This is a genomic window from Rhodococcus sp. ZPP (assembly GCF_017656075.1).
GTDB lineage: Bacteria > Actinomycetota > Actinomycetes > Mycobacteriales > Mycobacteriaceae > Rhodococcus_F > Rhodococcus_F oxybenzonivorans.
The window spans coordinates 3838017-3894704 of record NZ_CP058638.1 but is presented as its reverse complement, the minus strand read 5'-3'; the positions used below and the strand labels follow the sequence as shown (position 1 = coordinate 3894704).

The 56688-nt window shown below is 64.4% G+C and carries 57 protein-coding genes (2 of these 57 running past the window's edge); 24 read left to right on the top strand and 33 right to left on the bottom strand.

The annotated features are described in order from the left end of the window. Window positions 1-450: the 5' portion of an MFS transporter gene (locus HYG77_RS18445; protein ID WP_280123269.1), read on the bottom strand. It extends 237 nt beyond the left edge of the window; 450 of the gene's 687 nt are visible here — the first part of the coding sequence; it begins with the start codon at window positions 448-450; the stop codon falls past the left edge of the window. Window positions 451-573: 123 nt separating this feature from the next. On the opposite strand from HYG77_RS18445, the gene HYG77_RS18440 reads away from it, so the two are divergent. From HYG77_RS18440 to HYG77_RS18415, 6 genes are all read left to right on the top strand, one after another. Further along, the gene (locus HYG77_RS18440; protein WP_109335422.1) at window positions 574-1767 is read left to right on the top strand and encodes an FAD-dependent oxidoreductase; all 1194 of its coding nucleotides are present in this window, start codon (window positions 574-576) and stop codon (window positions 1765-1767) included. Window positions 1768-1779: 12 nt separating this feature from the next. Then, on the top strand, window positions 1780-2061 hold the full coding sequence (locus tag HYG77_RS18435) for a hypothetical protein (RefSeq protein WP_109334097.1): 282 nt from the start codon (window positions 1780-1782) through the stop codon (window positions 2059-2061). 46 nt (window positions 2062-2107) lie between these two features. Beyond that, window positions 2108-3421, top strand: coding sequence for an aromatic ring-hydroxylating dioxygenase subunit alpha (locus HYG77_RS18430; protein WP_109334099.1), 1314 nt, complete (start codon window positions 2108-2110; stop codon window positions 3419-3421). A gap of 49 nt (window positions 3422-3470) precedes the next feature. Next, the gene (locus HYG77_RS18425) at window positions 3471-3974 is read left to right on the top strand and encodes an aromatic-ring-hydroxylating dioxygenase subunit beta (protein ID WP_109334101.1); all 504 of its coding nucleotides are present in this window, start codon (window positions 3471-3473) and stop codon (window positions 3972-3974) included. 66 nt (window positions 3975-4040) lie between these two features. Then, the gene (locus HYG77_RS18420; protein WP_109334103.1) at window positions 4041-4376 is read left to right on the top strand and encodes a non-heme iron oxygenase ferredoxin subunit; all 336 of its coding nucleotides are present in this window, start codon (window positions 4041-4043) and stop codon (window positions 4374-4376) included. A gap of 42 nt (window positions 4377-4418) precedes the next feature. Continuing rightward, window positions 4419-5198: an SDR family oxidoreductase gene (locus HYG77_RS18415; protein WP_109334105.1), complete on the top strand. Its 780-nt coding sequence runs from the start codon at window positions 4419-4421 to the stop codon at window positions 5196-5198. Window positions 5199-5258: 60 nt separating this feature from the next. On the opposite strand, the gene HYG77_RS18410 is transcribed toward HYG77_RS18415, so the two are convergent. Then, complete coding sequence (locus HYG77_RS18410) at window positions 5259-6044, bottom strand: IclR family transcriptional regulator (protein WP_109334107.1); 786 nt, start codon at window positions 6042-6044, stop codon at window positions 5259-5261. 89 nt (window positions 6045-6133) lie between these two features. On the opposite strand from HYG77_RS18410, the gene HYG77_RS18405 reads away from it, so the two are divergent. The 3 genes from HYG77_RS18405 to dmpG are packed head-to-tail and all read left to right on the top strand — an operon-like array spanning window position 6134 to window position 8942. Next, window positions 6134-6967, top strand: coding sequence for a fumarylacetoacetate hydrolase family protein (locus HYG77_RS18405; protein WP_208960166.1), 834 nt, complete (start codon window positions 6134-6136; stop codon window positions 6965-6967). Continuing rightward, a complete protein-coding gene (locus tag HYG77_RS18400; protein ID WP_109334110.1) occupies window positions 6964-7935 on the top strand; it encodes an acetaldehyde dehydrogenase (acetylating) in 972 nt (323 codons plus the stop codon). Before HYG77_RS18405 ends, HYG77_RS18400 begins: the two co-directional genes overlap by 4 nt. Beyond that, window positions 7932-8942, top strand: a complete 1011-nt coding sequence (gene dmpG, locus HYG77_RS18395; RefSeq protein ID WP_208960165.1) for a 4-hydroxy-2-oxovalerate aldolase — start codon at window positions 7932-7934, stop codon at window positions 8940-8942. The genes HYG77_RS18400 and dmpG overlap by 4 nt, the downstream gene beginning before the upstream one ends. A gap of 118 nt (window positions 8943-9060) precedes the next feature. Here dmpG and HYG77_RS40690 read toward each other — a convergent pair whose 3' ends face one another. The 13 genes from HYG77_RS40690 to HYG77_RS18330 form a co-directional block, all read right to left on the bottom strand. Continuing rightward, window positions 9061-9795 (bottom strand): GntR family transcriptional regulator, encoded by a 735-nt coding sequence (locus tag HYG77_RS40690; protein WP_208960164.1) that lies wholly within the window; start codon window positions 9793-9795, stop codon window positions 9061-9063. Between the two features lie 37 nt (window positions 9796-9832). Further along, window positions 9833-11077 carry a CoA transferase gene (locus HYG77_RS18385; RefSeq protein WP_208960163.1) on the bottom strand — a complete coding sequence of 415 codons (1245 nt, stop codon included), beginning with the start codon at window positions 11075-11077 and terminating at the stop codon, window positions 9833-9835. After that, window positions 11077-12294: an FAD-dependent oxidoreductase gene (locus HYG77_RS18380; RefSeq protein ID WP_208960162.1), complete on the bottom strand. Its 1218-nt coding sequence runs from the start codon at window positions 12292-12294 to the stop codon at window positions 11077-11079. The genes HYG77_RS18385 and HYG77_RS18380 overlap by 1 nt, the downstream gene beginning before the upstream one ends. A 4-nt stretch (window positions 12295-12298) precedes the next feature. Further along, entirely contained in the window at window positions 12299-12493 is a 195-nt protein-coding gene (locus HYG77_RS18375) for a ferredoxin (RefSeq protein WP_208960161.1), read from the bottom strand. Window positions 12494-12601: 108 nt separating this feature from the next. Then, window positions 12602-13732, bottom strand: a complete 1131-nt coding sequence (locus tag HYG77_RS18370; protein ID WP_208960160.1) for a CoA transferase — start codon at window positions 13730-13732, stop codon at window positions 12602-12604. Next, window positions 13729-14871: an acyl-CoA dehydrogenase family protein gene (locus HYG77_RS18365; RefSeq protein WP_208960159.1), complete on the bottom strand. Its 1143-nt coding sequence runs from the start codon at window positions 14869-14871 to the stop codon at window positions 13729-13731. The genes HYG77_RS18370 and HYG77_RS18365 overlap by 4 nt, the downstream gene beginning before the upstream one ends. Then, a complete protein-coding gene (locus HYG77_RS18360) occupies window positions 14868-15956 on the bottom strand; it encodes an amidohydrolase family protein (protein ID WP_208960158.1) in 1089 nt (362 codons plus the stop codon). The genes HYG77_RS18365 and HYG77_RS18360 overlap by 4 nt, the downstream gene beginning before the upstream one ends. Continuing rightward, complete coding sequence (locus HYG77_RS18355; protein WP_208960157.1) at window positions 15922-16794, bottom strand: VOC family protein; 873 nt, start codon at window positions 16792-16794, stop codon at window positions 15922-15924. Before HYG77_RS18355 ends, HYG77_RS18360 begins: the two co-directional genes overlap by 35 nt. 60 nt (window positions 16795-16854) lie before the next feature. Continuing rightward, window positions 16855-17670, bottom strand: a complete 816-nt coding sequence (locus HYG77_RS18350) for an SDR family oxidoreductase (protein ID WP_208960156.1) — start codon at window positions 17668-17670, stop codon at window positions 16855-16857. Between the two features lie 6 nt (window positions 17671-17676). Then, entirely contained in the window at window positions 17677-18540 is an 864-nt protein-coding gene (locus tag HYG77_RS18345) for an alpha/beta hydrolase (protein WP_208960155.1), read from the bottom strand. Between the two features lie 61 nt (window positions 18541-18601). Further along, window positions 18602-19597 carry a zinc-binding dehydrogenase gene (locus tag HYG77_RS18340; RefSeq protein ID WP_208960154.1) on the bottom strand — a complete coding sequence of 332 codons (996 nt, stop codon included), beginning with the start codon at window positions 19595-19597 and terminating at the stop codon, window positions 18602-18604. Then, window positions 19594-20109, bottom strand: coding sequence for an aromatic-ring-hydroxylating dioxygenase subunit beta (locus tag HYG77_RS18335; protein ID WP_208960153.1), 516 nt, complete (start codon window positions 20107-20109; stop codon window positions 19594-19596). The genes HYG77_RS18340 and HYG77_RS18335 overlap by 4 nt, the downstream gene beginning before the upstream one ends. Beyond that, window positions 20106-21431, bottom strand: a complete 1326-nt coding sequence (locus HYG77_RS18330; protein WP_208960152.1) for an aromatic ring-hydroxylating dioxygenase subunit alpha — start codon at window positions 21429-21431, stop codon at window positions 20106-20108. Before HYG77_RS18330 ends, HYG77_RS18335 begins: the two co-directional genes overlap by 4 nt. 275 nt (window positions 21432-21706) lie before the next feature. Between HYG77_RS18330 and HYG77_RS18325 the strand changes: the two genes are divergently transcribed. The 7 genes from HYG77_RS18325 to HYG77_RS18295 all read left to right on the top strand — a co-directional run bounded on the left by HYG77_RS18325 (window position 21707) and on the right by HYG77_RS18295 (window position 30022). Continuing rightward, entirely contained in the window at window positions 21707-22507 is an 801-nt protein-coding gene (locus tag HYG77_RS18325; protein WP_208960151.1) for an enoyl-CoA hydratase-related protein, read from the top strand. A 394-nt stretch (window positions 22508-22901) separates the two neighbouring features. Further along, a complete protein-coding gene (locus tag HYG77_RS18320; protein ID WP_208960150.1) occupies window positions 22902-24188 on the top strand; it encodes an MFS transporter in 1287 nt (428 codons plus the stop codon). 294 nt (window positions 24189-24482) lie between these two features. Continuing rightward, a complete protein-coding gene (locus tag HYG77_RS18315) occupies window positions 24483-25403 on the top strand; it encodes an LLM class flavin-dependent oxidoreductase (protein WP_208960149.1) in 921 nt (306 codons plus the stop codon). Window positions 25404-25425: 22 nt separating this feature from the next. Beyond that, on the top strand, window positions 25426-26748 hold the full coding sequence (locus HYG77_RS18310) for a helix-turn-helix domain-containing protein (protein ID WP_208960148.1): 1323 nt from the start codon (window positions 25426-25428) through the stop codon (window positions 26746-26748). Further along, the gene (locus HYG77_RS18305) at window positions 26745-27455 is read left to right on the top strand and encodes an SDR family NAD(P)-dependent oxidoreductase (protein ID WP_208960147.1); all 711 of its coding nucleotides are present in this window, start codon (window positions 26745-26747) and stop codon (window positions 27453-27455) included. The genes HYG77_RS18310 and HYG77_RS18305 overlap by 4 nt, the downstream gene beginning before the upstream one ends. A 261-nt stretch (window positions 27456-27716) precedes the next feature. Further along, window positions 27717-29009 carry an MFS transporter gene (locus tag HYG77_RS18300; RefSeq protein WP_208960146.1) on the top strand — a complete coding sequence of 431 codons (1293 nt, stop codon included), beginning with the start codon at window positions 27717-27719 and terminating at the stop codon, window positions 29007-29009. Further along, window positions 29006-30022 carry a hypothetical protein gene (locus HYG77_RS18295; protein WP_208960145.1) on the top strand — a complete coding sequence of 339 codons (1017 nt, stop codon included), beginning with the start codon at window positions 29006-29008 and terminating at the stop codon, window positions 30020-30022. The genes HYG77_RS18300 and HYG77_RS18295 overlap by 4 nt, the downstream gene beginning before the upstream one ends. A 67-nt stretch (window positions 30023-30089) precedes the next feature. Here HYG77_RS18295 and HYG77_RS18290 read toward each other — a convergent pair whose 3' ends face one another. After that, window positions 30090-30641, bottom strand: a complete 552-nt coding sequence (locus HYG77_RS18290) for a TetR/AcrR family transcriptional regulator (RefSeq protein WP_109334123.1) — start codon at window positions 30639-30641, stop codon at window positions 30090-30092. 46 nt (window positions 30642-30687) lie between these two features. On the opposite strand from HYG77_RS18290, the gene HYG77_RS18285 reads away from it, so the two are divergent. The 5 genes from HYG77_RS18285 (at window position 30688) to HYG77_RS18265 (ending at window position 35327) form a co-directional block, all read left to right on the top strand. After that, window positions 30688-31203: a thioesterase family protein gene (locus HYG77_RS18285; RefSeq protein ID WP_208960144.1), complete on the top strand. Its 516-nt coding sequence runs from the start codon at window positions 30688-30690 to the stop codon at window positions 31201-31203. Window positions 31204-31472: 269 nt separating this feature from the next. Beyond that, window positions 31473-32267 (top strand): enoyl-CoA hydratase-related protein, encoded by a 795-nt coding sequence (locus HYG77_RS18280; RefSeq protein ID WP_109334125.1) that lies wholly within the window; start codon window positions 31473-31475, stop codon window positions 32265-32267. 87 nt (window positions 32268-32354) lie between these two features. Continuing rightward, a complete protein-coding gene (locus tag HYG77_RS18275) occupies window positions 32355-33491 on the top strand; it encodes an acyl-CoA dehydrogenase family protein (protein ID WP_208960143.1) in 1137 nt (378 codons plus the stop codon). Window positions 33492-33519: 28 nt separating this feature from the next. Next, a complete protein-coding gene (locus HYG77_RS18270) occupies window positions 33520-34416 on the top strand; it encodes an SDR family oxidoreductase (RefSeq protein WP_208960142.1) in 897 nt (298 codons plus the stop codon). A gap of 101 nt (window positions 34417-34517) precedes the next feature. Then, a complete protein-coding gene (locus HYG77_RS18265; RefSeq protein WP_208960141.1) occupies window positions 34518-35327 on the top strand; it encodes a hotdog domain-containing protein in 810 nt (269 codons plus the stop codon). Window positions 35328-35381: 54 nt separating this feature from the next. Here the strand turns inward: HYG77_RS18265 and HYG77_RS18260 are convergent, their stop codons facing one another. From HYG77_RS18260 to HYG77_RS18200, 13 genes are all read right to left on the bottom strand, one after another. Then, complete coding sequence (locus tag HYG77_RS18260; RefSeq protein ID WP_208960140.1) at window positions 35382-36416, bottom strand: phosphotransferase family protein; 1035 nt, start codon at window positions 36414-36416, stop codon at window positions 35382-35384. A 36-nt stretch (window positions 36417-36452) separates the two neighbouring features. Next, a complete protein-coding gene (locus HYG77_RS18255; protein ID WP_208960139.1) occupies window positions 36453-37304 on the bottom strand; it encodes an enoyl-CoA hydratase/isomerase family protein in 852 nt (283 codons plus the stop codon). 5 nt (window positions 37305-37309) lie between these two features. Next, window positions 37310-38119, bottom strand: coding sequence for an enoyl-CoA hydratase-related protein (locus tag HYG77_RS18250; RefSeq protein ID WP_109334136.1), 810 nt, complete (start codon window positions 38117-38119; stop codon window positions 37310-37312). A gap of 119 nt (window positions 38120-38238) precedes the next feature. Continuing rightward, window positions 38239-39210 (bottom strand): EamA family transporter, encoded by a 972-nt coding sequence (locus HYG77_RS18245; protein ID WP_208960138.1) that lies wholly within the window; start codon window positions 39208-39210, stop codon window positions 38239-38241. A 5-nt stretch (window positions 39211-39215) separates the two neighbouring features. Then, window positions 39216-40001 (bottom strand): enoyl-CoA hydratase-related protein, encoded by a 786-nt coding sequence (locus HYG77_RS18240; protein ID WP_208960137.1) that lies wholly within the window; start codon window positions 39999-40001, stop codon window positions 39216-39218. Window positions 40002-40065: 64 nt separating this feature from the next. Beyond that, window positions 40066-40923: a 1,4-dihydroxy-2-naphthoyl-CoA synthase gene (gene menB, locus HYG77_RS18235; protein ID WP_208960136.1), complete on the bottom strand. Its 858-nt coding sequence runs from the start codon at window positions 40921-40923 to the stop codon at window positions 40066-40068. Window positions 40924-41035: 112 nt separating this feature from the next. Beyond that, window positions 41036-41794 carry an SDR family NAD(P)-dependent oxidoreductase gene (locus tag HYG77_RS18230; protein WP_208960135.1) on the bottom strand — a complete coding sequence of 253 codons (759 nt, stop codon included), beginning with the start codon at window positions 41792-41794 and terminating at the stop codon, window positions 41036-41038. Between the two features lie 43 nt (window positions 41795-41837). Next, window positions 41838-42761, bottom strand: a complete 924-nt coding sequence (locus tag HYG77_RS18225; protein WP_109334146.1) for a hydroxymethylglutaryl-CoA lyase — start codon at window positions 42759-42761, stop codon at window positions 41838-41840. A 19-nt stretch (window positions 42762-42780) separates the two neighbouring features. Continuing rightward, a complete protein-coding gene (locus HYG77_RS18220; RefSeq protein WP_208960134.1) occupies window positions 42781-44019 on the bottom strand; it encodes an acetyl-CoA hydrolase/transferase family protein in 1239 nt (412 codons plus the stop codon). Further along, window positions 44019-45212 (bottom strand): thiolase family protein, encoded by a 1194-nt coding sequence (locus tag HYG77_RS18215; RefSeq protein WP_109334150.1) that lies wholly within the window; start codon window positions 45210-45212, stop codon window positions 44019-44021. Before HYG77_RS18215 ends, HYG77_RS18220 begins: the two co-directional genes overlap by 1 nt. Beyond that, a complete protein-coding gene (locus HYG77_RS18210) occupies window positions 45212-45961 on the bottom strand; it encodes an SDR family oxidoreductase (protein WP_208960133.1) in 750 nt (249 codons plus the stop codon). Before HYG77_RS18210 ends, HYG77_RS18215 begins: the two co-directional genes overlap by 1 nt. Next, window positions 45961-47127, bottom strand: coding sequence for an acyl-CoA dehydrogenase family protein (locus HYG77_RS18205; protein WP_109334153.1), 1167 nt, complete (start codon window positions 47125-47127; stop codon window positions 45961-45963). Before HYG77_RS18205 ends, HYG77_RS18210 begins: the two co-directional genes overlap by 1 nt. Window positions 47128-47199: 72 nt before the next feature. Next, a complete protein-coding gene (locus HYG77_RS18200) occupies window positions 47200-48276 on the bottom strand; it encodes an acyl-CoA dehydrogenase (protein WP_109334155.1) in 1077 nt (358 codons plus the stop codon). Between the two features lie 117 nt (window positions 48277-48393). Between HYG77_RS18200 and HYG77_RS18195 the strand changes: the two genes are divergently transcribed. Further along, window positions 48394-49155: a FadR/GntR family transcriptional regulator gene (locus HYG77_RS18195; protein ID WP_208963441.1), complete on the top strand. Its 762-nt coding sequence runs from the start codon at window positions 48394-48396 to the stop codon at window positions 49153-49155. Between the two features lie 317 nt (window positions 49156-49472). On the opposite strand, the gene HYG77_RS18190 is transcribed toward HYG77_RS18195, so the two are convergent. From HYG77_RS18190 to HYG77_RS18180, 3 genes are all read right to left on the bottom strand, one after another. Continuing rightward, entirely contained in the window at window positions 49473-51170 is a 1698-nt protein-coding gene (locus HYG77_RS18190) for an AMP-binding protein (RefSeq protein WP_208960132.1), read from the bottom strand. 560 nt (window positions 51171-51730) lie between these two features. Further along, complete coding sequence (locus HYG77_RS18185; RefSeq protein WP_208960131.1) at window positions 51731-53686, bottom strand: AMP-binding protein; 1956 nt, start codon at window positions 53684-53686, stop codon at window positions 51731-51733. Between the two features lie 2 nt (window positions 53687-53688). Beyond that, window positions 53689-54864 carry an acyl-CoA dehydrogenase family protein gene (locus HYG77_RS18180; RefSeq protein ID WP_208960130.1) on the bottom strand — a complete coding sequence of 392 codons (1176 nt, stop codon included), beginning with the start codon at window positions 54862-54864 and terminating at the stop codon, window positions 53689-53691. Window positions 54865-54927: 63 nt separating this feature from the next. Between HYG77_RS18180 and HYG77_RS18175 the strand changes: the two genes are divergently transcribed. Next, window positions 54928-55380, top strand: a complete 453-nt coding sequence (locus HYG77_RS18175; RefSeq protein ID WP_208960129.1) for a MaoC family dehydratase N-terminal domain-containing protein — start codon at window positions 54928-54930, stop codon at window positions 55378-55380. After that, the gene (locus HYG77_RS18170; protein ID WP_208960128.1) at window positions 55377-55793 is read left to right on the top strand and encodes a MaoC/PaaZ C-terminal domain-containing protein; all 417 of its coding nucleotides are present in this window, start codon (window positions 55377-55379) and stop codon (window positions 55791-55793) included. The genes HYG77_RS18175 and HYG77_RS18170 overlap by 4 nt, the downstream gene beginning before the upstream one ends. 64 nt (window positions 55794-55857) lie before the next feature. Here HYG77_RS18170 and HYG77_RS18165 read toward each other — a convergent pair whose 3' ends face one another. Then, window positions 55858-56688, bottom strand: the final stretch of a protein-coding gene (locus tag HYG77_RS18165) for an AMP-binding protein (protein WP_208960127.1). It continues 849 nt past the right edge of the window; only the last 831 of its 1680 coding nucleotides appear in the window; its start codon lies beyond the right edge, outside the window; the stop codon is at window positions 55858-55860.

Genomic DNA, 56688 nt, shown 5'->3' with positions numbered 1-56688 from the left:
ACGGTAGCGGGTGTGAAAGGTCTCGGGAATGATCGCCGTGGTGGTGCCGCTCGCGACTCCTACCAGCAGGAGCGTGCCTGCCACTGCAACGGCCATCAGAGCGATATTGCCGGAGTTCGCCAGGGGAAACAGTGCGAACGCCCATCCGACGGCCAGAGCGTTGGCTCCTCCGATGGTGATCTTGCGCCCTCGTCGATCTGCCAGGAGGGCTCCCGCGACGGAGCCGATGACGTTGAACCCGACGCCGATGAGGTTCACGGTCAGCATCTCGGAGCGACTGAAGTTCAGAACGGTGGTGCCGTAGTTGGTGATGTATACCGCGCCGATGTAGAAGAATGACAGCCACATGACTACCGCGCCGGATGCCAACAGCACTTCTTTGCTCTGGTGATGGAGGAGTTGGACGAGCGGCGTCTTGGTCTCGTTTAACCTAGGTGAGATGCAGGTCACTGCCGGTGGGATGTTCCAGTGAACGGAACTCCGGCCGGACACTGAGCGACTTGCGAGGTGTGTGCAGTTCCAGCGGTCGGAACTACGCACCACCCGGCCGTGCGACGTCGCTACGTTTCGACTATGTCCTTCCTGATCGTCGGCGCCTCGGTTGCAGGCACTCGAACAGCAATCGCCCTGCGGCAGCGCGGTTTCTCCGGGCACATAGTGCTCCTCGAGAGCGAAGAGCACTGGCCGTACGACAAGCCCCCTCTGTCCAAGGACCTCCTGGCCGAGGGGCACGTCCCGGATGTTCCGCGCCTTCTCACACCGGAGCTCGCAGCGGAGTTCGCCCTCGACGTCCGGTTGGGTATGCGCGCGACCGGTCTGGACCCGGCGCGGCGGGTGGTGTTCACCCACACCGGCGACGAGTTCTCGTACGAACGGTTGGTGATCGCTACCGGCGCTCATGCGCGGTCCCTCCCCATACCTGCCGTACCGGGGGTTCACACGCTGCGAACGCTCGACGACGCGACGGCTCTGCGAGAAGCTCTCGCCGGCAGGCCGCGGGTGGCCGTGGTGGGCGCCGGATTCATCGGCGCCGAATTCGCCTCCGCGGCACGAGGGCGCGGCCTCGACGTCACTCTGATCGAGGCACTCGAGATCCCGATGAGTCACGTTTTCGGCGACGAGGTCGGGCGTGAGATCTCCTCGATCCACACACTTCACGGCGCCGGGCTCGTCACCGGAGCACGCGTCGAGCGGTTCCTCGGCAGCGAGCAGGTCGAGGGGGTCGCCCTCGCCGGCGGAACCGAGGTACCTGCCGACCTCGTCGTCGTCGGCGTGGGTGCGGTACCGAACACGCACTGGCTCGCGGACAGCGGGCTTCCCATCGACGGCGGGGTGCACTGCAGCGACCGCTTCGAGGTCGAAGGCTTCCCCTCCATCTTCGCGATCGGTGACCTCGCCCTGCGCCGACACCCACTGCTCGGGGTCAGCGCGCGGATCGAGCACTGGACCAGCGCCGGTGAACAAGCCGATGCTGTCGCCGCATTCGTTACCGGCGCGGAACCCCTTGCGGCCCAACTTCCGTACGTGTGGTCGGACCAGTACGGCGCCCGGATCCAGATGGTTGGAATGCCCTCGCTCGGCGAACTCGCCCATCGCGAGGGGTCGATCGCGGAGGGCCGATTCCGCGCCGTCTACACCGACACCGACCACAACCCGATCGCCCAGGTCAGCGTCAACGACCCCAGAGCAGTAGCCGCGTTCCGCAAGAACCATCGTCGCGGCGGGAGTCTCGCGGACCTCGTCGGCCAGCAGACATCCGCCCGATAAAGGAAGGCACTCATGCGTCATATTCAGCATTTCAAGGACGGTCCGGACAAGATCCTTCATATCGAGACCGAGGGCTGCAAGGTCAACGTGATCATCGGGACCCACGACCTGAGCAACGAGGTCTTCACGACCGTCGAGATTCTGCCCGCCGAACCGGACGACGACGGACGGAACTGGATGGCAATCGGTCCCACGGCTGTGCTGGTCGTTCCGGCTACCGGCTCCGATCCCGACAGTTGGTTCTTCCGGGACCTCGCAATGACCGATCCCAGCGTCGCCGACCACCACCACTAATACACGCCGCCGGCGCGGCCCGCACTCATCAGAACGGATCATCTCCATGACCGCAGAGCAATTCATCATCGACGACCGTGAGAACAACCTTTTCCGGGTCAACCGTGAAGCCTTCACTTCCGAGGAGGTGCTGCAGCGCGAGCGAAAAGAGATCTTCGACAAGACGTGGCTGTACGTCGGACACGAGTCCGAAATTCCCGGCAAGAACGACTTCCAGACCCGGGACGTCGGCGGCCGGCCGGTGATCTTCAACCGCGACCGCCATGGTGATGTTCGGGTGCTGCTCAACACCTGCCTGCACAGGGGATCGTCCGTCTGCCGGCACAGTTCGGGTAACGCCAAAATTTTCACCTGCTTCTACCACGGCTGGGCGTACCGAAACTCGGGCGAGTTGGTCAACGTGCCCGGTAACGAGGATTACAAGAGCGAGCCGGCAGCGGTGTACAAGGGTCTACAGTCCCCGGCACAGGTGGACAGCTACCGCGGGCTCTACTTCGTGAACTTCGATCCCGACGCGCCTGATCTGCTGACGTTCCTCGGCGAAGCGCGCTACTTCATCGATCTGGCAGCCGATCAGTCCCCCGAAGGCGTCGCAATCCTGGAGGGAACCCACAAGTACTCGCTGAAGGCCAACTGGAAGCTCCTCGTCGAGAACAGCATCGACGGATATCACGCCAAATCCGTCCACCACACCTACTTCGAAATGATGATGGAACTGGGTGCCACACCCCCGATGCTGGGTAAGGAAACCGTCAACGGTGTGGCGCCGGCCGGCATGGGCACCGAATTCCCGAACGGGCATGCCACATTGATGTACCCGGCCAACGGACTCCCTCTGGCGACCGACAGTGTCAAGCAGACCCTCGCCAACCTTCGAGCACAGGCCGAGCAGACCTTCGGTGAGAACTACGCCACCGCGATGTTCGGCCTGGCACGAAACTCGGTGTTCTTCCCCAGCCTCATCCTGATCGATCTCAGCTTCGGATTGACGCTGCGCACGTTCTACCCGGTGAGCCCATCGGAAACCCTTGTGACCGGCTGGCAGATCATCCCCAAGGGTGTCGACGAGGAGTTCGTCAAATACCGCATCAACAATGCACTCACCTTCTGGGGACCGGCGGGGCTCGCGACCCCAGACGATGTCGAGGCTCTCGAACAGGCCCAGAAGGGGTTCGGTGCACGCGGCGAAGTCGGCTGGTCCGACGTGTCGAAAGGTATGGGCAAGCCCGTCCCAGCGGCAAACGACGAGCTGCAGATGCGTTCGTGGTGGCGAGAATGGAACAGGCGAATCACCGGACAGCAACTCCCCACCGAGGGCACGTCGTTCGTTCCCTTCGACAAGCAGGACGTCGATGCCTGACCTCGTTCGATAAGCGCCTATCCGCCAGTCACCCCAGAAGGACACCCTAATGACTTCCGTGTCAGAGACACCAACCATCACGACGCGTAACGCCGTCGAGGAATTCCTGTTCCACGAAGCCGGCCTGATCGACGAATGGCGACTCGAGGAGTGGCTCGACCTGTTCACCCTCGACTGCACGTACGAGGTTCCGGCCACGGACCGGCCGCACGCGGACCCCGGTCTCACGTGGTCGCTCATCCACGATGGTCGCACCATGCTCGAGCAGAGGGTGATTCGGCTCAAGAAGCCGGAGGCGCACGCCGAGTTTCCCCATTCGCAGACCAGTCGAATCGTCGGCAACGTGCGGATCCTTGCAGAGACGGACGAAATGATCGCCGTCACTGCTAATTTCATCATCAACCGCGCAAAATCGGGCAAGTTCGACACCTACGTCGGCCGGTACGACTACGAACTCATACCCGGGAACTCGTCGTTCCTGATCCGTCGAAAACGAGCCGTCCTGGCTCACGACATGCTCGACCCCCAGGGCAAAATCAGCTTCATCATCTGAACGATCCACGATTCGCACCGCCGACAAATAGGCGATTCCGCATCGCGCTTTACGAGAGGGCCGACCATGGCACCAGAAACGTCAACCGAAGCACTGATCTTCGCGTGCAACGAGCAGGATCTGGCTGACGGTGAAACTCTACGCTTGGACGCCGACGGTGGGATCGCCGTGTATCGCGTCGACGGCGAATTTTATGCCACATCCGACTCCTGTAGTCACGAGAAGTGGTCGCTCGGCGAAGAGGGCGAACTCGAGGGGCACGAAGTGCTCTGCACACTCCACATGGCCCGGTTCGACGTCCGCACCGGAGCACCCCTGTGCTTTCCCGCGGTTCTCGCACTGAAGAAGTACCGAACCGTCGTAACCGACGGCCGGGTGTACATAGCGCCGAACGAAGACTGAACACCGTCGCGCAGCGTATTCCAGCGGAAGGTAGTACCACACATGAACAGGTTCAAAAGCCGGACCGCGGTTGTCACCGGTGCAGGCAGCGGCATCGGTCGCGCCATCGCCGTGCGATTGGCGGATGAGGGTGCCGATCTCGTCCTCGGAGACCTCAGTGCGGACGCAATAGAGGCGGTGGCCGAACACCTTCGGCCGGGCGCGGCGTCGGTGACCACCGTGGTCGGAGACCTCTCCCAGCGAGAGGATGCCGCCGACCTCATCCGGCGGACAGTCACCGAACGTGGCGCGATAGACGTGCTGGTGAACTGCGCGGGCGGCGGCGTCATCCTTCCCACGTTCGACCACACCGAGGAAACCTTACGGGCCACCATCGACCGCAACCTCTGGACGACCCTGTACACCACGCTCGAGGCACTACCCCACATGGTGGACGCCGGTTACGGCCGAATCGTGCACATAGGAGCCGAATCCGTACGCAACGGTCTGTACCGGCACGCAATTTACAACGCCGCGAAGGGTGGAGTTCATGCATTCGGAACCGGACTCGCGCGTGAGTTCGCGGATTACGGAATCACCGTCAACACGGTCGCTCCGGCGTGGATCGAGACGCCGGAGGCCGCCGCCAAGTTGGCCTCCGCACCGGCCGAGGTGAAAGACGACATGGCGATATTCGGTGCCCAGATGCGCAACCTCATCCCGATGGATCGTCCAGGAACGGTCGAAGAAGTAGCGGCCACAGTCGCCTTCGTCGCGTCCGAAGAAGCGTCCTACGTGACGGGTCAGGTGATCAGCGTGAACGGTGGCAGTTCCATGCTGTGACGCAGTTTGGACGTGCTCTCGAACCGCAGCCGGGAGGGCCAAGGTAAGTGCGTCGCCGCCCTATTCTCGATCCCTGGCGTCGGTGAGCGCACGGGTAATGCTCAGGGCGGTGGTATGGACGGCGGGACCTACACGCCGGATATCGACCTTGCCGATCCATCCGGACGCGGAGACGGCGGCCACCGGTGGACCGTCGTCAATGCGGATGACGCTCGCCACGCAGGCCACGCCCGGTGCGGATTCCTCGTGCTCGTAGGCGATGCCGCTCGAGGCTATGCGGCGCAGCTGCCGCACCAGGGGTCCGGGCGTGGTGATGGTGCGTGGACCCACCTGGACCAGGCCGGCCGCGAGCACCTCGGCGATCATCTGCGGCGGCGATCCGGCGAGCAGGGCTTTGCCCACCCCCGTGGCGTGCGCGGGTAAACGGCTACCCACGCCGGACGGCAGCCACGGTGCGTCCCGTCCCGGCAGGATCTCGACGTAGACCACCTCGGTGCCGTCGAGGATGGCCAGATGCACGGTCTGCCGCGTCGCCTCCCGCAGATCGGCGAGGAACGGCAGCGCCACCTCGCGTACCGACCGGCGCCGTGAGGCCCGTTCGCCGAGTTCGAACAGCCGCAGACCGAGCACCACCTTGACACCCCGACGTTCGAGAAACCCGACGCCTTCCATCTCCTTCACCAACCGCGACACCGTCGCCTTCGGTATCCCGGTCCGCCGGGTCAGTTCGTTCACACCCAGCGCGGTGTCGGTGGGCCCGAATGCGGCGAACAGATCCGACATCCGCCGGACCACCGACGTCGGCTCGCCACCGGGCGGCGAAGTGTTCCGTTCTACGGGACTCATTCGTTGAGTATCACCACCCGGCCCGGCACAGTACAAGCCACACGCGCCGTCCGCATCCCCCACGAGCGAAAAGCAATCGGAGGACATTGATGTCAGCTAGCACGCCCACCACTCAACGAAGTTCGTCGATCCTGGCCGCAGCCGCCCGCCTTGCGGCCGCAACCACCCGACCGTGCGCACCCGTGCGGGACCTACTCGGAGTCACCGATATCGACGCCGCCTACGCGGTCCAGCAGCGGTTGGCCGATGACCGGGTAGCCGCCGGCGGCACCATCACCGGCCGGAAGATCGGCCTCACCTCCCCCGCCGTGCAACAACAACTCGGGGTGAACCAACCGGATTTCGGTGTGCTGTTCGCAGACATGGACGTCACCGGCCTACCCGAGGTACCGAGTAGCCGGTTGCTGCAGCCGAAGGCCGAGGCCGAGATCGCCTTCGAACTCGGCGCCGACCTCGTCGACGGCGACCTCGACATCACACAGGTCCGGGCCGCCGTCGCCCGCGCCGCTGCAGCGTTGGAGATCGTCGACTCCCGCATCGCCGACTGGGACATCACCATCACCGACACCGTCGCCGACAACGGCTCCTCCGGACTCTACGTCCTCGGCGAGAAATGGCTCACGCTGGACGAATTCGAGCCCCGCGATGTCGCGATGCGGCTCTACAAGAATGGTGAACTTGCCTCCGAGGGCACCGGTGCCGCGTGCCTCGGTGACCCCCTCGAAGCGCTCTCCTGGCTCGCCCGCAACGCCCGCGACTACGGTCAGCCCCTGCGCGCCGGACAGGTCATCCTCTCCGGGGCCCTCGGCCCCATGGTCCCCACCCCGCCGGGTACCACCATCCGCGCCGATCTGACCAGCCTCGGCACCGTGACCGCCACCTTCTCGACCGTGCCAATCCCCTTCCCTAAGGACAACTCATGACCGACACCCCCAAGATCAAGGTCGCGATCATCGGATCCGGCAACATCGGCACCGACCTGATGATCAAGGTCATCCGCAACTCCGACACCCTCGAGATGGGCGCAATGGTCGGCATCGACCCGACTTCCGACGGACTCGCCCGCGCCACCCGACTGAACGTGCCCACCACCGCCGACGGCGTCGACGGCCTGATCGCCCTCGACAACTTCGCCGACATCGCCATCATCTTCGACGCCACCTCCGCCAAAGCCCACCAGGCCAACGCCGCCGCCCTCGCCCCCTACGGGAAGAAGCTCGTCGACCTCACCCCCGCCGCGATCGGCCCGTTCGTCGTTCCCCCGGTCAACCTCGAGCAGCACCTCGACTCCGGCGTCGACAACGTCAACATGGTCACCTGCGGCGGCCAGGCCACCATCCCCATGGTCGCCGCCATCTCCGCGGTCACCCCCGTCGCCTACGCCGAGATCGTCGCGTCCATCGCCTCCAAATCCGCCGGCCCCGGTACAAGGGCGAACATCGACGAATTCACCGAAACCACCTCCCACGCCATCGAACAGGTCGGCGGCGCCGCCCGCGGCAAGGCCGTGATCATCCTCAACCCCGCCGAACCGCCCCTGCTGATGCGCGACACCGTCTTCGCCCTGATCGGCGACGCCGACCACGACGCGATCCGCGCGTCCGTCACCGAGATGGCCGCCCGGGTCGCCGAATACGTCCCCGGCTATCGGCTCAAGCAGGACGTCCAGTTCACCCCCATCCCCGACGGCGAACCCGTGCATACCCTGCTGCGCGACGGCGGCGGTCCGGTCACCACGAAGGTGTCGATCTTCCTCGAGGTCGAGGGCGCCGCCCACTACCTGCCCGCCTACGCCGGCAACCTCGACATCATGACCTCCGCGGCCCTGCGCACCGCCGAGTCCATCGCCCGACGCATCCAGAACACCATTCCCGCGGAGGCAAACTCGTGACCACCCCCCAGCTCTACATTCAGGACGTCACGCTCCGCGACGGCATGCACGCGGTCCGGCACCGCATCACCCCCGACGACGTCGGAGCGATTGTTGCCGCCCTCGACGCCGCCGGTGTCGACGCGATCGAGGTCGCCCACGGCGACGGTCTCGCCGGAGGCTCCCTCAACTACGGGCCCGGCTCGAACACCGACTGGGAATGGATCGAGGCGGCCGCCGACAATCTGACCCACGCCACCCTGACCACGCTGCTGATACCCGGCATCGGCACCATCGCCGAACTCGAACACGCCTACCAACTCGGGGTGCGCTCCATCCGGATCGCCACGCACTGCACCGAGGCAGATGTGTCCGCCCAGCACATCGCCAAGGCCCGCGAGCTCGGCATGGACGTCTCCGGATTCTTGATGATGAGTCACATGGCCCCCGCCGACGACCTCGCCAAGCAGGCCAAGTTGATGGAATCGTATGGGGCGCACTGCGTGTACGTCACCGACTCCGGAGGCCGACTCACCATGGACGGTGTCCGCGACAGGGTCCGCGCCTACCGGAACATTCTCGACCCCGGCACCCAGATCGGTATCCACGCCCACGAAAACCTCTCACTGTCCGTCGCCAACAGCGTGATCGCCGTCGAAGAAGGCGTCACCCGCGTCGACGCGTCCCTCGCCGGGCACGGCGCCGGCGCCGGCAACTGCCCGATCGAACCATTCATCGCCGTCGCCAACCTCCAAAACTGGACGCACGGCTGCGACCTGTTCGCCCTCCAAGACGCCGCCGACGACCTCGTCCGACCCCTGCAAGACCGGCCCGTGCGCGTGGACCGAGAAACCCTCACCCTCGGCTACGCCGGCGTCTACTCCAGCTTCCTCCGCCACGCCGAAACCGCCTCGAAGCAATACGGCATCGACGTGCGCACCATCCTCCTCGAAGTCGGCAAACGCGGACTCGTCGGCGGACAGGAAGACATGATCACCGACATCGCCCTCGACATGACGGCCCTGTAGGGCGGGTTCGTCACTACCGAGGTCCGGCGTCGAGACCGCCGCCGTGCCTCGGTCGCCATCCTTCCTCAGCGGGCGGCCTTCGGACCGTCCTTCACTGCGATTGGCCGTGCGGATCCGATCAGGACGGAGCCGCCCGCGATCCCTTGTAGTCGGCGTCGAGCCAGAGTTGGTGAAGTTGCTCGAGAGAACTCTGCATTTCCTTCACCGCTTTGGTGGAGTCTCGTGCCCACAAATACTTCATGAAACGTCGACGCGATCGAAGCACCATGTCATCCTCTGTCGGACCGACCGCAAGTACCAGGTCACGCATGACCTCCATCAGTGACTTCATCATGGCAACCATGACGGGATTGCCTGTCGCCTCCGCGAGTAGGTTGTGAAACTCGACATGGACGAGGGCCTTCCTCTCCCAGTCTCCCGCCTCGCTCAAGGTCTCTGCGTGGGAGATGTTCGCTTCGAGGCGTTCCAGCATGGCGTCATCTGCACGCTCACATGCCACCTCGATGACGACTGACTCGATCCATCCACGCGCGTCCCGCAGGTCGCTGAGCGAGAAATGGCCCAGTTCCATCATGTCGGACATGCTGGCCGCCACTCGTCCAGGGTCCGCGGCAGCAATGAAGGCGCCGCCTGTAGCGCCACGCCGGAGTTGGATCAAACCGGAGATCTCGAGCATTCGCAGTGCTTCGCGTACTGTGTTGCGACTGACCTCGAACTGCTCGGCGAGGGCCCGCTCCGCAGGAAGTCGGTCACCTGTGCGTAGCTCGCCGCTGCGGACCATTCCCCGGATCTGGCTGATGATCTCTTCGAACGCTCGGCGAGGCTTTGCCGGCTGAAATGTCGGCGTGCCCACGTGCCCTCCTATTGACCTCACACACTGCTCATTGGCTCTACCAATTGCACAGTGTATCGGAAGAGCGGAGTGCGCTGTCGGGTCGAGCTCGCCGCCCGTTCATCAGAGGTTCTTCAAGCCAACTCTTCACCGAGGCATTGTGCTGACCGAGTGTGGGCGGCGCCAGGTGTGTTCGCTGTCCCCCGGCATGAGTATTGTCATCGAAACGAATGGTCGGACCGGGCAGGGAGAGAATCCCTTGCGTTGCATGATCGACTTCGATGAGGAGTCCTTGTGAGATCGTTTGGTCCCACTTGTACACCTCGTCGAGACTGCGCACCATCCCGGAAGGTACCCCTGCTGTAGCCAGAACTTTCAGCCAGTGCTCGGCCGGGCGCTTTTCGAAGAGCGCCTCGATCTCGCCGGTCAGTTCGGTCCGTAGTTCGACGCGTTGTTGGTTCAGTGCGAATCGTGGATCGGCGGGATCCAGTCCGACAGCAGTTGCGAACGCCTTCCACAGCGATTCCGATCCGCAGGCGACCTGAATCGGTGCGCTCGCCGTGCGGAAGAGTCCGTAGGGTGCGATGGCGGGGTGGTGTGATCCCGCGGTCGTCGGAACTTCGCGTCCGACGGTCCACTGGGTTCCTTGAAACGCGTGTGCCCCGACGACGGCGGCCAGCAATGAGGTCCGCACGACGCGACCTCTGCCGGTGCGTTCGCGTTCGTAGAGGGCGGTGAGGACACCGTAGGCGCCGTTCATGCCGGCCAGTAAGTCTGCGATGGGCACACCGACCTTCGTGGGTTCGTCCGCCGTGGGCCCCGTGACGCTCATCAGACCACCTTCGCCCTGCAGTATCTGGTCGTAACCCGGGCGCGACGAGTCCGGTCCATCATGGCCGAAACCCGTGATCGACAGGATGATCAGTGCGGGGTTGAGTTCATGAAGCTGCACAGTCGAGAACCCCAGACGGTCGAGAACCCCCGTTCGAAAGTTTTCGATCAGTACGTCTGCGCGTTCTACGAGGCGACAGAGGACGTCCCGGTCTCGTTCGTCCTTCAGATCGAGGGTGATCGACTCCTTGTTCCTGTTCGCGCAGAAGAAGTACGTCGATTCGATATTTTCCCCTTCACCGACGAAGGGCGGCCCCCATCCGCGGCTGTCGTCCCCAGTCGGTCTTTCGATCTTGATGACACGTGCGCCCATATCGCCGAGCATCATTGCCGCCTGGGGTCCGGCGAGTGCACGCGAAAGGTCGAGGACCACAAGCCCGCCGAGGGGGGCGTCATCACGTTCGACGCTCATCATCTGGATCCTTCACTGACCAGCTCGGCGCGACCCGCCTGTACGACGTCGTTCCAGTCCGCCCTCTGCGCAATCAAGGGACGGAATGCCATCAGTTGCCGCGTGGCGGCGAGGCCGAGAGCGCCGATGAGCCGCCCTTCACGTCCGTACAGCATCACGTATTCGTTCTCGTCGAGGTTTCCGTGCACGATGTGCGTGGCGTCGAATCCCGTCGATGTCCCGAGAAACTGCAGGCGCCGACCGTACTGGTCGGACCAGAAGTACGGCACCGGTGCCGCAGTCTTACCCGCCGCGGGGAAGAGGATGTTGTGCGCCACCGCCGCGCCGTGCTCTTTCGCTGTCGTCCAGTGTTCGATCCGCCGGTGCGTCTGCGTCTGCGGATCCCACCACGCGGCGACGTCGCCGGCGGCGTACACCCCTGCAACTGTGGTGCGGCCGAACTGATCACAGATGACACCGTCCTGCACGGTTACCCCGGAATCGACGAGCCACTCGCTCGCGGGCACCGCGCCGAGCCCGAGAATGACCAGGTCGGCTTCGAGCACGGTGCCGTCGGTCAATATGACTCGTTCGACCCGATCTGCGCCTTCGACGCGGTCTACTCCCACGCCGCAGCGAAGGCGGACCCCGTGCGCGTGATGCTGGCTGGCCATTGCCCGGGCGACCGAGTCGCCGAACAGGTGAGCGAAGGGCAGTTCGCGTGTCTCGACGATCGTCACCTCGGCTCCGAGTTGGGCTGCGACAGCGGCTGCCTCGGCGCCGATGAACCCTCCCCCTACGATGACGAGTTGGGTGTCGGCGGCCAAGGCCTGCTGGACTGCGAGGCTGTCGCCCAGCGTTCGGATGGCGTGGACGCCCGACAGCATGAATTCTTCGGGTAGTCGGCGTGCTGTGACACCGGTGGCGACCACGATCGCATCCGCCGTCAACTCTGTACCGTCGTGGAAGGCCACGGTCCGCGTCGATCCGTCCAGCGACACGGCCCGTTTCCCGAGGACCAGGTCGATGCCCTTGTCACGGTAATGCTGTTCAGGGCGCAACAATGATGTGGCCGGATCCCAGCCGGCGCTCAATGCCTGTTTCGACAACGGTGGCTTGTCGTACGGTAAGTGGGCCTCGGAGTCGACGAGCGTGATTCTTCCCTCCAGCCCCTTGGCCCGCAACGCGTCCGCTATCGCGACGCCTGCCACGGAGGCGCCGATGACAAGTGCGTCCATAGTTCTACTCCTCGATGATGATGGCATCGGTCGGGCAGGCGTCCGCCGCGGCGCGCGCGCAACCCTGCAGATGGGCGGGCACCTCTCCGTCGATCAGTACGACCGCGATTTGATCACTGTCGATGTCGAACAGTTCAGGCGCTGCCGTCAGGCAGGCCGCAAAGCCACAACACTTACTTTCTTCGACGAGAACTTTCATTTCCACTCCTTTCAGTGGTTCTTCCTGTGAGTCGAGCATGAAGCGGCACTGGCGCTTCCGCGTCGGCTGCTGGCTGCTGGCTGCTGGCTGCTGGCTGCTGGCTGCTGGCTACGCTCCCTCGAGCACCGTGTCGTTGTCCGCGCCGAGTTCAGCGACAGCGACTACGTCATCAGGCTTAGCCACGTTGTGCGATTGGAACGGGGCGCCGAGGTACTGGAAGCTGCCGGCGGCATCGCGAGCTGTCCGCAGTGAGCCGCGTGCAACAAGGTGTTCGTCGCGGAGTGCCTCGTCGATTGTCCTGAACCGACTGCACGGCACACCTCGAGCGAGCAGGTACTTCTCGACCTCCACGGCATTCTGACCCCTGACCCAGCCCGCGATGATGTCCTGCCATTCTTCCCAGTGCTGTTCGCGCGACGCCATCGTCGAGAACCGGTGATCTGCCAGGAGTTCGGGACGATTCATCGCCTCGGCCAGCGCCTGAAAATTGCGGTCGGTTATTGCAGCGATGATGACGAATTCCTCGCCCGCGCGTGCCGGGCGATACACAGTCTTCCCCGGTTTCGGTCCGTCCGCTTGTGCCGCCTGGGTCTCGTACACCAGCGTGGACAGCATGGTGTCGAGCAGCGCTACATCGACGTGGTCACCGCGGCCGTGTGTTGCTCTACCGATAAGTCCGGTCAAGATGGCGCCGTAGGCGACGTGTCCCGCCATGACGTCGGCTACGAATGTCCCTGTGGAAGCAGGGGCATCAGCGCCGCGCTGGTAGTGCATATTGGCGGTGTCGTAGCCGGAGACCGCGTGCAAGATCGGCGCATACGCTGGATGGCCCGACTTGGGGCCCGTCTGGCCGTATCCGGAGATGGAGCAGTAGATCAGGCGTGGGTTGACGGCAGCGCAGGTTTCATAATCGAGTCCGAGTCTCTTCATCACTCCGGGCCGGAAGTTTTCGATGACGACATCGGCGTCGGCGATGAGGTCGAGTGCCTGCTTCCGTGGACCGGCCTGCTTGAGATCGAGCATCACGCTTTTCTTTCCGGCGTTCAGCGCACCGAAATAGCTGCTCTGCCCGTCCCGAATGGGTGTCCGTTTCCGCATCGGGTCCCCATCGGGTGACTCGACCTTGATCACCTCCGCCCCGGCGTCGGCGAGCAGACGGGCACCGTATGGGCCCGCGATCATGATCGTGAAATCGACGACCGTGATACCGGTCAAGGGCGCCGGCGGTGCGGGGTTCACCGCAGGATCCTCTTGGCGACAATGTTGCGCTGGATCTGGCTGGTCCCTTCGTAGATCGAGATGAGCTTGGCATCACGCATGTAGCGCTCGACCGGGTGATCGGACATGTACCCGTGTCCGCCGAGTATCTGTACTGCATTCGCTGTGGCGCGGTTGACGGTCTCTGCCGCGAAAAGCTTTGCCATGGACGAGAGTTTGGTGACCTCGTCCCGAGGTGCACCGCGATCGTAGGCGGCCGCGCATTTGTAGACGAGGAGCCGTGCGGCTTCGATCTGTGTGTAGTCTTCGGCCATCATCCATCGCAGGCCCTGGAATTCGGAGATGAACTGACCGCCGGACCGACGCTGCTTCGCGTAGCCGATGGCGTAGTCGAGGGCACACTGTGCGGCGCCGACGGCGATGGCCGAGACCGTCGGGCGATTGAGATGCAGACCGTGCATGGCGGCACCGAACCCATTGCCTTCCTCCCCGACCATGTACGCATCGTCAACGGTGACATTCTCGAGAACGATCTCGTTGTTCGGGACCCCGTGCTGCCCCATCTTGTCGTTGTGCTTGGTGACGATCCAACCGGGCTGGTCGGTGTCGACGAGGAACGCGCTGATTCCCTTCGTCCCCGGCCGCCCGTTGGTCCGCGCGAATACGAGCGCATACTTGGCCATGCTCCCCCAGGTGATGAATTGCTTGGCGCCGTTGATGATCCAACGTGACCCATCTTTGGTGGCGCGGGTCGTCATCAGCGAGGGGTCGGAGCCCACGTCCGGCTCGGTAATCGCGATGCACGTGATTGTTCTGCCCTTGGCCAATTCGGGCATCACGTCGTCGAGAAGTTGGCTACTTGCGCTTCCCAGGATCGCGTGGACAACGATGCTGTTCTGACCCGAGAGTTGGGCAAGGGCCATCGAACCGGCATACGCCACCTCTTCGCGAGCGATGCATCCTGACAACAGGTCGCCCCCGGGCCCGCCATACTGCTCGGGCACAGCGAGTTGTACAAGTCCCATCTCACCGAAGATGTCGATGAGGTGTTCGGGAAACTTGTTCGTCTTGTCGATCTCGTTGGCGATGGGCGCGACGTGCTTCTGCGCCATGTCACGAACTGCAAGCCGGAAGTCCTCGTGTTCCTGAGACAGTGTCATTTCCCTACTCCATTCGAGGTGATGTGTTGCTGTGCGGGCGGTACAGCATTGGGGGTGAAGTTCGCTGTACCGAGGAAGGTGAAAGCATTCTTCGTGGTTCGGTCTTGCCATCCGCAGCCCAGCTGGAGAGAGCCGTGCGCGGCCGCTGCGGCGAAGGACGCTCCGATAGGGCGTTCCTGTGCGGCGAACGGATAGTCGGAACCAACTACCAGGTGTTCCGGTCCGAAGGTGTCCTCGGCCAAAGTCAGGACATCCGGATCGTAGGTGAGCCCGTCAACCCACAACCGCTTCAGGACCGACCTCGGGTCCTCGGTGGGTGTACGCGACTGTGTGGGTTGTCTTTGCCAGCCGTTGTGGAGGCGGCCCCGCAGCGCCGGAACACCGCCGCCACCATGGGCGAGACATATCCGCAGGCCGGGGTGACGGTCGAGGACTCCGCCGAAAACGAGAGACCCGACGGCAAGTTCTGTCTCGACGGGCCGGCCCAGCCCGAACGCCAGCCCGTTGTGGCTCGATCGTCGCGGTTCGACCGGTTGCCACGGATGCACGAAGACGGCCGCGTCGAGGTCGCCGAGCGTGCGGAACACGGGGTCGAGTTCGGGATCGTGGAGGAGGTACCGGTGGGCGTGTGTACCGATCTCGACTCCCTGCATGCCCAGAGAGGTCCGCACACGGCGGGCTTCCGTCGCGGCCGATGCCGGATCCTGCAGCGGTAGAGCCCCCAGACCGTAGAAGCGACCCCGGCCCTCGGCGACGAGGTCCGCGAGGGCGTTGTTCTGCGCCTGGGCGTACTGGAATGCGATGTCGGGGTCTGCATCGTAGAGAAAGGTGAAGGGCGTCGGCATCACAACCTGGGCCTCGACACCGGCGCGGTCCATGTCTTCGAGCCGTGCCGCCGGGTCCCAGGCGGACGAGTTCAGGGTGCGCACCAGTTTGTCACGCTGATAGATCTCGACCTGGTGCCCCTTGTCGACGACGACCGGCCACCCCTCGGCAATCGCACCGCTGGAAGGCGGGGGAAGGTCGCGTGGGAAGAAGTGGGTGTGAACGTCAAGCATCGAGATCAACCGGCGGTCGCCAGACATTCGAAGTCCACCGTCCCGGTGCCATCGATCGCGGCCGGTGCATGGGGTCGGTGATTTTGCCGTGGTCGATGCAGAACTCGACCGTGGCGGGTCCGGGAAGCCCCTTCCCGTAGAAACCCATCGATCCCGACGTCGGATGACGCAGAAGGTCACGGTCGATGTGGGCGTCGCGTTCGATGAAGTTCTGTCGAACCCGCATCAGATCGTCGATGTCGTCGAAGTGGAGCGCAACGTGGTCGAGAAATGGGGGCTCGGCGCGCCCCGCCCCGAGAACCAACGCGTGGTGGAACTGATTACCGGCCCGAAGAAAGATCGTCCTGTCGGTGACCCGGTCGGACTCGAGCAGTCCCAGGACACGGCCGTAGAAGTCGAACGATTTGTCCAAATCTGCGACGCCGACTACGGCATGCAGCAGATCGGAGGGCTTGATCCATGGCTTCGTCGGGGTAATTCCCACGTTGCCCATGGCATCGAAAAGTTCCACCTCGTAGCCGCTCGGATCGGTGAAGCGGATGGCGTCGCCTGTCCATTCCCCAGAGTGCTCCGTGACGGCGACACCCTCGCTCTCGAGTCTCGTCCGATAGGTGTCGAGATCTTCGCGCATCCGAACCTCGAACGCGAGGCGTCGCAGACCGGCCTTGTGTTCGGCCTTGTGCAGCACGATCCAGTGGTGATCGGTACCGCCCCGGAGGTAGACCGCATCATCGGAACTCTCGGCCACCTCCAACATGCCGAGCGTGGTCCAGGCTGCGGTGGCCTCGTCGAGGTCGTCGACATCGATCGCGACATAACCCATACGCCACGGAATGAGGTGTTCTCTCGCCTGTACTTCAGTCATGGTCGTCAGTCCTCTCGTTTCAACATTCAGAACGTTCCGCATTCACAACATCATTCGGATTCACAACATCGTCGAACCACCGTTGACGCTGATGACTTGGCCTGTGACGAAGGAGGCTTCCCTGCTGGCCAGATAAAGCACGGCGGAACACACTTCTTCGGTTGTTGCGAACCGGTCCATCGGGATCAGGGCCCGGTTTTTCGCGAACCGGCCCACCGCGTCGGCTGGTTGTGAGGCAACATACGGGGTGATCGTTCCCGTCGGTGCCACGGTGTTCACGGTGATTCCGTCGGGGGCGAACTCGCGCGCCAGTCCGGTAGTGAGCGCGTGGACCCCACCCTTGGCGGCGTTGTACATGGCATGTTCGAAGAGGCCGTTGCGCACGGAGTCGGCCCCGACATTGACGATTCGCCCATATCCGGCTGCTCGCATCGGTGGGAGCACGCTGCGTGAACAATTCACGACCGTCCACAGATTCCGGTCGACGGTCTCTCGCGCGGTCTCCATCGTGTGCTGCAGGAAGGGCTTGATTATTCCCCCGCCGGCATTGTTCACCAGTACATCGACTCGGCCGAAGCGCTCCACTGCCGTGTCGATCAACTGCTGGGCACCCGCCTCGTGAGCGAGATCTTTGTCGACGTAGAGCCATCCGGCAGCGTTGTGTCCGAGAAATTCTCGAACCAACTGCTCGCCGTCGGGACGCCGATCCGCCGCGACGACGTGTGCCCCTTCCCGCGCCGCGCGAGCGATGATAGCGCTGCCGATGCCTCCTGCTGCTCCAGTCACCACCACGACCTGGTCACGGAACCTGTGCGGGCACGTGAACAGCCCCTGGGTCGCGGCGTCTTCTACGTCGGCCTGTGCCTGCTGGGACATGACGGGCTACTTTCCGAGGAGAAAATCGATGTGAATTCGATTGAACGTGTCCGGGTCCTCGAACTGAGGCCAGTGACCCGCATCGGTCATCAGGGCGAACTGGGAGTTGGGGATCCACTCCGCGATCTGCTTCCCGACCTCGGGCGGTGCGGTGGGGTCGTGGTCGGTCCACAACACCAGCACCGGAGCCTGGATTTTTGCCCAGTCCTTTTCGACCAGGCAGTTGCGGTCCTGTCCGTTCGGGTCGGTATGACGCTCGAGGATGTTGGTCATCCTGGTGACGTACTCCGGGTTCTCGTAGATGGCGAGCCTGGTCGCGACCAGGTCCTCGGTGACGTCACTCGGATCGTGGACCAACCATTCGAGGCGTTTGCGCACGCTTTCCTCGGAGGCGTTCTGCACGGCGTTCATGGTCAGTGTTGCCATACGCTTGATTACGTCGTCCTCGAGGCGTAGGGCGGCCCCGGTGTTCAGCACGATCTTGTCGACCCGGTCCGGGTGGAGCAGTGTGAACCAGGCTGCGATGCCGGCGCCCATGGATTCACCGCTGATCGAGGCGCGTCCGATTCCCTCGGCGTCCATGAAGGCACGTAGGTGCTCGGCGTAATCCGTGAAGTCGTATCTCTGGTCGGGCTTGTCGGTGAATCCGTGCCCGATCATGTCGATGGAATACGTGTGGAAGTGCTCCGCGTGGGGACCGAGGTTTCGGGTGTAGGCCTCGGCGTGCCCGCCTGTGCCGTGAATGAAGATGACGGTGGGCTTATGCTTTTCGCCCGCCTCGAGGACGCGGGTGCGCACTCCTCCCGCGTCCACCCATCGTTGGCTGAACTCGACATTCCGCAGATCTGTCCACACACTTGCGGTAGTCATGAAGATCTCCTCTGATTCAAAGTTCTGTTTTGCGAGATGTACGTCATGGCATCGATTCGGCTCAATGCTCGAACTCGACGACGATCTTTCCGGGGCTGCGGTGCTCGGGGAGCCTGTGGTATCCATTGGGCAATTCGTCGAAAGTGATCGAAGCGCCGATGACTGCTGCAATGCGTCCTGCCTCGACGAGAGGGAGGATGCGCTCCTGGATGGCGGCTGCCGTGTCCGCGAGTTCAGGCAATCCCTGGCTCTTCCAGGTCGTCCCGACAATCCTGCCGCGCTTGCTCGATAGTGCAGCGAGGTCGATCTCAGCCGTACGGCCCCCGAGTCTGCCGACCGACACTATGGAGGATCCCTTGCGGAGGAATGGGATGCAGGTCTGAACGGTATTTCCGCCCACGTGATCGACGACGATGTTCACACCCGAATCGCCGACAAGACTTTCCAGTTCCCAATCGGTGTTGGCGACCGCGTGGGCACCGAGCTTGTGCAGCAGCGGGTTCGCTTTCGGTGACCGTGTGGTGGCGACGACCGCCTCGGCACCGAGAGCGCGGGCCATCTGCACACCGATCAAGCCGACTCCCGAGGTGGCGCCGGTGATCAACACGCAGTGGCCGGCGCTCATGCCACCAAGCGTGACGAGCGCCTCGAACTCGGTGAGTATGCCCATTGGTAACGCTGCCGCCTCGGGCCAACTGGTGCCCGCGGGTACCGGTAGGAGCATTTCCTGCGGGACCGCAACGTAGTCCGCGTACGCGCCGGCGCACATTGCCATCACGCGGTCCCCGACCATCGCGTTTTCCACCGTCGCTCCGACCTCGACCACGCGACCTGCCATCTCCATTCCTGCAATATTCGGCCGATCTGGAGGGGTGAAGGCGCGTTGGCCGTACTTGCCGCGTTGGTGGAGCAGGTCGGCGCGGTTCATCGCCGCCGCATGCACGTGGACCAGCACCTCTCCGGGTCCCGGTGTGGGTACTCGGGTGTCGAGCAGTCTGATGTCGCCCGTGCGGGGATCCGGTATTGCGGCACGCATCAGGCGTTCGGTCGTGGTCATAAGATGATGGACAGCACCCCGCCCACCTCACGCAGAGTGTGGTGACCGAGAACTGCGTGCTTGTAAGCGATCTTGAAGCTGTCGCCGTCGGGACGAAGTCCGTAGTGCACATCGGCGACATATGATGTGGTTCCGGCGAGCCTCGAGCGGTAGACAACTATCGAGCAGCGCACACCGAGGTCTCCCGACTCGTCATCCCACAGCCGAACGTTGTTGATCGTGCGTGTCGTTGTCGACCGGGGGTTTTCGATGTGCGCCCATGTGCTCATGAGCCGTTGGATACGCCCACGCAAACCGACGATGTCGTCGTCGATCAGCGCAAGATCCATTTCCACATCACCGTCGGGATTGTCCGTCGAAGGAACGATGTATCGAGCGTCCTCAGTGAACAGGTCCCGCCATTCCTCCAGCTTCCACGCGTCGAGGAGTTGGGCTTCGTAGAAGAGAAAGTCCTCGACCCGCGAGCGTTCGAACTTCGTCGAACTCACCTGAGATGTTGGCGCATACTTCATTCTTTTGCTCCCATCAGATCGTCCCATCGGCGCCAGAAAGTCCTCATCTGCAATTCATCCCAGTTGGGTGGGTCGAACTTGTCCATTCCACGCGAGACGTCGTTCCATCCCTCCCCGGGACGACTTGCGTAACCTCGCTGGCAAGACTCGAGTGCTTCGTTGTCGTCCGGCGTCGCCAGTCCGGCCGGACCCAGGAAAGACAAGAAGGACTCGTTGCGAACGCGCCTGGCAGCTTTGTCCTCGCCTCCGGGCGCCAGTGACCATGCAGTCACGTTCATATGTCCAGGCTCGTTCGGGTAGAAGGTGCGGACGACGACCGCCATGATGTTGTTGATCACCAGATTCGGGAAGATCAACATGTTGAAATCCAAATTGGCGATGAGCTGCGCCCGCTCGTCACCATGGAGTTCGACGAGCCTCCGATAAGAAGCTTCGACAGTCGCTTTGGTGTCTTCTCCCATCGATGGTTGCCAGCGAGCAACCGGCCGTCCCCAGGGCGCTTGTTTCACGGTGACGGTATGACCGTTGCCCAGATCGAACGCGTGCGACTCCTTCCAGTCCTTCTCCGTGTTGCCCGCGACGTTGTCACCCCGGGTCTTCTGGACATCGAGGTATGTCTTGTGCACGGGAATCGCGTGATATCCGTCCGAACTGTTCTCTGCCAGCAGCTTCCAGTTCGACTTCATGGAATATTCGTGCGTCCCCTGCGTCACCACCATGCCGACATCACCGGCCGCCTGGTCCGCGGTGAGATCGAGATAATACTTCGCGTCGGCAAGGTACTCGGCGAGCGGCTCCTGCTCCGGGTTGAAGGTCGCAAAGACGAAGCCGCGATATGAGTCGACGGCCGCAGGCTGGGCGAGGTTGTGATCTTCCTTGCGGAATCCGGCGGGAAATCCGCTCTCGTCCGGCATAGAAACGAGTTCTCCATCGTTCGAGAACGACCACGAATGATAGAAACAGCGGAATCGCCGCTGGTTGCCACGGCGTTCACGGCACACTTCCGCGCCGCGGTGGGAGCACGAGTTCAACAGAACTCGGACCTCCCCTTCTCTGTTTCGGGTGAAGATCACCGGCCGACCGGCGACTTCTCGGGCTACGAAGTCTCCTGGGTTCGGGACCTCGGAGTCGTGGCCGACGTAGATCCAGCATTTGCTGAAGATCGCGTCCCGCTCCTGCGCCAGGAGTGAGTTGTCGGTGAAGACCGCGCGATTGACCAGGAATTTATTCGGCGCACGCAGGTCCCGGACAAACTCAGTCTCTCGGCCCGGAACCCTCTCGACCTCAGCGGTCTCACTCGATACGGGTGCAAATCCTGACATGATTCTCCTCTTCACGGCCAAGGATCATTGGTTGGGCCATTGTGGCCCGAGACACGCCCGTCGGTCAAGAGCCGGGCAGAACGCGCTGATAGAACCTTCAAACCCGTTGACAGTCAGCATGTCGCAGCCGTTCTCGCACAGCGAGAAGCCCCCGTTCTCCAACCTTGTTCTGCGCCATAAAAGGACCTACCATTGGTTTGGACCGTGCTCGACTGAACGCCCTCAGCTCCGTCAACCCGCGACGGCAGAGGTCACGTACGCGAAGGAGCGCCCGCATGACACGATCTGAACCTGGCGGTACGCGCGACGGTGACATACTCGTCACGCGACGTCCCGGCGTCATGGAGGTTGTGTTCAACCGTCCCGAGCGTCACAACAGCATCACCAGGTCGATGTATCGGGCCCTTCAAGCCTTGACCACCGAGTTGCGGGCCGATTCCGAAATCCGCGTCGTCATTTTCCGGGGAGCGGGGGGATGCGCCTTCGCCTCCGGTACCGAGATCTCCGAGTTTCTCGCCATCCCCGACGGCACCCACGGAATCGAGTACGAGGCGGAACTTGTCGGACTACTTCACGCAATCCAGGACCTTCCGCAAGTAACGGTCGCCGCAGTCGACGGCGTCTGCATGGGCGGAGGACTCGCGATCGCCACTCACTGCGACCTTCGGATATGCACCGCCGGATCGCTCTTCGGATACCCCATCGCCCGAACCGTAGGTAACACACTGTCGGCTAGCTGCCTGTACCGTTGCGCGGCTATCTTCGGGGAATCGCTGACACGGGCGATGCTTTTACTTTCCCACCTTGTCACTGCTCAGCAAGCACATGCCGTCGGAGCGGTGTTCGCGGTCGCGACCGAAGACAGTCTCGAGAACGAGACAGACGTTGTCGCGGCGCGAGTACTTGCCGGCGCCCGGGAGACGATTCGCGCCACCAAAGAGCAATTCTCGTACAGAACGGGGCTTTTCGAGGCCGCTCCCCATAATGATGACGACCGAATTGCGCGCGTCTACGCGAGTTCGGACTTTCAGAGAATGGTTCGTTCCTTCCTCGCGAAGGACGATCCGGCACGGTAGACCCCTAGGTCGATCCAGACATCGCATGGTCTGCATAGGCGCCAGAGTCGTTCCGCGCAGGCCTTTCCCCGTCGTGCCCATTGCGCAACAACGTCGGGAGTCGAACGTCGGCCTGGCGCGGATACCAAGGGTGGAATAGCCGGTAACGGCCCGAAATGAGCCGCACATCAGGCGGTCTGACATCCATGTGACATGAAATACGACGGCAATAGAAAGTGGCGGTTGACACAACCGCCCGGGCGTGGATCAATGGTACTACCTTCGAGCGTTGCGCTCAGGTTCCTCAATGTCTAGCCGGAAGGAGATCGGTGTGGTTGTCGACAGAGAGAGGGCGCGAGATCGGTCAGGCCCCGGCAGCGTCGCAGAGTTGAACTCTCCACGCACCAAACCGTGGATGATCGTCGCGCTACTCATGGTATTCGAGCTGATCAACTACGCCGATCGTTCAGTCATGGCGCTCAGCGCGGAATATCTCATGGACGATCTCAACATTTCGGAAGCTACGTACGGATTGATCAGCTCGTCCTTCTACTTCCTCTTCGCCATCACCGCGATTGGTGTGGGATTTACGGCAAATCGATTCCAACTCAAGTGGATCCTGCTGATCATGGCGATCGCGTGGGTCGTCACTCAGGCCCCGGTCTTTTTCGTCGGCGGTGCCGGGGTCCTCTTCTTCAACCGCATCTTCCTCGGTGCGGCCGAAGGCCCCGGGGTTTCGATGGCGAACGCAAGTGCGTTTACCTGGTTTCCTCCCGAAAAGCGAGGACTTCCGGCCTCACTTTTGTCCGTCGGATCGTCAATGTCGAAGGTTATCGCGGCACCGCTGCTAACCCTGCTGATCGTCGCAGCGGGATGGCGTTGGGGATTCCTGGCCCTCGCGATAGCCGGCGTGATCTGGTCCGTCTTCTGGTTGATCCTCGGCGGAGATGGGCCCTACAGGGTGAACCATCAGCCTCTCCCAGCCCGACTCGGCTCGGATGGAACGGATAGGTCCGCGCTTCGCTCCACCGAGAAGGCTGCGCGGCGGACACTGTTCCGAAAGGCGGTCCTGAATCGCACTTTCATCATGATGCTGCTCGGCACTATTCCGATGTATGCCCTGATCACCGTCATCCTCAGCTGGATGCCCGCATATCTCGAGAGCGGGCTAGGTTTCTCTCGCCAGAACTCTGGGCTGCTGTTCGCCCTGCCGAGCCTCGCAGCCTTGACCCTGATGGTGCTTACGGGGACTGCCACCGACAGGCTGCTGGTTCGGGGTGTTTCGATGCGAGTCGCCCGCGGGATCATCCCAGCCTGCGCGCTGCTGCTCGCCGGCACCTGCGTCACACTTATTCCCTGGGCCGCCGGTGTGCACACCTCCTGGGCCGTTGGCCTGATCATTCTGGGCTACGGCCTCGGCATCGCTGCCATGCCAATCTCCTACGCTGTCGCAGGCACACTGGCAACCCCGTCTCAGCGGCCGAGCGTTCTCGGGCTATTCGTCGGGCTACAGAGCCTGGCAGGTCTCGTCGCACCGTGGGGTACAGGGATGTTGGTGGCAGCCGCTGACACCAAGGTCGAGGGTTACAACCTTGCATTCAGCCTCCTCGGGCTGGCGATCATCATTGGCGGTGTCATCTTCGCTATCGGTACAAACCCCGAACGCGACAACATCCGTTCCGAAGGCCAACCGACAGGTTGAAGATGACAGCCGCGCCCCGGGAAACTTCAGAGGAGCGACCCATGGCGAGTCTGGCAGGTTCGCGAGCCGCTGAGTTGGACCCGGCCATCGGTCACGGTGGGTGACTCATCCGAAGCACGTTCGGACCAGGATTGCCGCTCCCACGGCCGCCTGACGAAGGCTCGGCGGCTCGATCGGATCGCCGCACTCATGAAACACCGATCAGGTAACTATCGTTAACACTTCTTCGTCGGCTGTTGCCAGGGGTGGCACGAAGTGATTATGGTCAGTCCATTCGTAGGAGAGGAGATCAGCGTGTCGATCAGAGTGGGGTTGTCGGTCACTGATGCACTTCTCGTCCCGAAACCCGTAGATCGGAGGCTTCTTCTCGACTCCGCGGCCGAAGCCGGGCTCGACCACATCACCGTCGGTGACCACATCAGCTTCCACGGCGGTACCGGGTTCGACGGCATGGTGTCGGCCACGACCGTCCTGTCCAGCCACGACACTCTGTCGGTGATCATCGGTGTCTACCTGCTCGGCCTGCGGCACCCGATGCTCGCCGCCCGCCAGATCGCGACGCTCTCGCAGATCGCGCCCGGACGGTTGGTCGTCGGTGCCGGCGTCGGCGGTGAGGACCGATCCGAGATTTCGAACAGCGGGGTCGACCCCAGCACCCGCGGCCGTCGGCTCGACGAGACCCTCGAGGTTCTGCGTGCTGTCCTCACCGGTGAGGAGGTCACCCATCACGGTGAGTTCTTTACCCTCGACCAGGCACGAATCTTACCGGCGCCGCGGCCCGCCGTTCCGATCCTCATTGGCGGCCGAGGTGAATCCGCCATTCGCCGCACCGCCCGCTACGGCGACGGCTGGCTCGGAATCTTCTGCACACCGAGGCGGTTCTCCGAGACACGTACCGCGATCCTCGACGCCGCCGCGCGGGAGAACCGCGCTCCCGACTCGTTCGGCGTGAACGTCTGGTGTGGACTCGACACCGACGCCGATGTTGCGGATCGTCTGGTGGGCGAGAAGATGCAGGCGTTGTATCAGTTGCCGCGCGACAAGTTCCGTCACCTGGCACCCTCCGGAACACCCGAGCAAGTGGCCGAGTGGCTGAACTCGTTCGTCGAGGCCGGTGCCGACAACATCACCCTGGTCCCGGCAGCCACCTCGATGGAAGCGGCGATCGAGCACACGGCCGTGGTCCGTGCACTACTGCTCGGCCATCACAGCTGACCGGGCAGAATTGAGGACGCCGATGTCCACCCCCGATGAGCGAAACGGCCGTAAACATCTACCGCTCAGTGTTTTCGATGAGCTTCTCGACGACGCCGCGGTCGCGGTCGACTGCCTTTCGGCGATCGTCCGAGTCTGTTCGGACGCCACTGGCAAAGCGGTAACCCTTTTCGACCGGCAGGGGCACATCGCCGCGTCCACGTGGCCGGAGGGCAGCGGGCAGACCGTCTTTCCCTCACTACGCGACATCCTGCGGGAACACACCGCCACCCCGGCCAGTGCCGGCCCCGTGCTGTTGCGTGCGGAACTCGGCACCGGGTTGTCGCGGCGGAAGATCCTCAGCGCGATCGTCGAACGTGGCGAACACCTCGGATGGTTGGTCGTCGACGAACAGCCCACGCCGTTTCATGCCACGGACGACTACGTCACCCTGCGCTGCGCCCGCCGCATCGGAGCGCAGTTCCTGACCCAGCGCCGCATTACGCGAGTCGCCTGGAACGCAAAATCGAACCTCGCCCGGCAACTCGTCCGGGGCTCCGGCGCCTGGAAAGATCTCGCGGCCGGCGCCGAATACCTCGGCGTCAACGTCCACGCCCGCCGCTCCCTGGCCTACATCCGCAAATCCGATCGAACACCGCCAGATTTCGACCGGTCCGTCGCCGAGTACACCGAGCGCGCACTCGACCTGGAGGTGCTCTCGACTCGCGGATCGGAAGGAATTCTCCTGCTTATCGGGGCGCCCCCATATGTCGCGTCCCCTAGTCTCGTCGGGCTCATCACGTCGACCCGCGAGAGGGCGGCCACCGAATTGAGCCCGGCAGGGGGGCTGACCGCTGGGGTGTCGTCCGTATACGAACCCGACGCGTTGGTCCGCGCATACCGGGAGGCGCGCGAGGTAGTGCGCTGCATCGACCGTTTCACCGACGGAACCGGCCACCGGGTACTGGCCGTCGACGATCTGGGACCCGCTCGACTTTTCCTGGCGAACGGTGAAGTGTCGGCGATCCGGCATTTCATCGACGACATGCTCGGTCCCCTCTTGGGTGATGATGCGGCCTCAACTGAATTGATTCGCACACTTGCCGTCTGGTTCGAGGAAAATCGCAGCGTGCGCCGCACGGCTACCCGCTTGAAGGTGCACGAGAACACGGTCCGCCTCCGGTTGTCGCGAGTGCATGCCCTCACCGGCCTCGACGTCACCAGCGATGCGACCCATCAATTGAGCATCTACACAGCACTACTCGTCCTACGACTACGCGATCATCCGTCGCTACACAGGGAAAGTCGTCGCGTCGAAACGAAGGAAGACGCGGTGCCACTTCCCGTCGAACGGAGATCCGCATGACCGACCCGAAACGCCGCAAAGCACTGGTGACCGGTGCGGCACGTGAAGGTGGAATCGGCAAAGCCATCGTCGCCCGGCTCGGGGCCGACGGCATGGAAGTGGTCACGCTCGACCGTGCACCCGGGTGCACGTACCAGGCCGACATGTCCACCGACGAACTACCGCCCCTCGACGACATCGACATCTACGTGGCCAATGCGGGTCTGACGACGATGTTCGGGGCCGCACACAGTATGTCGATCGACAAGTGGCGGAAGGATCTCGACGTCAACCTCACGGGGACCTTCCGAGTGCTCCAGCAATGCCTACCGGGAATGCGTGAACGTCGGTACGGCCGCATCGTCGTCATCTCCAGTACCGCAGGCACGCAGGGCATGCCGGCTCAGGTGTCGTACAGCACCGCCAAGGCAGGGTTGCTTGGTCTGGTCAAAACGGTTGCGGCCGAGAACGTCGCCCTGGGCATCACCGCCAACGCCGTCCTGCCCGGAATGACCGCCAGTTCCGGGATCCTGTCCATGCCGCAAGACATCCAGGATGCCTGGCTCGCGTCGATGCCCAACGGATTCGTCGACCCAGCCGACATCGCCGACGCCGTCGCGTTTTTCGCCTCCCCCACCGCCCGCAGCGTCACCGGCCAGTTCCTCACCGTCGATGCAGGTGACGGTCTCAACACCCGCACGGTTACCTCCTCGGTGGCGCAGCACTGACAGTCCCAGCGAGCGCACTGGAGAAATCAACAGTGCCGTGCACCGTGACCCTCGCCGTGCGTCCAGACGCTCTCTACCGTCCGACACATCGGATCCCGACTAGGAGAAGGCTTCGACTTCACCGCCGCATGTAACCCTTTTTGGACAGTCCTTTACTTTGGACTGTCCATATGGTGTTATCTGTGACGGATACCACTCCCCGTGGATCCCCTGCGCGGCATCGCCGCCCCCAACTACCGATATCAATAGACAGGAGCTTCCATGAGCGCAGTCGGCACGACTGGGTTGCAGGCGCCCACGCGGCATCTGAACCGCTGGTGGTATGTAGTGACGGGCTTTCTGACTCTGTTGTTCGGCACGACCGCGGTGAATGTCTTGTTCAACATCCTCGGCAAGCCGATGACCGAGGAATTCGGCTGGGAACGAAGCGTCATCAGCAACGGTCTGTCCATCGAAACGGTGTTCGTGGGTATCAGCATCGTCATCTTGGGCTTCCTCGTCGACCGGTACGGTCCCAAGATCCCGTCGGTTCCGATGTCGCTGGCATTCGGAATCGGTTTGATGCTGATGTCCGTCCTGCCGAACAACCAGCTCGTGTTCTACCTGCTCTGCGTGGTGATCGGCGCCGGCGCTGGCGCCGTGAATCCGGTGGCACACTCGACCGTGGTGAGCGCGTGGTTCCAGGACCGTCGCGGTATGGCGCTGGGCATTCTCATGGCCGGCCTCGGCTCGTGCGGGGTGCTCATGCCGTATCTGGCCAACTGGGTGCTCGGGTTCGGCGGCTGGCGTATGGCGTTCCTGGTCATCGGCGCCCTCTGCACGGTGATCCCGGCCTCGGTCTACGCGTTCGTCACCCGGATGCCAGCCGAACACGAAGCCGAGCGTAAGGCGGCGCGTTCAGAGGGACGGATGGCCGGAGAATCGCTACTCACCGTGGCGAGGAAGTACCGGCAATTCTGGCTGCTGTCCGTCGCGATCTTCCTCGTCTCCTCCGCAACGTTCGGCCTGATGTCCCAGGTCGTGCCCATGACCACCGACAAGGGCATCAGCCAGGGGACTGCGGTCTCCATTCTGTCCGTCCTGAGCCTGGCGTCGATCGCTGCACGACTGTTGGTGGGCTACCTGCTCGATCGGTTCTACGCCCCTGCCATCGGCTCGATCATCTTCGCGCTGTGCGGGGTCGGGGTCTTCTTCATGATCTCGTCGTCGCAGACCGGCCTGCTGTTCGTCGGCGCGGCTCTGATCGGCCTGGGCCTGGGGTCCGAGGGTGATCTCGCCGCCTACATGGTGAGCCGATACTTCCCCAAGCACTCTTACGGCCGGGTGCTGGGATTCATCTACTTGCTCTACGCGCAGGGGTCGGCGTTCGGCATCTTCCTGCTCGGACAGGTATACAGCGCCACTGGCTCCTACAGTGCCGGCGCCTTGCCGATCATCGTGCTGGTCGGAGTCGCCATCGCCTGCCTGCTGATGATGGGTTCCTACCGCTTCACCCTGGACCATCGCGAGATCGGCGCCGACAATGTCACCGTCGAAGAAAAGGAGCACGTATGACCGACGGATTTCACGACGCCTTGGTGACTCGCGCCACCGAGGACATGCCGGAGAAATTCTTCGACCGGTTCATGTTCAACCTTCACCCGGACGGAGATACCGCGCCGTCCGTCATCCTCGGCGCCGGGGTCTACCCACCCCGCAACGTCGTGGACGGTTTCGTCGTCCTCACCACCGGGACCGAGCAGCGCAATCTCCGCTACTCCACCGAACACTCCGAGACCGACGGCGCCTCCGTCGGACCACTGAGATGGGAGACGGTCGACGACAATCGCACCTGGCGGATCCAACTCGGCGAGAACAAGACCGGACTCGAACTCGATGTGGTGTGGCAGGCTCGGGCACCGTATTGGCTCGGGTCGGTGGACGTGGAGAACACCGACGGGAACGTCACCTCCTTCGATCACCTGTTCCAGCCCGGTCGCTACGAGGGCACGCTCACGCTGGACGGAACCACCACCGACGTCGGGGGCTGGTACGGACTGCGGGACCGCTCTCGCGGGGTACGCACCATGTCCGGGGGCCAGGGTCTACATATCTGGTACCAGGCCCAGTTCCCGGACCGCACGTTCGGATTCTTGCTGGTCGAGGACCGCGAAGGCGGCCGAATCCTATTGGAGGGCGCCGTCATGCACGACGACGGACGACTCGACGACATCACCGACGTCCGGCACGACCTGGTGTTCACCGCGGGCAACGACCTCGCCAGTGGCACGGTGGAGGTCGTGACTGCCGGCGGCGCGACCTACCGCATCGATTCGGACGCCTCGGCCGGCGGTGGTTATATGGCGGGCGGGGGCTACGGCGGCCATCATGGCAAGGTTCGTGGTCGCGACCACGAAGAGTTCGACGTCTACCCCCTCGACGGAACCGTGGGCCCGAAGACTCTCGACTCCGCCCTCACCGACCGTTGCTGCACGTTCGGATGGAACGGGGAGACCGGCTACGGAATCTTCGAGTTCGCCCTGTCGCGATCGTCGTCGTACACCTACCGCCCCACGCTGACGCGTTGACCCAAGCCAGCCACTGCCCCTGCACCGACCGAAAGGTGCAGGGGCAGTGCCATTCGGGAGCAGAGCGCTATTGACGGAAGGCGTCCAGGCCCTCGGTTGCCATTCGCACCATGTGGTCGGCGAGCCCGGCCGTACGGGTCACCTTGGCGGGCCAGTACGCGATCGAGAAGATCATGCCCAAGCACGACTGAGTGGCCACGGAGACCTCGGCCGGTGACGCGGCGGGGATCGCCCGCGCGACCGCAGTCTCCCAGCCCTGGACGTACTGCTTACGCCGTCGGTTGATCGCCTTTCGCCACGGATCGACCAGTGACCGGTCCTCGCGCTGGCTGACGTTGACGAGGTGGCGGTGCCTCGCCGCGAAGAGCGCATGATGACGGATCATCCGTTGAAGATCGAGGTCCGCATCGTCGAGCACCGGCTCGGTGGCGCCGATCAGCTCGTCCATTGCTTCGCCGAACAGGGTGGCCAAGATCTCGTCCTTGCCGGAGAAATGGCGGTAGATTGCTGGGCCACTCAGACCGGCCCGAGACCCCAATTCGTCGACACTTGTGCCGTGAAATCCCTTCTCGTAAAACAGCTCTGCGGCGGTGTCTAGAATCTTACGGTTACGGTCCACCGAGCGAGTCTAGCACCGGACTGTGAACGATCGTTATGATGTGTCGATGACGTCACCAGCAGAAATCTCCTCGTACGTTCAGGTGATAGCACTGCCCCGCGAGTGTGGGCCGGTGCCGATCCCGTCTGCCTACGAGGACGAGAACGGCCACATGAACATTCGCCACTATTTCGATCTCGAGGCGCAGGCAATCACCGTCATTTTCGACAGAATGGGCATCACCGACGACTATCGCGCCACGCGCGACCAGGGTTTCTTCACCGCCGAGCACCACATCCGGTACTACGCGGAGGTGCACGTCGGCGACCAGGTGTCGGTCCACGCGCGCATCGTCGAACGTTCCGACAAGATCGTCCACGCCATGGCGTTCCTCGTCGACGACACCACCGAACGCCTCGCGAGCACACTCGAGGTCACCGCGACCCACGTCGACCTCACCACCCGCCGGGTCGTGCCCTTCGCCGACGACGTCGCGGCCGCGGTCGACCGGGAACTCAGCCGCACCGACGTCGGCTGGCCCGCCCCCGTGTGCGGTGCGATGGGCATCCGAACCCGGGCCTGACCCCTATTCCCTACGCAGCTCCCTTTCACAGAGTCGCGGGCAGACACGCACCTTCTCGGTTCAGCACCGATCCGGCCGTGGACCATTCACATCCGGCCGCATGGCCTCTTTTGCAAGAGAGATCCGACGTATCGCCGCAGGTAAAGAGCTTTTTCGCCACCACTCTTGAAAACGCTCGTTATCAGCGCTACATTCGTCATAAGGTAAGACCAAAGCGACTTCGCGGACGGACTCCGCTCCGCGTGCAACAAGAAAGGACCAACAGGTCGATGAGTGACTTCACGGATGTGACGTACGAGGTCGAGAACGGACTCGCCTGGATCACGATCAACCGGCCCGATCGGTACAACGCGTTCCGCGCGCGCACCGTCGACGAGTTGGTGAAGTCGTTCAAGAAGGCGTGGGGCAGTTCCGAGGTCGGGGCGATCGCGCTGACCGGAGCCGGCGAGAAGGCGTTCTGCTCGGGTGGCGACCAGAAGCAGCGTATGGAGACCGGTGACTACGGCCCGTCCGACAGCGGACTGTTCGAGGTCGAGGCGCTGCACCGGGTGATCCGGGACGTCCCCAAACCCGTCATCGCCGCGGTCAACGGTGTCGCGGTCGGCGGCGGCCATGTGCTGCACCTGCTGTGCGACTTGTCCATCGCCGCGGACCACGCCATCTTCGGGCAGAACGGTCCGCGTGTGGGATCGTTCGACGCCGGACTCGGCACCGGATACCTGGCCCGAGCGATCGGAGAGAAGCGTGCGCGGGAGATTTGGTTCCTCTGCCGCCGCTACAGCGCCGAGCAGGCCCTCGACTGGGGTCTGGTCAACAAGGTGGTGCCCGGTGACCAGCTGCGGGCAGAGGTCCGCGCCTGGGCCGACGAGATCCTGCAGCTCTCGCCGACGGCGCTGAAGGTGCTCAAGCAGTCCCTCAACGCCGACACCGAGCACTTCATCGCGCAGGGCAACATGGCCTACTCGACGCTCAAGCTGTTCGGTGAGTCCGCCGAGGCCATCGAGGGCATCAGCGCGTTCAACGAAAAGCGCAAGCCCGACTTCTCCAAGTTCCGCGGCGCCTGACCCTGACTTCCGGACGGCGGGGCTGTCTTCCGCCCCGCCGTCCGGCAACTCATTCCCCAGGACTCGTCACAGAGAGCAGTCGCCCACATGCGATTCACCCAAGAGCAACAGGATTTCGCGGTGGCTGTCCGCGAACTCTGCGACTCCGAATGTAAGACACTTCAGCAGCGTGATGCCCTCACCGAGGGCGGCACTGTGGCCAACAGCCCCGCCTTGCTCGAGAAGTTCGCCGGCCTCGACTGGCTCGCCGTGTCGCTGCCGGAAGAGTATGGCGGGGGCGGCGCCGGAATGGTCGAGGAATGCATCTTCCTCGAGGAAACCGCGCGTGGGCTCGCCCCAATCATCGCCTATTCCACGGGACTTACGGCCGCACAGACCTATTTGCGCTACGGCACCGAGGAACAGAAGCGCACGATCGTGGGCAATATGGCATCCGGAAAGCTCGAGGCGATCGCCCTCAGCGAGCCCGGTGCGGGTTCCGACCTCGGTGGTGTCCGGATCAAGGCCGAACTGGTCGACGACCGCTACGTCATCAACGGGCAGAAAACCTGGATCTCTGCGGCACACGTCGCCGAGCACATCCTCCTCCTCGCCCGGACCGACGCGTCCGGGAACAAGCACCAGGGTTTGACCCTTTTCATGGTGCCTGCCGATTCGCCCGGCCTCGAGATCCACGGCATTGAGACCATGGAGGCCCGCACCTGCAATGACCTGTACTTCAACGATGTCGCCGTGCCCGCGAGCGCGGTGGTCGGTACACCTAACCAGGCGTGGCGTCACCTCATGCGGGGACTCAGCGTCGAGCGCCTCATCATCGCGACGATGGCGCTCGGCGGGGCCCAGCGCTCACTCGACGACGTCATCGCCTTCGTCACCGAGCGTGAACAATTCGGTCACAAGATCAGCAGCTTCCAGGCCATCCGTCACCGCATCGCCGATCTCGCCACGGAGATCGCCTTCGCGAAGTCGTTCGTGTACGACGTAGCCGAACGGATCGATGCCGGGGAGGAAGACAACCTCAACCGCGAGGGGTCGATGGCTAAGCTGAAATGTACCGAAATCGCGAAGAAGACCGCACTCGAGGCGATGCAGATGATGGGCGGCTACGGCTATACCCGCGAATACGGCATGGAGGAACAGGTTCGTCGGTCTCTGGCTCCGCCTATCTACGGCGGTACCAACGAGATTCAGCGCGAAATCATCAGCAAGAGCCTGGGCCTGTAGCCCTCGTTCCCGACCATAGGACCATTCCATGACCACTTCTCTCTTCACCCCCGACGCCCTCGCGGGCAAGCGCGTGCTGATCACCGGCGGCGGCACCGGGCTCGGCCGCGGCGTCGCCCGACACCTCGTCGATCACGGAGCCGAAGTCCACCTGTGGGGCCGTCGGCCCGCTGTCCTCGAGGAAGCCGCGGCGGAGGCGTCCGTTTCCCGGCCGGGCTCGGTCCACTGGCAGACCGTCGATGTCCGCAAGGCTGACCTCGTATCGGCGGCCATGGACGAGATCTGGACGCTTCACGGACCACTGACCGGCGTCATCAACAACGCCGCCGCGAACTTCATCGCCCCCACCGAATCGCTCAGCGCACGCGCCTTCGAGGCCGTCACCTCCACCGTGATGAACGGGTCCTTCAATACCACCCACGCCGCGGGCCGCCGCTGGATCGAAGGCGGCAACAAGGGTGTCGTCTTGTCCACCCTTACCACCTGGGTGTGGAGCGGATCCGCGTTCGTCGTTCCGTCCGCGATGGCGAAAGCCGCTGTGCACTCGATGACGATGTCGCTCGCGGTCGAGTGGGCCCGATACGGCATCCGCCTCAACGCACTCGCCCCGGGACCGATTCCGACCGACTACGCGTGGGAAATGCTCAACCCCACCGACAAGAGTGCAGTCGGTGCAACGCAGGCCGACCAGGTGCCGATGGGCCGGATGGGCACGATGGAAGAACTTGCCAACCTCACCATCTTCCTCCTGTCGGACGCCTGCGACTACCTCACCGGCCAGACCATCGCGATGGACGGCGGTCAGATGCTCGCCGGACCAGGAACTTTCGCCGGTCTGACATCGATGACCAACGAGGACTGGGCCACCGCCCGGGAGAAGAGCAAGGCCGCGAGCGAAGCAGCAAAGGCGCAGCGCGGAGTCTGACCCCACCTACGAGGCCTGCCTGCCGGTGACGACGAGGTCCCGGCGGGCAGGCCTCTTATGTGTGACCTCGTTCCACTTCACACCTACCGTCCAGGAGAGACATGATGATCGAGAACATCACCGCCCCTCCGTTCATCGCGACCGGCGTCGAAGCGCTGTTCCAGGTAGCACCCGTGACCGGCGACGGCACCCACGGAAGGTCGGAAATGCCGACCGGACCGTGGCTGTCCGACCAGCGCGGACTGCCCTGCCGTGGCGCTCTCGGTGTTCTGATGGACGACGTGACAGGCTATCCGATCACCGCGCGATGTCCGGCCGGACACTGGTCCGTCACAACGGAATTACACATCGACTTCACCTGCAATCCACCGCTCGACGGATCGATCCTGCAGGCCGACAGCCAAGTCGTCACGACAGATCCGGTCGGCGGTCTGGCGAGCGGCCGAATCGTAGACGAGAACGGGCGGGTCGTTGCCCTCGGAAGCGCCCGCTTGCGATTCGTCGCGGCAGCCTCACCGTCGGGATCCGTATCCGACGACGTCAACCGCTCTCGAGCGAACGCATCCTCGATCATCGAACTCCTCGGCGCCCACCACCGCCGAGACAACGCTTGCGCCGGCCTGGAACTAGACCCGTCGGATTCGCTCTGCAATCCGCTCGGAAACGTTCACGGCGGCGTCCTTCTGTGTGCATCCGAGATCGCCGGCCACTCCGCGGTGGCGCCACACGCTGATTTCCAGACGACGTCGATTGCGATGACATTCGTACGACCCAGCCCTGGGACCGAGCCGATCACCTTCGCACCCCGGGTGGTCTATCGCGGCCGCAGCTTTGCCGTCATTCACGTCGTCGGACGCAATCGAACCGGAAAGACCTGCACCACAGCGACGGTCACGTGCCATCGCACCTGATCCGATACGACTGAGGCGGTCGGTACTCGCGTACCGACCGCCTCAGTCTCGTCGTCACACTACCGACGGCGCCAATCCCGCGGCGCGGTGGGCGGCGTCGAGGAAAGCACGTACGAGGGCCGCGTCGCGGTAGTACTGGTCGCCGACTCCGGCGACCGCTCGACGACGTCCGTACTCGTACAACACCGCCAGCTTCCACAAGGCCAGCGCGGTGTACCAGGGCAGGTTCGACAGGTCGGCTCCCGTGGCGTCCGCGTACCGCTGCGCCAGCTCGTCGCGGGTGGGATACCCCTCCTCGAGCACGGCTACAGCGAGATCCTCGGTCGGTGTGCGTTCCTCCCCCTCTACGGGATACGACGCGAGGAAGTATCCGAGGTCGAACAGGGGGTCACCGATCGTCGCCAACTCCCAGTCCAGCACTGCAGCAATGCGTCCTGGCGAATCGGGAGCGAGGATGACGTTGCCGATGCGATAGTCGTTGTGGATGATCGCCGCACCGGACTCTGCGGGCACGTGAGCGGCGAGCCAGGAGCCGATCTCCGCAAACTCCGGCGGCGGTGTTCCGTCCTCCGCTGCCACCAGTTTGCCCATGCGGCGCAGGTGACGCTCGTTGAACCCGTCGGGCCGGCCGATGTCCTCCAGACCGGCCGCCTGCCAGTCCACTGCGTGCAGTGCGGCGAGAGTGTCGATCAATGCCTCGCCGATCCGGCGACGATCCGCGGGGGCGCTCAACGCCGGCGGTGTCTCGGTAGTGACCACCGGACCGGGAACGTACTCCATCACGTAGAACGGGACATCGAGCACGTCACCGGTCTGTCCGACGGCGAGGACGTCCGCCACCGGCACGCCACTGCCGGCGAGGGCGCCGACAAGGCGCGCCTCCCGCAGCATGTCGTGGGCGCCCGCCGGGACGGGTGGCGGAGGCGGTCGTCGGACGATCACCTGACGAACCCCGTCGGAGACGAGGAACGTCAGGTTGGAATGCCCGTCGCCGATGCGCGCAGTCGTGAGCGGTCCTTCGGTGATCCCGCGCTCGCGCAGGAACGTCTCCAGCGCACCGAGCGTGTCGGGGGTCCATTCCCAGGTCATGCGCTCGCCTCCATCCGTGTGGTCATTTGCCGATTCCTACTGTCCGGTGAAGCGTGGCGCCCGCTTCTCCTTGAAGGCGGCGAGCGCCTCCGGCATGTCTGCGCAGCGGGTGAGCAACGCCTGACCCCGGTTCTCCAATTCCAGTGCCGCCGCATACGACGTCACTTCCTGGTTCCGCTGCAGCGCACGCTTCGACATGCGAATGCCGCCAGGCGAATTCGAAGCGATCGCCTCGGCCACCGCGATGGCCTCGTCGAACAGATCCTCACTGGGGACTACCCGGTTTGCCAGCCCGATCCGGGCAGCCTCCTCGGCGCCGACGAAACGCGCGGTGTACGCGATCTCCGCCGCCCGACCCGGTCCGACGAGCCGGGTGAGCTTCCACGACGTGCCGAGTTCCCCGACGGACAATCCGACCTTGACGAACGCCGCGTTGAACTTCGCGGTCGGCGCCACGAGGCGGATGTCTGCGGCGAGCGCGAGAGCCAGCCCGCCGCCCGCCGCGGCACCGTGAATCGCCGCGATAACCGGGAACGGCAGGTGGTACAAAGCCGCCAGCCCACCGGTCGCGGTCTCCTGGAACTTCAGGAAATCACGCACACCCATTTCGGTGATGACGTGGATTTCGTCCAGATCGAACCCGGCACAGAACGACTGCTCGCCCGCTCCCCGAATGATCAGCGCCCGCGCATCGGTGTCGCGCAACGCGTACGCGGCAGTGTTGAACTCAGTGAACATCTTGACCGTCATCGAGTTCATTCGGTCGGGTCGATTGATCGTGAGGACCGCGATCTTGCCCTCGAGTACCTCGAGGGTGAGGGTCTCCAGCTGCGGCGGCACGTAGTTGCTCAGCACCGCCGTATTCTCCCGCACTTCGGTCTGCGTCATCTGGCTCACCTTCCCGTGAACTTAGGGCTGCGCTTCTCTTTGAACGCAGCTAGTGCCTCGGGCATGTCCTCGCCACGGGTGAGCAGTGCCTGACCCCGGTTCTCCAGCTCGAGTGCCGCCGCGTACGACGACACCTCCATATTGGCGTGGAGCGCACGCTTCGACAGCTGCACTCCTGCAGGGGAATTCGCGCGGATGAGGCGCGCCATTGCGAGCGCCTCGTCGAGCAGCGACTCGGCGGGAACGACCGCATTGAGCAGTCCGAGTGACTCGGCCTCGACAGCCTCGATGAAGCGGCCCGTGTAGGCGAATTCCGCTGCCCGCGCCGGACCGATGAGCCGGGGCAGGTGCCAGGAGGCGCCTAGATCACCGGCGGATAGGCCGATCCGTACGAAGGCCGCGTTGAACCGTGCGGCCGGTGAGCCGATCCGGATGTCGGCGGCAAGCGAAAGCGACAGCCCTCCACCGGCGGCCGCACCGTTGACGGCCGCGATCACCGGGACACGAATGCTGCGGATCGCCGAGAGCGCCCGCGCGGCCAGTTCCTGCTGGTCGAGCATGCCCATCGGTGTCAAGGACGACAGTCCGTCGGCATCGTCGAGGTCGAAGCCACCACAGAACGCCTTGCCGGCGCCAGTGAGGATCACGACGCGGAGGTCGTCCTCCTGATCCAGAAGCAGCGCCACCTTCTCCAGTTCGACGAACATGGTGTTCGTCATCGAGTTCATGCGTTCGGGGCGATTCAACGTCACGACGGCGATGCCGGGTTCCGGCCGCTCGAGCGTGAACGTTTCCCATGTCGTGGGCTCGGTCACGAGTTCACTCCTTCTCCAGTTCGGCGATCCCAAGCGATCGCCCTCAGTGCGTGGCCGGACGCGGCGCGTCCGGATGGTCAGGTCTCTGTGGAGGTCTTTCAGCACCGCACCCGCATCGGCTACCCGCCTCCGCTCGCTTTTTGGTCTGATAATAATACCTTGAATTCGGCCGCGGAGGAATCCTCTCGACCTCGCGTCCGGGCATGCGCACTGACGACCAACACGACAGACACCAGTACGATCGCTCCCCCGATCGCCAAGGCGGGGGTCACGGGTTCGGAGAGAACAACGGACCCGAGTGCCACAGCCACCACCGGATTCACATAGGTATGCGTGGCCACCAGCGACAGAGGAGCGTGATGCAAAAGCCACGCGTACGCCGTGAAACCGATGATCGAGCCGAAGACGACTAGGTAGCCGAACGCTCCCCATGCCCGGGACCCGATCGCCCCGTCCAGCCTTTCGCCAGTCGCCACCGACGCGAGCGACATGGCCGCTCCGGCCGCCAGAAGCTGGTACGCCGCAGTCACATACACGTCCCGCGGCAACCAGACCCTCGGCTTGATCCACGACCCGAACGACCACGACAGGCTGGACAGCACGATGACCGCCACCCCGATGACGGGAAGCCCGGACTGCCCACCACGGTGCGGCAACACCAGCACGGCGAGACCGATCAACCCCACGCCGACACCTACCAACTCGAGCACCCGCGGGCGGTCACCGCCCAGCGTGCGATAGAGACAAATCCACAGCGGCACCATGGCGATGAGGAGCGCCGTCACGCCGGAGGGCACGCCGTGCAACTGGCCGACCGAGGTCAGGCCGTTCCCGCACGCGAGCAGGAGCACTCCCAGGAACGCGGCTCCCGCTGCCTCGCGCCACGTGAGGCGCAGCCGCCCCCAGCCGCCGCGACAGGCCAGGAAGGCGGCTATCAGCGCGCCGGCAAGGAGGAACCGCGCACCCATCGAGCCCAGGGGCGGCACTTCCTCGATGACCAGACGGATCGCGAGGTAGACCGATCCCCAGATCACATAGACGAGGAACAGGGCGAACGCGACCGGACCCCTTCCGACACTCCCGGGCGACATGGCGCTCAGGAGAACCGCGGAGCGCGCTTCTCCAGGAAGGCCGTGATGCCCTCCTTCGCCTCTCCGTTCTCGAACAGATCCTGCTCCTGGGCCACCTCGAACCGGAAGCCCTCCTCGAGTGGCGTGTCGAACGATGCGTCGACCGTGCGGATGACGGCGCGCTGCGCGGGAAGCGACATCGTGCACAACTCGGTGGCGAGTGCCAGCGCGGCCTCCGTGGCGGCGCCGGCCTCGACGATGCGATCGATCAAGCCGATCGCGTGCGCCTCGGGGGCAAGGACCTGGCGGGCGCTCAGCATGATGTCGAGGGCACGGCCGCGACCCACCAGACGCGGAAGGCGCTGCGTCCCACCTGCTCCGGGAATCAGCCCCAGCTTCACCTCGGGCAATCCGAACTTGGCGTCCGCACCACCGACCCGCAGCGTGCAGGCCATCGCGAGTTCGAGGCCGCCACCCAGCGCGAGGCCGTCCACCGCGGCGATCGAAATTCGGTCGGCCGATGCGAGCCGGTCGAGCGCACTCCGAAGCCGATCGCCATATGCCGTGAAGGATTCCGCGTCGACGGCCGACATGTGCTTGATGTCGGCGCCGGCCGCGAAGAATCCGGGAATGTCCGAGCGGACGACGACCACCTTCACGGAGCCGTCGGCGTCCGCTGCGTCGAGTGCCGCGTTCAGACCGTCGATGATCGGCAATCCGAGAGCGTTCGCCGGCCTGCGTTGCAACGTGATCGTCATGACGCCGGCCTCGACGTCGCTCCACGCGACTGCGGGCGTTGCGGTTTCCGACATGCACACCATCCTTCTCGGTCCTGTATTGACCCAACCATACTAATTGTCGGACCGAAATGGAAGATCAGGGACGACGCGGAAACTTCTCGAACTCCGGGCGCCGCTTGGCCTTGTACGCCTCGCGTCCCTCTTTCGCCTCCTCCGTCGAGTAGAAGAGCAGATTCGCATCGTGGGCGAGTTGCTGAATACCCGCCATTCCATCCTCGGCCGCATTGAAACTCGCCTTCATGAGCCGGAGCGCGAACGGCGAGAGCGCGAGCATCTCGCGACACCACTGCACAGTTTCCCGCTCGAGGTCGGCGAGGGGGACAACGGTATTGACCAGGCCCATCTCGCGTGCCTGCTGCGCGTCGTACTGCCGGCACAGGAACCAGATCTCCTTGGCCTTCTTCACCCCGACCAGCTCCGCGAGCAGCCCCGCGCCGTAGCCGCCGTCGAACGACCCCACCTTCGGGCCCACCTGACCGAACCGGGCGTTATCCGCCGCGATCGTGAGGTCACAGACCAGGTGCAGGATGTGCCCGCCGCCGATCGCGTAACCGGCGACCATGGCCACCACCGGCTTCGGCAGGCGGCGGATCTGAATCTGCAGATCGGTGACGTGGAACCGTCCGACGCTACCCGCCTTGCCTGGCTCGGTGAGGTAGCCGGTGTCGCCGCGCACCCGCTGGTCGCCGCCCGAGCAGAAGGCGTCAGGCCCCTCCCCCGTCAGCACGATCACGCCGACCGAAGAGTCTTCGCGGGCGTCGACCAGAGCCTCCGAGATTTCCATCAGCGTCTGTGGCCGGAACGCGTTGCGTACCTCCGGACGGCAGATCGTAATTTTCGCGATCCCGTCACCACTGTGTTCGTATCGGATGTCCTCGAACTCACCGACTGCAGTCCAGGACACGAAATCCGTTGTATCACCGTTGTTCGTCATAGAGCGATCATAGGCATACGCGCTAACGATCGTTATCGGCCGAGCCTGCGAATGCCGAAGGTACGACCCGGAAAACCGAGCCGCACCTTCGCGTCCTATATCCGTATATCTGTCAGGACATTGTCAGGCCACCGCTGACGGACAGCGTCTGGCCGGTGACGAATTCCGCTGCGTCGGAGGCGAAGTACGCCACCGCCGCGCCGATGTCTTCCGCCTTGCCGAGACGCTTCATCGGCACGGCGCGGGTCATGCCTCCGATCACCTTGTCGGCATCCTGGCCGGAGCTGTCGGCGAACTTGCGTAGCGCAGGAGTATCGGTGGGGCCGGGGCACACAGTGTTCGCGGTGACACCCTTGGTCGCGACCTCACGGGCGAGGGTCTTGGTGAAGGCGATGATGCCACCCTTGGCGCCCGAGTACACGGCCTCGAGCGAAGAGCCGACGCGGCCGGCGTCGGAACCGATGTTGATGACACGGCCCCAGCCGCGCTCGACCATGCCCGGAACAGTCGCCTGAATTACCCGGAGCTGGCCCTTGAAGTTGATGTCGAGGATCCGGTCCCAAAATGCCTCGTCCGTCTTCAGGAACGGCATGAAGTCGTCCCAGCCGGCGTTGTTCACGACGATCTCGACCGGGCCGAACTGCTCGGCGACCTGCTTCACCGCTGCCTGCACCGACGCGGTGTCGGTGACGTCGACAGGGACGGCGATCGCCTGGCCACCGGCGTTGCGGATGCCGGCCGCGGTCTCCTCGGCGACCTCGAGGTTGAGGTCGGCGACCGCGACGCGGAAGCCGGCAGCACCCAGTGCGTCGGAAATACCCTTGCCGATGCCCTGCGCACCGCCGGTCACGAATGCAACTCGATTACTCATGTTCTTCTCCGATTGTGTGTCGTTTTTCGAGGTTCGGTCGACTTCAGCGCAGGCTCGATGCCCACTCGATGGGGCCTGCGACGATCGAATGACTGGTGAGCTTGCGGCCGAGCACACTCTGCGCTTCCCGGGCCGCGTCGATGACGCGAGGAAGGTCGAGGCCCGTCTCGACGCCCATTTCGTGGAACATGCTCACCAGGTCCTCGGTGGCGATGTTGCCGGTCGAGCCCGCCGGAACGGGGCAGCCGCCCAGCTCCCCGAAGCTCGATTCGAAGCTCGCGCAACCTGCTTCGAGGGCCGCGTATGCATTGGCAAGGCCCTGACCGCGGGTGTTGTGGAAGTGGGCGGTCACCTCGACGCCGGGCAGCCGATCAAGCGCTGCCGCGAAGAATTCCGAGGCGTACGCGGGGTTGCACATGCCCGTGGTGTCGCCGAAGCCGATCTCGGTGGCGCCGGCTTCCGCGAACCGTTCGGCAAGGTCGAGCACCCGGGTCAGGTCGACCTTGCCCTCGAACGGGCAACCGAACGACGTCGCGATCACGGCGGCGCAGTCGAGGCCCTCGGCGACGATCCGTTTGGCCATGACGTCGTTGTCCGCCATCGTTTCGTCGACAGTCCGATTGACGTTCTTCTTGTTGTGGGTGTCCGACGCGCTGACAAAGATCGCGACCTCGTGGAACTTGTCGCGAACCTTCAAGGCGTTCTCGAGGCCCTTGCTGTTGGGCACGAGCACCATCAACTTCGTCTCGTCGGGGACCTCGATACGCTCGAGCACCTCGACTCCGTCCGCGAGCTGCGGAATGACGTCCGGACGCACGAAACTGGCCACCTCGATCCGGGTGAATCCCGCCCGCCCGAGAGCATTGATCAACCGCACCTTGTCGTCGGTCGGGATGCGTTCCGGTTCGTTCTGGAAACCGTCACGCGGTCCGACCTCCCGGATCTGGACCCGCTGGGGACGCGTCATGGCGTCGACTCCTTTCCCCTCACTCCGCTGTGGATGCAAGGTCGTATTCCTCGAGATCGAATTCGAGACTGTCGCGGTGCTCAGGTGCTGCCACGGCAATCATGCGGCGCGCGCGCTCACCCAGGGAACATCCGCGCAGTGCCGCGGCACCGTATTCGGTGACCACGAAGTCGACGTCCGCGCGGGCGGTGGTCACCGCGCCGTACTCGAGGGCCGTTTTGATCGTCGACTTCCCTCGCGAATCGGCGCGCATCGCGATGATGGAGCGGCCGCCGGTCATCGCCGCGGCCCGCGAGAAGTCCACCTGGCCCCCGACCGCACCGGCGTATGTCGTGTTGCGGAGCTCCGCACCGACCTGACCGGTGAGGTCGACCTCGATCGCCGAGTTGATGGACACGAACGACTTCAGTTGCGAAAGAATCTGCGGCGCATGGGTGTAGCTCGCCGGACGGAACGCCACCGGAAGTCCGGGAAGCCTGTCGTAGAGTGTGGCCGTTCCGAGCGCGGCGCCCGCGACGTGTAGTCCCGGGTCGATCTCTTTCCGCGCCCCGGTCAGCACACCTCGGTCGATCAGTCGCAGTGCCGCATCGGAGATCATGCCGGAATGCAGTCCTAGGTCCTGGTGTCCCGCGAGGGCGGTGAGGACGGCGGACGGCAACGTCCCGACGCCGATCTGGATCGTGTCGCCGTCCGCCACGAGATCGGCGACGTTCCGTGCTATCGCCAGTTCCACGTCCGCGGGCTCGCGGTCCGGCGCCTCGAGCAACGGCCGGTCGGACTCGACCACCGCGGCGAACCGCGACAGCGGAATTTTCGGTGCCCCGAGAGTGACGGGCATGCGCCGATTGATCTCGGCGATGAGGACCGGCGTGTGATCGAGGGCATCCGCGATGTAGTCGACACCGACGCCGAGCGAGCAGTTTCCGGCCGAGTCCGGCGGTGAGACCTGCACGAAGCCCACGTCGCACGGCAGCCGCCGTTCGGCGAACAGGCGCGGCAGGGCCCCGTAATGGCAGGGCACGACCTCGAGGTGGGCAAGGCGGCGCAGTTCACCGAGGCCACCATAGGAGACGATGGACAACTCGTCCGGCAGTTCGCTGGTCAGCCGCCGATTCCAGGTGAGCCCGACGAAGGCCCGGACGGGGCCGATCGACGGCACCTGGTCGAGCAGGGCGTGGACGAGCGGGGTGGGTTCCGCGCTCGTCTGGCTCCACCAGATCCCGTCGCCGGGCCGGATGTGCTGCGTCAGGTCGATCATCAGCCGATCCGCTGAATAAGGGTCGCCGTTCCCAGACCGCCGCCGCAGCACATGGTCACCAAGCCGATTTCGGCGTCACGCCGCTCGAGTTCCGCGACGATCGTGGCGATGAGACGCGCACCCGTCGCACCGACAGGGTGCCCGAGCGCGATCGCGCCGCCGTTGACGTTGACCTTGTCCATGTCCGGCTTCAGTTCCCGCTCCCAGGCCAGGACGACCGAACTGAACGCCTCGTTGACCTCGAAGAGATCGATGTCGTTGATGCTCATCCCGTTGCGGTCGAGCAACTTCTGGGTCGCCGGGATCGGGCCGGTCAGCATGATGATCGGATCGACCCCGACGGTAGTCTGATCGAGGATACGGGCCCGCGCATGCAGTCCGTGAGTGTCGACCGCCTCCCGGGAGGCGAGCAGCACACCGGAAGCCCCATCGGAGATCGGCGACGAACTGCCCGCCGTGATACGGCCGTCCTTCCGGAACGCAGTCTTCAGGCCCGCGAGGCTGTCGAGAGTCGTTCCGGGACGGACGGTCTGGTCGGTGACACGGGTCTCGCCGGCGAGGTCGAGCGGGATCATCTCGGCGTCGAACCGACCGGCCTCGATGGCCTCGGTCGCGAGACGATGTGATCGGACAGCGAACTCATCCATATCCTGCCGGGAAATTCCCCACCGATCCGCGATGAGTTCAGCGCTCTCACCCTGGTGCACGAAGTCGTAACGCTCACGCAGCGCTTCCGGCCACGGGTCGCCGTACAGTTCGGAGATCTTCGCGGGTGAGGTGATGGGCACGTGTCCCATGTGCTCCACCCCACCGGCGAGGACGACGTCGTGGGTGCCGGAGCCGACCAGTGCGGCACCCATCTCGACCGCGGTCTGCGCGGACCCGCAACGGCGGTCCAGCACCACAGCCGGGACCTCCGGCGGGTAGCCGACCTGCAGCCAGGCGTTGCGGCCGATGTTTCGGGACTGCTCGCCGAACGGTGCAGTGCAGCCGATCACGAGGTCCTCGACGACGGCCGGGTCGAGGCCGCTGCGGCGAATCAAGTCCGTGTAGACCGCACCGAGCATGTCGTTGGGGTGGGTGTCGCGGAACCAGCCGCGCTCGGGGTGCGATTTGCCCATGGGAGTGCGGGCCGCTTCCGCGATGACGACCTCGCGCGCGGACCGCTGGAAGGGGTTGCGCTTCTCGACCATCAGATCACCGTTCCGCCGTCGACGGGCAGTACCTGGCCCGTGATGTACGACGCGCCGTCGGACGCGAAGAACACGAAGCTGGACGAGATCTCGTCCGGTTCCGCCCAGCGGCCCAGCGGGATTCGCGCGAGTGTCTTCGCGGAGAGCTTCTCGTTGCTGCGGATGTTCGCCGTCATCTTGGTGGCGGCGAGCGGCGCGATCGCGTTGACCGTCACCTGCTTCTTGGCGAGTTCACGCGCCAGCGACTTCGTGAGTCCGATGATGCCCGCCTTCGCGGCACCGTAGTTCGCCTGCCCGATGGTGCCCACGAGGCCGGCGGCGGAGGTCACGTTGATGATGCGGCCGCTGCCGTCGGACGGCAGGTACGGGAGAACTGCCTTGCTGCAGACGAAGCTGCCGACGAGATGAATATCGACGATGCGGCGGAAGTCCTCTTCTTCGAGGTTCGGGAACATCGCCGGTGCGATCGCACCCGCGTTGTTGACCAGGATGTTGAGGGTGCCGTCGTTCAGCGCAGCGGCCTGCTCCGCCGCAGCCGCCGCCTGATCGCCGTTGCGGACGTCGAGGGCCGCGGACTTCGCGACACCGCCTGCCGAGGTGATCTCCGCTGCCACGGCCGCCGCGGCATCGGCGTCGACGTCGGTGACGAGCACCGCCGCACCTGCTCGCGCGTAGGCATGCGCCACCGAGGCGCCGATTCCACTACCCGCACCGGTGACGAGTGCGGACTTTCCGGTGAGTTCGAACATCAGTAGCTCCTGGGGAGGCCGAGGACGTGCTCGCCGAGGTAGTTGAGAACCATCTCCTGGCTGAGCGGGGCGATCTTGGTGAGGCGGGCTTCGCGGAAGTACCTGGCCACGTGGTACTCCTCCGAGTAGCCCATGCCGCCATGGGTCTGGAGAGCGCGGTCGGCGGCCTGGAAACCGGCGTCGGCGCACAGGTATTTGGCCATGTTGGCTTCGCGGGCGCACGGCTTTCCGTTGTCGTAGAGCCACGTCGCCTTACGCAAGACGAGTTCAGCGGCGTCGAGGCGAGCGAGGGAATCCGCGAGCGGGAACTGCAAACCCTGATTCATGCCGATGGGGCGACCGAACACCTCACGCTCGTTGGCGTACTGGACGCCCCGGCGAAGAGCGGCCCGGCCGATACCGAGCGCCTCGGACGCGACCAGCATGCGCTCCGGGTTGAGACCGTCGAGAATGTACTTGAAGCCCTTGCCCTCCTCGCCCACCCGATCCTCGACGGGAATCTCGAGATTGTCGATGAACAATTCGTTCGACGTGACCGCGTTGCGCCCCATTTTCTTGATCGGGCGGATGTCGACCTTCGAGCGATCCAGGTCGGTGAGGAACAGCGTCAGGCCGTCCGTCTTCTTCTTCGCGTCCTCGAACTTCGTTGTGCGGGTGAGGAGAAGGATTTTCTCCGACTCCATCGCCTTGGAGATCCAGACCTTGCGGCCGTTGACGATGTACTTGTCACCCTCGCGTCGCGCGAAGGTGGTGATCTTGGTGGTGTCCAAACCGGCGCCGGGCTCGGTGACGCCGAAGCAGACGTGCAGGTCGCCGTCGACGATCCGCGGAAGGGTGCGCTGCTTGAGTTCCTCCGAGCCGTGCACGATCACCGGGTGCATCCCGAAGATCGAGAGGTGCATCGAACTCGCGCCGTTCATGCCGGCGCCGGAAGCGGCGACTTCCTCCAGCAGGATCGATGCCTCGGTGATACCCATACCGTGCCCGCCGTACGCCTCGGGCGTGGTGATGCCGAGCCAGCCACCCTTGGCGAACGCGTCGTAGAACTCGGTGGGGAACTCGTGCTCGCTGTCCTTCTCCACCCAGTACTGCTCGTCGAACTTGCCGGCCAGCTCTCGCACCGCTCCTCGGATCGTTGCCTGATCCTCGGTCAGATCAAAGTCCACAGCACGTCCCATCGTCGTCGAAACCGTTTGGACTTAAGTTACTAAAGGACAGACCAAAAAGTCAACGGTGGGTCAGACCGCGGGCAACAGCGGCAGATCCCGCGCGAGACGCTCGTTCCACACGTCCGGGCCACCGAACAACTTCTCGTCGAGCTTGGCGCGCTTGTAGTACAGGTGCAGGTCGTGTTCCCACGTGTAACCGATCGCGCCGTGCATCACGAGAGCACTGTCGGCTGCCTGCACCGCATTTCGCGGCACCTGCGCCTTCGCTACCGCGGCATGCATCGCGCGATCACCGAGACCGAGATCCACCGACGCCGCGGCGTAGTAGGCAATGGACCGGCCGGCCTCGACCGAGACGAGAATGCTTGCCGCAGCGTGCTTCACGGCCTGGAACGACCCGATCGGCACACCGAATTGCTGGCGTTGCTTGCTGTAGTCCACGGCGAGATGCAGCATGCGATCCATCGCCCCGAGAGAATCCGCGGCCACCAGCACGGCCGCACGTAGTCCGGCGTCCTCGAGGGCCGTGGCCGCCTCGACGTCGAGACGCTGTCCGGTGACGCCGTCGAACCGGACATCCGCGGCCGCGCGGGACGGGTCGAGGAACCGCCGCGGTTCGACCGTGACACCGGGATCGTCGACGCGCACGAGGTACAGGGCGGCCGTTCCGTCGGCACCCGTCGCCGGGACGACCAGCAGTTTCGCGCGTTCGGCGCCGAGCACCGTCGCGACGCGGCCGGTCAGCGCGCCACTCCCGTCGGCGCGCACCGAATCGGCGACGCCGAACGGTCGGGTCGCGTCGACGGCAACGGCCGCGAACCCACTCCCCGCCAGCACGTCGGCAGCGACGTCGGCGGGCAGCAGGGGCGCCGCGAGGACGGACGCGGTCCAGGCACTCGACGGCGCGGCATACCGGGCCAGCGCCTCGGCGGTCAACGCCAGTTCGAGCAGACCACCGCCCTGACCACCGATGTCCTCGGCGAGACCGGCGGAGAACCAGCCCTCCTCGACGAATTTCTGCTCGAACTCGGCAGGATCACCCGATTCACCCCACTTACGGACATTTGCCGGAGCGGCGAACCGCCCGAGCCAGCCGTCGAGGGCTTCGGTGAACATTTCCTGCTCTTCTGACAGTTCCCAGCGCATACAACTGGCCCTCTCGATGAGACGAAGAATAGGCTGCAAGACGAACGCAGCGAGAACCCAATGGTATATTAGGTCTGACCGTTAGACCAGAGAGGGCGGGGAGCCATGCCATCAGCCGTGCCGAACACCACCCGGAACGGACGTTCCTCCATCCAGTTGACACCGATGGCGGTACCGAAGGCGTCGGACGTCCTCGCGAACGAGCTGCGCGAGCGCATTCTCAGCGGGGACTACGTCGAAGGCACACCGCTGCCGCCGGAACGCGAACTCGTCGTTCAGACCAAGATGAGCCGCACCACCGTCCGCGAGGCCCTCCGCATCCTCGAGGTGCAGGGACTCGTGCGCATCAAGGCGGGCCGGGCCGGGGGCGCCTTCGTTCAGCGGCCGGGCGAGCAGTCCATGGCGGACACGGTGGCCCTGCTCATCCGCGGTCGTCAGATCCGTCTCGCCGCACTGCTCGAGACCCGCGAGGCGATCGAGCCCTTCTGCGCCCAGCTCGCTGCCCGTCACCGCACCGACGAGGACCTCGCGCGACTCGACGCCGCCAACGACGACATCGCCGGCGCAGGTGACAGCCTCGATGCCTTCCTTCAGGCGAACATCGATTGGCACGTGGCCGTCGCGAGCGCCAGTCACAACGAACTGTTGTCGGGTCTCATGATTTCGCTCTCGCGCGCCATCTATGCCGCAACGGAGAACGAAGGTTTCATCGACGACAAGGTTCGCGAGATCACCGTCCGGGCTCACCGCTCGGTCACCAAGGCCATCCGGGACAAGGATGCCGATGCTGCCGTGCGGCGCATGAGCCGGCACGTCCACTCGTACGCCGAGTCGATCAAGGACTTCGAGCAGCGCACCGACATTCTGCTCGACGAATGAGCATCGCTGCATAACGTCATCCAGTAGCGGCGAGGGCCCCACACCGTGCGGTGTGGGGCTCGCGGTAGCCCATCACGCTGGCCCACACCGCCGTCGGGGTCGATCAGACGGGACAACAACTGTCGCCGATTTGGTACGACAAGCAAAGACCACCTGTCGCTGCTGCGCTGGGCGACTGAACAGTCTGGTGATCGACTATGGGCTATCGAGGACAGCCGTCACCTGAGCTGGCGCCTCGAACGCGATCTTCTCGTCGAACTACTCAAAGTGCACCCACCCCCGCGGGGCCTGCAGTCCCGCCAGTCAGGTGTCCACCATCAGGGGGCAACTCCACCCGTAACCGTAGATTGATTGAGTTCGTCCGCAACCTTCTTGCGCAGAAGATGTTTTTGGATCTTGCCAGTGGCCGTCATCGGCAACGAGCTGGCCGCGATGACTCGTTCGGGAGTCTTTTGGATCGCAACCCCCCGATCGGTCAGGTAGGTGCGAAGTGCATCGACCGTGGGAGGTTCGTGTCCGTCTTTAGGTACGACGTAGCAGCACACCTTTTCCCCCAGTCGTTCGTCAGGCATACCCACGACCGCGATGGCGAGGAGATCCGGATGACCGGACAGTTTGTCCTCGACTTCTCGGACACTGATGTTCATACCACCGCGAATCACGATGTCTTTCGTGCGACCGGTGACCCGCACGAATCCGTCGGCGTCCATGACGCCGAGGTCACCGGAACGAGAGAATCCCTCCTGCGTGAACAACTCCACGGTGTCCTCGGGACGGTTGAGGTACTCGATCATGTGTGACGGACCTCGGTAGGCGATGTCGCCCTCGGTTCCACGCTCTACCTCCAGACCGTCAAGACCGATGATCTTGACCACCGCACCCGGCATCGCCGCGCCGTCGGAGGTGATTGCCCGCTTGGGGTCGTCTTCTACGGTGCACGTGGTGGTCGTGAGGTTCTCGCTGCGTCCATACAGCGACAGAACGCTGGTAGTCGGTAGCTTGGTTTTGGCGTTCTCCACTACGGCCGCGGGAATGGGTGCGCCGGCGCAGACCCAGACTCGCAACGAGGAAAGATCCGCGTTCCGTTCCTCTTCGGCTGCCGCTATCAGAGTCTGGAGGAAAGTTGTCGCCGTAACCGCCGCGGTGCATCCGAATTTCTCGATCTCGGCCAGGCCGCGCTTCGGGTCCCACTCGGCCATCAGGTGGGATGACGCCCCGGCAAGCATCGGGAGAAGGACGCTCGTCACGAGACCAGTCGTATGGGTGATCGGTGACGGACCGAACTGCACGTCGGCATCGGTGTGACCGAACGCGACCTGCAGTGCGCGCGCCCCCGAGGCGTAGGTATTGAAGGTGTGCAGACAACCCTTCGGCCGTGAGGTGGTACCCGAGGTGTAGACGATGACGAACACATCATCCGGATGCGCACGATAGTCCAGTTCGTCGTCGACGGCGGCAGCGTCCGCCTCGGCGACGATCACGTCTTCGAGGGCGGAAATGCCCTTCTCGGTGAGGGACGTGCGCGTGTCGTGTGTGGTGCGCACAGCGATGATCGACTCGAGAGTCCCTGATTCGCGGCGAATCTCATCGAACATTGCCAGGTAGTCGAAGCCTTTGAACTCCGTCGGGGCGATCGCCGTCCGGATCGCCGCATCAGAGACAAGGTGGGAGACCTCGTCCTTACGGTAGATCGGCATGACCGGCACCATCACGGCTCCAATCCGCGACAAGGCGGCGGCGATGACGACGAACTCGACCCAGTTCGGCAACTGAACGGCAACCCGGTCGCCGGGTTGCAGACCGCGACGCCGGAGGCCGAGCGCGAGACGTTGCGACTTCTCGTAGAGCTCGCTGAACGTCAGGGCGCTAGTGCCGTCGGTGACGAAGGTCTTGTCAGGATTGCTTTCGGCACGCGAGCGCAAGAGTTCGGTGAAGTTCTCGTCGGTCCACTGGCCACTCGCATAGAACTCGTCGATCTGTGCCTGGGTGTAGCGGCCGAGATTTCGCTCGCTCATTGTGATGCCCGTCCTTCGTTACAGTGTCGCGCAATTGGACATATATTAGAATGGTTAGACCGAACTGCGCAAGGGCTCGTGCTCCGTGAAATGGACGCGCCAACGGAAGAGCCACAAACCGCGCGCGTGCGGCGCATCCCGGGCAGATCTACAGAAGTCCGGATGGCATGCACCTGGGGCACGTCTGCTCGGAGTGGCCAAACCAAAGATCACTCTTGTTGTTGCCGAGCTCATTCGGTGGCATTCCATCGTGAACGCGTCCAGTGAGGCGTTCGTGATGCCGCGCCGGAAAGAAAGGCGCTCCTCGACCTGCCGACGACGCCTGGATCAAGCCGGTGCCTCAGAGCTTCCCGCGGCCTTGGCGGTAGCGACATCGTGTACTGGGCGGAGCAGCTCCCGCCGCGGCGAGCGCGTCCAGGTCGACCAGGAGGTGCTGGGTCCCGCTGGTCCTCAGAAAGCGAACTTCGCACACCCGTAGAACTGCTCCCCGCAAGTCGAAACTGCATTTCTCAGTCCAGCTTCCGAGGAGCACTTCAGTGCGGTGTGGGGACTCGACGCACTCACTTCGCCGAGCTGGCGGTGACCACGGCACGGATCTCGTCCACGGCTTCCGGATTCTCCGCACCTGACAAGTCACCGGGATCGGTACCCAGCGCGGCGGCGCGCACCGCGCGGCGCAGAATCTTCGCCGATCGCGTCTTCGGCAACCGCGATACGCGGTGTACCACACTGGGCGCGAACGGTTTTCCTAGTTCGGCAGCCACACTGGCAATCAACTCGGCTGAAATGTCCGCCGTGTCACCGACCGCGTCCGCGCGAGGAACCCAGAACGCCCACACCGCCTCGCCCTTCTTCGGGTCCGGGACACCGACCGCAGCCGCCTCGGACACTGCCGGATGCGCGGTCAGCACCGCCTCGACCTCGGCGGGCGCAAGCCGCTTCCCCGCCACGTTCATTACGTCGTCCGAACGGCCCCGGATGTACCACTGGCCGTCGTCGTCGACGAGCGCGTAGTCGCCGTGCCGCCACATACCGGGGAACGTCGACCAGTACGCCTCCAGATAGCGTTCCTCGTCCTTCCACACCCCGCGCGTCATCGACGGCCACGGCTGCCGGCAGACGAGTTCGCCCTGTTCGCCGCGCAGCGAGCGTCCCGCGTCGTCGACGACGTCGACGTCCATACCCAGCGAGGGCCCGCCCAGTGAACAGCTGTGGATCGGTTCTACCGGGTACGGCGCGAGAAACGACCCGCCGACCTCCGTGCCCCCGGAAAAGTTGATGACCGGTACGCGCCCGCCGAAGACGTCCTTCGCCAGCCAGTCGTACGAGTCCGGGTCCCACGGCTCACCGGTCGACCCGATCGTGTGCACCGAGGACAGGTCGTACCGTGCCGCGACATCCGTCTCCCGTCCACGAAGTGTGCGGATCAGCGTCGGGGAGACGCCCAGCATCGTCACCCCATGTCGCTGCACGAGCTGCCACAGCCGGTCCGTGTCCGGTACGTCCGGGGAGCCTTCGTAGAGAACGAGAGTTCCACCGTTGGCGTGGGTGCCGACGATCGACAGCGGCCCCATGATCCAGCCCATGTCGGTGATCCAGCAGAAGGCGCCGCCAGGCTTCAGGTCGAACGAGTACGCTACCTCGCTGGCCGTCTTCACGAGGAAACCGGCGTGGGTGTGGACGGCGCCCTTCGGCTTGCCGGTCGTACCGGACGTGTAGGCCAGCGCGAACGGCTCGCCTGCGTCCATTGCCTCGACCGGACCCGGGTCACCGCCGTACCCGAGAAGCTTGGCCCAGGCAATGTCGCGTTCGGTGGAATCTACAGGCGCACCGACATTCTCGACCACGACGACCGATTGCACCGTCGGGCAGACGGCCAGCGCTTCGTCGAGGGCCGGCTTCATCGTGACAGTCTTGCGACGCCGCACGGTTCCGTCCGCGACGATCACCACCTTCGCGTCCGCGTCCTGGATGCGGGACGCGATCGCATTCGGCGCGAATCCGGAGAAGAGCGGAACGAGGACCGCACCGAGCCGCGCGACCGCATACACCGAGACGACGGCCTCGGGAATCATCGGCAGGAACAGCGCGACGGCGTCGCCCTTGCCGACGCCGAGTTCGCGCAGTCCCGCCGCCGCCCGCTCGACGTCCGCCGCGAGCTCACGGTACGACAGGCTGCGGACGGTGCCGTCCTCGGCTTCGTGGGCCACGGCCACCCGATCGGCGGCGGCCGGGCCGGCCAGCCAACGCTCCAGACACGCGTCGACGACATTCGTCCTGCCGCCGACGAACCAGTCCGGATGCTCGATCCCGCGGGAGGTATCGAGAACCTCGCGGTACGGCGACTGGAACGGCAGACCCAGATCTCGGACCACCGCGTCCCAGTACCACCGCACATCGGCGACGGAACGGGCACGGAGCTCGGCGAGGCCCGAGAGACCGTGGGCGCGGGCGAGCCGCGTGACATTCGCATTCTCGACGTAGTCGTCGGTGGGGTGCCAGGTGTAGTCGGACACGGTCAGCTCCTCGGCATGTCGAGCATGCGCTCGGCGACGATGTTGCGCTGGATGAAGGTGGAACCGCCGGCGATGGCGGTGCCGCGGGCCTGATAGGCGAGCCGGAGCCACCGCGACGCCTGCTGCGACTCCTCGTCTAGGCCGAATTGCCCGCCGGCCGGCTCGAGAGACAACCGGAAATCGGCGAGTTCCTCGACGAGGGGGCAGAAGAACAGCTTGCCGATAGAAGTGACGGGACCGGGTGGGCCGTCGTTCGCCGCGAGTGTGATGACGCGCTGACCGATGAGGTAGTGCATGAGGGCTCGACCGTACAGATCGGCGACTTTCTGCCGGATCACCGGATCCTCGCCGAGTGGGCGGCCCGCGTCGTCGGTCATTCCCGCGATGTCGGTGACGATGTCGTCGACGGCCCGTTTGGTGTTGACGCGGCCCGTCGCAATCGCCACCCGCTCGTAGGCGAGGGTGCCCATCGCGACCTTCCAGCCGCCGTCCACCTCCCCGACCACGAGGTCGTCGGGAATGAACACGTCGTCGAGGAACACCTCGTTGAATTCCGCCTCGCCGAGCATGTGCGCGAGCGGCCGCACCGTGATGCCCTCACTGTCCATCGGCACCAGGAAGAACGTGATGCCCTTGTGCCGTGGGCCGCCGCCGGTGCGGGCCAGCAGGATCGCGTGGGCAGCGATGTGCGCGCGACTGGTCCAGATCTTCTGTCCGTTGACCTTCCAGCCCCCGTCCACCTTCGTGGCCTTGGTGCGGAGCGAGGCGAGGTCCGATCCGGCGTCGGGCTCGGAGAACAGCTGGCACCAGATTTCCTCGCCGGTCAGGATGGGCCGGAGGAACCGTTCCTTCTGGGCGGGCGTCCCGAAATCGATGATGGTCGGGCCGGCGAAGTCCTCGCCGATGGTGTTGAGTCGCTCGGGCGCTCCCACCCGGTCCATTTCTTCGGTGAAGATGGCCTTGCGGATCGGGTCGGCGGCTTGACCGCCGTATTCCTGCGGCCACGACATCCCGCCGTAGCCGGCGTCGAAGAGCAGTCGCTGCCATTGCTGCCAGAACGGCACCTTGTCGACCAGATCAACCGGTTCCGGCCATGGCAGGGTCGGGACAGCCGTCTCGGCCCACTCCCGGACTTCTGCACGGAATGTGGCCTCGTCTGGGGAATCAGCGAGCTCCATTACACCCTCCTCGAAAATTTCTGGCTCAATGATACTATAGGTCAGTCCAAAAAGGAGGGCTCGATGACAAATCCTCACCCCGCCGGCGTCGTCGACCGCGTCGAGTACGACGTCGAACGCGGCAAGATTCGCGAGTTCACGCGCGCGACATTCATTACCGATCCCGTCCACACGGATCCGCCCGCGGCGCGCGACGCGGGATTCGGCGATGTGCCCGCCACCCTCACACACACGGTCGTCGCCGGACACCAGCGCGACCAGCGCGCCTTCGTCGACGCACTGGGTTTGGCGCTCGAGCGCGTGGTGGTCGGCTCGGTCACGTGGACGTACCTGCGACCACTCACCGCGGGCGACCACGTGGTCGGCACCCGCCGCGTGGTCGACGATGTGCAGCGAGAAGGCAAGCGCGGCGGCACCATGCGCCTCGTGACCTTGGAGACCGAGTACGTCGACGCCAATGGCGAGCCCGTGGTGCGGCTCGAAGAGGTCCTGATCGAACGAGGAGAACAGCGATGAGAACACCGGCCAAGGTTCGCGTCGGCGACGCCCCCGACACCCGAGTGGTCGGCCCGGTGACCCAGACGGACATCGTCCGGTTTGCCGGCGCTGGAGGCGATTTCAATCCGCTGCATCACGATCCCGAGTTCGTGGCCACGTCGGGGTTTCCGGGTGTCATCGCGATGGGTCAGATGCAGGCGGGCATCCTGGCAGGCTGGGTGTCCGACACGTTCGGCGTCGAGCACGTGCGCTCCTTCGGCGTGCGGTTCGTCGCCCCGGTCTTCCTCGGCGACACTCTGACCGTGGGCGGCACGGTGGCGGCGATCGTCGAGACGGACGGGGAGTTCCTCGCGACCCTCGACCTCGTTGCGTCCGGGGACAAGGGCCCCGTCGTCACCGGGTCTGCGACCGTGGTGGTGGCGGCGACCTGACTCACCCTGTTCATACCGCCGAAAGGGGGCGAAGCCGATCGGCTTCGCCCCCTTTCCCGTTCGGTCAGACGACAGCCCGGGCCTCTCGGTCGGCCGCGATCTTCTCCGCGATCTGCGCGCGCAGCAGGTGCTTCTGGATCTTGCCCGTCGCCGTCGTCGGCAGTGCCTCGACGATCTCCAGCCGCTCCGGGACCTTCTGGATGGCCACTCCCCGCTCGAGCAGGTAGGTCTTGATCTTCTCCAGAGTGATGTCACCGTATCCCGGTGCGGGAACGAGGTAGAGGCATACGGCCTCGCCGAGCCGTTCGTCGGGCATCGCGACCGCCGCGACACCGCGCACCGCGGGATGTGCCGACAGGAGATCTTCGACCTGTCGGACACTGATGTTCATTCCACCGCGGATCACGATGTCCTTGGTGCGGCCGGTGACGCGTACATAGCCGTCCTCGTCCATCCGGCCGAGGTCGCCGGAGCGGGAGTGGCCGTCCGGCGTGAAGAGCTTGGCTGTCTCCTCGTCGTTGTGCAGGTAGGCGAGCATGTGCATGGCGCCCTTGTACGCAATGTCGCCCTCCTCCCCGCGCGGAACCTCGTCACCGAGTTCGTCGACGATCTTCACCGACTGCATCGGCAGCGGACGGCCGTCCGAGGTGATCGACCGCTGGGGGTCGTCGTCGACGGTACACATGGTGGTGGTGACGTTCTCGGAGCGGCCGTACAGGCTGAGCACTCGCAGATTCGGGAACTGGTCGGCGGCCTTGGTGACGAAGCTCCCCGGAATCGGGGAGCCGGCGGCGACCCACAGCCGCATACTGCCGATGTCGTGGACTTCCGGGTGGTAGGCGTCCATGAGCATCTGCAGGAACGTCGTGGCGCTCACAGCGACGGTGCACCCACG

Excerpts from the sequence above, each read along its gene's own strand:
- HYG77_RS18440 (WP_109335422.1), top strand. The coding sequence starts at position 574 with ATGTCCTTCCTGATCGTCGGCGCCTCGGTTGCAGGCACTCGAACAGCA.
- HYG77_RS18435 (WP_109334097.1), top strand. The coding sequence starts at position 1,780 with ATGCGTCATATTCAGCATTTCAAGGACGGTCCGGACAAGATCCTTCAT.
- HYG77_RS18430 (WP_109334099.1), top strand. The coding sequence starts at position 2,108 with ATGACCGCAGAGCAATTCATCATCGACGACCGTGAGAACAACCTTTTC.
- HYG77_RS18425 (WP_109334101.1), top strand. The coding sequence starts at position 3,471 with ATGACTTCCGTGTCAGAGACACCAACCATCACGACGCGTAACGCCGTC.
- HYG77_RS18420 (WP_109334103.1), top strand. The coding sequence starts at position 4,041 with ATGGCACCAGAAACGTCAACCGAAGCACTGATCTTCGCGTGCAACGAG.
- HYG77_RS18415 (WP_109334105.1), top strand. The coding sequence starts at position 4,419 with ATGAACAGGTTCAAAAGCCGGACCGCGGTTGTCACCGGTGCAGGCAGC.
- HYG77_RS18410 (WP_109334107.1), bottom strand. The coding sequence starts at position 6,044 with ATGAGTCCCGTAGAACGGAACACTTCGCCGCCCGGTGGCGAGCCGACG.
- HYG77_RS18405 (WP_208960166.1), top strand. The coding sequence starts at position 6,134 with ATGTCAGCTAGCACGCCCACCACTCAACGAAGTTCGTCGATCCTGGCC.
- HYG77_RS18400 (WP_109334110.1), top strand. The coding sequence starts at position 6,964 with ATGACCGACACCCCCAAGATCAAGGTCGCGATCATCGGATCCGGCAAC.
- HYG77_RS18385 (WP_208960163.1), bottom strand. The coding sequence starts at position 11,077 with ATGAGCGTCGAACGTGATGACGCCCCCCTCGGCGGGCTTGTGGTCCTC.
- HYG77_RS18380 (WP_208960162.1), bottom strand. The coding sequence starts at position 12,294 with ATGGACGCACTTGTCATCGGCGCCTCCGTGGCAGGCGTCGCGATAGCG.
- HYG77_RS18375 (WP_208960161.1), bottom strand. The coding sequence starts at position 12,493 with ATGAAAGTTCTCGTCGAAGAAAGTAAGTGTTGTGGCTTTGCGGCCTGC.
- HYG77_RS18365 (WP_208960159.1), bottom strand. The coding sequence starts at position 14,871 with ATGACACTGTCTCAGGAACACGAGGACTTCCGGCTTGCAGTTCGTGAC.
- HYG77_RS18360 (WP_208960158.1), bottom strand. The coding sequence starts at position 15,956 with ATGTCTGGCGACCGCCGGTTGATCTCGATGCTTGACGTTCACACCCAC.
- HYG77_RS18355 (WP_208960157.1), bottom strand. The coding sequence starts at position 16,794 with ATGACTGAAGTACAGGCGAGAGAACACCTCATTCCGTGGCGTATGGGT.
- HYG77_RS18350 (WP_208960156.1), bottom strand. The coding sequence starts at position 17,670 with ATGTCCCAGCAGGCACAGGCCGACGTAGAAGACGCCGCGACCCAGGGG.
- HYG77_RS18345 (WP_208960155.1), bottom strand. The coding sequence starts at position 18,540 with ATGACTACCGCAAGTGTGTGGACAGATCTGCGGAATGTCGAGTTCAGC.
- HYG77_RS18340 (WP_208960154.1), bottom strand. The coding sequence starts at position 19,597 with ATGACCACGACCGAACGCCTGATGCGTGCCGCAATACCGGATCCCCGC.
- HYG77_RS18335 (WP_208960153.1), bottom strand. The coding sequence starts at position 20,109 with ATGAAGTATGCGCCAACATCTCAGGTGAGTTCGACGAAGTTCGAACGC.
- HYG77_RS18330 (WP_208960152.1), bottom strand. The coding sequence starts at position 21,431 with ATGTCAGGATTTGCACCCGTATCGAGTGAGACCGCTGAGGTCGAGAGG.
- HYG77_RS18325 (WP_208960151.1), top strand. The coding sequence starts at position 21,707 with ATGACACGATCTGAACCTGGCGGTACGCGCGACGGTGACATACTCGTC.
- HYG77_RS18320 (WP_208960150.1), top strand. The coding sequence starts at position 22,902 with ATGATCGTCGCGCTACTCATGGTATTCGAGCTGATCAACTACGCCGAT.
- HYG77_RS18310 (WP_208960148.1), top strand. The coding sequence starts at position 25,426 with ATGTCCACCCCCGATGAGCGAAACGGCCGTAAACATCTACCGCTCAGT.
- HYG77_RS18305 (WP_208960147.1), top strand. The coding sequence starts at position 26,745 with ATGACCGACCCGAAACGCCGCAAAGCACTGGTGACCGGTGCGGCACGT.
- HYG77_RS18300 (WP_208960146.1), top strand. The coding sequence starts at position 27,717 with ATGAGCGCAGTCGGCACGACTGGGTTGCAGGCGCCCACGCGGCATCTG.
- HYG77_RS18295 (WP_208960145.1), top strand. The coding sequence starts at position 29,006 with ATGACCGACGGATTTCACGACGCCTTGGTGACTCGCGCCACCGAGGAC.
- HYG77_RS18285 (WP_208960144.1), top strand. The coding sequence starts at position 30,688 with ATGACGTCACCAGCAGAAATCTCCTCGTACGTTCAGGTGATAGCACTG.
- HYG77_RS18280 (WP_109334125.1), top strand. The coding sequence starts at position 31,473 with ATGAGTGACTTCACGGATGTGACGTACGAGGTCGAGAACGGACTCGCC.
- HYG77_RS18275 (WP_208960143.1), top strand. The coding sequence starts at position 32,355 with ATGCGATTCACCCAAGAGCAACAGGATTTCGCGGTGGCTGTCCGCGAA.
- HYG77_RS18270 (WP_208960142.1), top strand. The coding sequence starts at position 33,520 with ATGACCACTTCTCTCTTCACCCCCGACGCCCTCGCGGGCAAGCGCGTG.
- HYG77_RS18265 (WP_208960141.1), top strand. The coding sequence starts at position 34,518 with ATGATGATCGAGAACATCACCGCCCCTCCGTTCATCGCGACCGGCGTC.
- HYG77_RS18260 (WP_208960140.1), bottom strand. The coding sequence starts at position 36,416 with ATGACCTGGGAATGGACCCCCGACACGCTCGGTGCGCTGGAGACGTTC.
- HYG77_RS18255 (WP_208960139.1), bottom strand. The coding sequence starts at position 37,304 with ATGACGCAGACCGAAGTGCGGGAGAATACGGCGGTGCTGAGCAACTAC.
- HYG77_RS18245 (WP_208960138.1), bottom strand. The coding sequence starts at position 39,210 with ATGTCGCCCGGGAGTGTCGGAAGGGGTCCGGTCGCGTTCGCCCTGTTC.
- HYG77_RS18240 (WP_208960137.1), bottom strand. The coding sequence starts at position 40,001 with ATGTCGGAAACCGCAACGCCCGCAGTCGCGTGGAGCGACGTCGAGGCC.
- menB (WP_208960136.1), bottom strand. The coding sequence starts at position 40,923 with ATGACGAACAACGGTGATACAACGGATTTCGTGTCCTGGACTGCAGTC.
- HYG77_RS18230 (WP_208960135.1), bottom strand. The coding sequence starts at position 41,794 with ATGAGTAATCGAGTTGCATTCGTGACCGGCGGTGCGCAGGGCATCGGC.
- HYG77_RS18225 (WP_109334146.1), bottom strand. The coding sequence starts at position 42,761 with ATGACGCGTCCCCAGCGGGTCCAGATCCGGGAGGTCGGACCGCGTGAC.
- HYG77_RS18220 (WP_208960134.1), bottom strand. The coding sequence starts at position 44,019 with ATGATCGACCTGACGCAGCACATCCGGCCCGGCGACGGGATCTGGTGG.
- HYG77_RS18215 (WP_109334150.1), bottom strand. The coding sequence starts at position 45,212 with ATGGTCGAGAAGCGCAACCCCTTCCAGCGGTCCGCGCGCGAGGTCGTC.
- HYG77_RS18210 (WP_208960133.1), bottom strand. The coding sequence starts at position 45,961 with ATGTTCGAACTCACCGGAAAGTCCGCACTCGTCACCGGTGCGGGTAGT.
- HYG77_RS18200 (WP_109334155.1), bottom strand. The coding sequence starts at position 48,276 with ATGCGCTGGGAACTGTCAGAAGAGCAGGAAATGTTCACCGAAGCCCTC.
- HYG77_RS18190 (WP_208960132.1), bottom strand. The coding sequence starts at position 51,170 with ATGAGCGAGCGAAATCTCGGCCGCTACACCCAGGCACAGATCGACGAG.
- HYG77_RS18180 (WP_208960130.1), bottom strand. The coding sequence starts at position 54,864 with ATGGAGCTCGCTGATTCCCCAGACGAGGCCACATTCCGTGCAGAAGTC.
- HYG77_RS18175 (WP_208960129.1), top strand. The coding sequence starts at position 54,928 with ATGACAAATCCTCACCCCGCCGGCGTCGTCGACCGCGTCGAGTACGAC.
- HYG77_RS18170 (WP_208960128.1), top strand. The coding sequence starts at position 55,377 with ATGAGAACACCGGCCAAGGTTCGCGTCGGCGACGCCCCCGACACCCGA.